The sequence below is a fragment of the Bradyrhizobium sp. McL0615 genome (assembly GCF_049993905.1).
GTDB lineage: Bacteria > Pseudomonadota > Alphaproteobacteria > Rhizobiales > Xanthobacteraceae > Bradyrhizobium.
In genome coordinates, this window is the sequence record NZ_CP188254.1 from 398,616 (window position 1) to 452,871 (window position 54,256).

A 54,256-nucleotide genomic window follows, 5' to 3' on the forward strand; every position below is an offset into this window, starting at 1 on the left:
TCCAGAAGGCGCATGAAGTCGAGTGCGTCTACATTCCCGAAACTGATCGCGGCACGCTCTGCGTTTCCTCGCAGGTCGGCTGCACGCTGAACTGCTCGTTTTGCCACACCGGCACGCAGCGGCTGGTGCGCAATCTCACGGCCGGCGAAATCGTCGGCCAGATCATGGTGGCGCGTGACCGTCTCAACGACTGGGCCGATCGCGAGACGCCGACCGGCAGCCGGCTCGTCACCAATGTCGTCATGATGGGGATGGGTGAGCCGCTCTACAATTTCGATGCGGTGCGCGATGCGCTGTTGATCGTCGCCGACAATGAAGGCATCGGCATTTCCCGTCGCCGCATCACGCTGTCGACCTCGGGCGTGGTGCCGAATATCATTCGCACCGGCGACGAGATCGGCGTCATGCTGGCGATTTCACTGCATGCGGTGCGCGACGAGTTGCGCAACGAGCTGGTGCCGCTGAACCGGAAGTATCCGATCGCCGAATTGCTGCAGGCCTGCCGCGACTATCCGGGCTCGTCGAACGCGCGGCGCATCACCTTCGAATATGTGATGCTCAAGGGCGTCAATGATTCCATGGATGATGCCAAGCTGCTGGTGAAGCTGCTCAAGGGCATTCCGGCGAAAATCAATTTGATTCCGTTCAACCCGTGGCCCGGTACGACGTATGAGTGCTCGGACTGGGAGCAGATCGAAAAATTCTCTGAATACATCTTCAACGCCGGCTACTCCTCGCCGGTGCGCACGCCGCGCGGTCGCGACATTCTCGCCGCCTGCGGGCAACTCAAGTCGGAGACGGAAAAGCTCAGCGCGCGCGAACGCCAGGCGCTGCGCGCCATGGCGATGACGGATTGAGGATGATGAGGCGAGCCGTCACTCAGGCCGTCATTGCGAGCGAAGCGAAGCAATCCATCTCTCCGCTTGCCGAGGTATGGATTGCTTCGTCGCTTACGCTCCCTTGCGCAAACGCATTGCGTTTGCCGCAGGTAATGACGGTGAGAGTATGGCGCTAATCGGCCGCCTCTTCGTCATCCTGTTCGCGTTCCTTGCCGCCTGTTTCGTGGCGGGGATGATCGTGGTCGGTGCGGTGCTCTACCCTGAATTCAGCGATATCGGCGGCGGGGCGATCGACCAGAGCGCCATCAACGTCTTGCTCGGCTTCGGCTTCATCTTCCTGTCCGGCTTTGCGCTGCTGCCGGCGCTGATTGTGGTTTTGATCACCGAGGCCTTCTACATCCGCAGCGTGCTCGCCTACGCCATCGGCGGCGCGATCGTCGGCGCAGCCTGCTATCTCGGCCTCGTTCCATTCGACCCGGAGACGATGAAATTCGACGGCATCGTGCGCCGTCACCTCGAAATCATGACCGGTGCGGGCATTGTCGCCGGCCTGATCTACTGGATGATCGCGGGCCGGTCGGCCGGCGCTTGGCGCGAACCGAGGCCTCCGTTGCGGCCACCACCGCCATTGCCGTCGCAGTCCCGGCCGCAGCCGTGAACCAGAGCGCGGGGGTTTTCATCCCCGACCGCCTCGGCTAAACCCCGCGCCATGAACCGGACCGGACTTGTTATCGCGTTGGGCCTATCGCTTGTCATCGGACTGCTGTTCGGGATTTTTCCTGAACTCGACCTGAAGCTGGCGGCATTGTTCTACGATTCCACGAGCGCATCGTTTCCGCTGAAGCAGAGCGGGCTTGCCGCCTTCGCGCGCGATGGCGCGATGTGGATCGCCTGGGCGCTGGCGCTGCCGGCGTTGATCGCCATCGTGGGAAAGCTGGTGCGGCCGGACCGGCCGATGCTGGTTCCGGGACGTGCGGCGGTGTTTTTGCTGGTCACCGTCCTGCTCTCCGCCGTCGTGCTGACCAACCTCACCTTCAAGAGCTACTGGGGACGGCCGCGGCCGGTGGTGGTGACCGAGTTCAACGGTCCATGGCAGTTCGTGCCGTGGTGGGATCCGCGCGGGGAGTGCGGGCGAAACTGCTCATTCTTCTCCGGCGAGGGCGCCACCGCGTTCTGGACCTTCGCGCCCGCGGCGCTGACCCCGCCGGCGTGGCGGCCTCTGGCCTATGTAGCGGCGACCGCATTCGGGGTCGTCACGTCAGTGCTGCGGATGGCGTTCGGCGGGCATTTCTTTACCGACGTCGCCGCCGCAGGCCTCGTCAGCTTCTTCGTGATCTGGCTGGCCCACGCCTGGATTTACCGCTGGCCATCGACACGGCTGACGGATGGGCAGATCGAGGCCGCGCTGGCGCGCTGGGGTCAGCCCGGTTATCGCCTTTGGCAGCGCTTGCGCGGACGCGCGTCGGCTTAGCCCGGCCCTGCCCAGCCCTATTAAACGCGTGCCGATCCCCGGAAAATTTGTTATTCGCGCCCCCAAGCCGCTCGAGCTTAGCGGTTCTGATTAGATCAGAACCGAAGCTTTAGATTCTTGTTGTGACGCGTTTTCTTCACGCGAACCGGTATCCACTTCGCTTGAAAACGCTATAACGGCATCCGCCATTTCGACCGATTGGAAGCTCCATGAGTACGATTCTGAAAAGCCTGCCCAAGGGAGAAAAAGTCGGTATCGCTTTTTCGGGCGGTCTCGATACCTCAGCCGCGCTGCTCTGGATGAAGCAAAAAGGCGCACGCGTCTTTGCCTATACCGCCAATCTAGGCCAGCCCGACGAGACGGATTACGACGAGATTCCGCGTAAGGCGCTGGAGTTCGGCGGCGAAAAAGCCCGCCTGGTGGATTGCCGCACGCAGCTGGTCCACGAAGGGATTGCCGCCATCCAGTCCGGCGCCTTCCACGTCTCAACCGGCGGCATCGCCTACTTCAACACCACGCCGCTCGGCCGCGCTGTCACCGGTACGATGTTGGTGGCGGCCATGAAAGAAGATGGCGTCAACATCTGGGGCGATGGCTCCACCTACAAGGGCAACGATATCGAGCGGTTCTACCGTTACGGCCTGCTGACCAATCCGAGCTTGCGGATCTACAAGCCATGGCTCGATCAGCTGTTCATCGATGAGCTCGGCGGCCGCGCGGAAATGTCGGCGTTCATGACCGCCCATGGATTCGCCTACAAGATGAGTGCCGAAAAGGCCTACTCGACCGACAGCAATCTGCTCGGCGCCACCCACGAAGCCAAGGATCTCGAGCATCTCGACAGCGGCATCAAGATCGTCAATCCGATCATGGGCGTGCCGTTCTGGCGCGACGACTGTGTCGTCAAGGCCGAAAAGGTCGTCGTGCGTTTTGAGGAGGGCCAGCCTGTCGCGCTGAACGGCCAGACGTTCACTGACCCGGTTGCGCTGTTCCTCGAGGCCAATGCCATCGGCGGCCGGCACGGCCTTGGCATGAGCGATCAGATCGAGAACCGCATCATCGAGGCGAAAAGCCGCGGCATCTACGAGGCGCCCGGCATGGCGCTGCTGCACATCGCCTACGAACGTCTCGTCACCGGCATCCACAACGAGGACATGATCGAGCAATACCGCATCAGCGGCCTGCGCCTTGGCCGGCTGCTCTATCAGGGACGCTGGTTCGATTCCCAGGCCCTGATGCTGCGCGAAACCGCGCAGCGCTGGGTGGCGCGCCCCATCACCGGCGAGGTGACGCTCGAGCTGCGCCGTGGCAACGACTATTCGATCCTGAACACCGAGAGCCCCAACCTGACCTATAAGCCGGAGCGGCTGAGCATGGAGAAGGTCGAGGACGCGGCGTTCACGCCGGCGGACCGCATCGGGCAATTGACCATGCGCAATCTCGACATTGCCGATACTCGTGCCAAGCTGAAGCTCTATTCAGACACAGGCTTGCTATCGAGCGGCGATGGCTCGGAGATCTTCAAGCTTGGTAACGACAAGAACGACAAGGGCTGAGCCGCGACGTAGCGGCCGTCATTGCGAGCGAAGCGAAGCAATCCATTTCTCCGCTTGTTGAGGCATGGCTGCTTCCGCCTTCGCTCGCTGAGCTTCGGCGGACAAGTCCTCGCTACCGCTTCCTTTCACGGACGCCTCGCGTCTGTCGCAGGCAATGACGAGGACAGCGCCAACAAAATGGCCGGGATTGCTCCCGGCCATTTTCATTTGGTGACGGCTCTCGCTCAGCGCGGCGGCGCGGTGCCGGGCGGGGGCGGCGGCAGCGAGGCCTGTCCGCCATTGAGCAGCGGCGTGATGTTGCGGATGGTGACGCGCCGGTTGATCGCGCTCGGCCCGTCGGTCTGCTCCTTCAGGTACTGCTCGCCATAGCCCTGCGAGGTCAGGTTTTCCGCCGGCACGTTGAACTGCTGCGTCAGCAACGTCGCCGCCGATTCGGCGCGGCGATCCGACAGCGACAGATTGTCGACGTCGTTTCCGACCGCGTCGGTGTGGCCTTCGATCAGGAACACCGCGCGCGGATTCTGCTGGATCGCGCGGTTGAGGCCATCGGCGATCGCCTGCAGCTTCGCCGCCTGATCGGGCGGGATTTCCCACGATCCGAGTTCGAAGTTGATGGTGTTGACGTCGATGCTCGGCATGCGCTGGCGCACGGTCGGGCTGTAACGGATTTCGTCCAGCGAATAACGCCGTTCGATCCGCTCCACCGGCGGCGCCATCATGGTTTCATACAGCACGTCCGGCGATGCCTCCTCGGAATCGACGATGTAACGATTGTAGGGAATGCGGACCACGGGCGGCGCCAGGTCGACATAGAAGCCGCCGCCCGCGCGGGGATCCCGATAGCTGTTGTCGATGATGATGATCTCGCGGCCGGAATTGTCACGCCGGATCCGGCGCAGCAGCCGCCCGTCGTCGCCGACCACGGTGATCACCTCGCTGCCGTCAGGACGGATCACCACCGTGCGGGTTTCGCCACCGCGCGTCTCGGTGCGGATGTCACGGGCCCCGTATCGGAAGCGATTCATGTCGTTGCCACGGACATACGCCTGCCCGCCGGGGTCGCGGATGATGACGCGGTCCGGCTCGTAAAAGACCGTACGGCCACCTTCGACTGCCTCGCGCCGCTGGTTGCGTAGTTCGTTGACGGTCACCGCACCGATCACGGCGCCCGCCACGACACCTGCGCCGATGGCGAGTGGCGTCATATTCTCGCGCCGCGGCTGTGGCGGCGGCGGAAGCGGTGTCTGGACTGTTGGTGCGGCCCGGAAAGCAGGTGCGATGGTCGGTGGCGCGTTCTGTGGCCGGCCTGGAGGCAGCGCAGCGTTCGGCGTGCCGGGGACGGCGGTTGGCGCCGTCGGAGCGGCGGCGGCGCCGCCCGGTGCGGCGGATGCGCCCGGAGGCGGCCCGCCGGTGCGGCCCGCAGGCGGCGATGTTATCGGCGCGCCCGCTGCCGGCGGCGTGGTGGGCGTGGCGCCGGGGCGCGGCGGCGCGGCGGTGCTTCCGCCGGGCGGAGGCGTGGTCGTTGGAGCTGTCGTCGGCGCCGGTGCAGTCGGCGTGGCGGGTGTGGCGCCGGGGCGCGGTGGCGCCGTCGTGCTTCCGCCGGGCGGAGGAGCGGCGGCCGGCGGCGCAGTCGGAGCCGGCGTGGTGGCAGGCGCCGGCGGCTGTTTGGTGCCAGACGGCGGTGGCGGCGGAGGCACGATAGGTGCAGCCGGTTGCTTCGGCGCGGCGGGCGCGGCTGCCGGCGGGGGAGGCGGCGGTGGTGTCGGGCGCGAAGGTGCAGCCGCCGGGGGTGGCGGAGGCGGAGTCGGGGCCTTCGGCGCGGCAGCCGGGGGAGGCGGGGGTGGTGTCGGCCGCGGAGGCGCAGCCGCCGGAGGGGGCGGAGGAGGCGGCGTCGGGCGCGGGGGTGCAGCCGCCGGAGGCGGCGGCGGCGCTGGACGTGGTGGCGGAGCTGCAGCAGGCGGAGGTGGCGGCGGCGCTGCCGGACGCGGGGGAGCCGCAGCCGGGGGTGGCGGAGGTGCTGGCGCCTTCGGTGCGGCAGCCGGCGGCGGCGCGCCCTTCGGCGCTTCCTTCTTTGCGCCCGGGGGGGCTTCGTCCTTGGTCTGCGCGACGACAAGTGGAGCGGTCTGCGCATGCGAAGCGGAGGTCGCGAGCTGCGTCGCCGTCAAAGCAGTCGTAGCGAGCAGCAGGATGCGAAGGTTTGTCATGATGTCCTTGGTCCCCGGAATAGGCCTGACAGCAACAGAATGGCTTGCATTGGCATGTCAGTTGGTCGATTGAACGGCTAATCATTAGGCCGGATTGTGGCGGCCTACAAATGGTCGGATGGTTTTTATTTCATCAGCGCAATGGGTTGCATGCATCATTATTCATTGCGCGTTCAGACGATGGTTATCCCGCGTCCTTGTCGGTGGCGGGATTTGGGGTGGTGGGGCTGGTCGGGCCCCGCGTCGGTAATTCATCCGGCGTCTTGCCCGGCAACTCCTGCGGTTGTGAGGGTTCACCCGGCTCACGGACTGGTGGTGGAATCTCCGGATTCGGATTGGCCGGAGGACTCTCCTGCGGCGGTTCAGTCGGTTGTCCCGGCGTCGCCGGCGGTATCTCCGGCGGTTCAATAGGCATTACGTCTCCTGAAGTTTTAACTGCAGGTGCGACAACGGCGATGGCGGGCTCAGGTTCCCGCGCGATCCAAAAATGGAACCGGCAGTGACGGCTATGCCGGCGTGTGGCAGACAGCTTCGATATTGTGCCCGTCGGGATCGAGCACGAACGCGCCGTAATAGTTCGGGTGATAGTGCGCCCGAATTCCGGGAGCGCCATTGTCGCGGCCGCCGGCGGCCATCGCCGTCTTGTAGAAGGCGTCCACCGTGGCACGGTCCTTGGCCACGATCGCGACATGCAGCGGCTTGTCCAGCCCGCCTTCGCCGCCGATCCAGAAATCGGGCTTTCCGTTGGCGCCAAAACCTGCGGCGGGATCGTGGCCGTGTTGCTCCTGCGTGACTTCCATCACGAGGGTGTAGTCGAGCGGCGCCAGGGCTTTCAGATAAAAGGCCATGGAGCGTTCGTAGTCCGAAACCGGAAATCCAATGTGGTCGATCATCAAACGCTCCTGCGGTTCGAGGAATTAAGGAGATTCAGCCGCCGCGCGCCAGCAGCGTGTTGCTGCGGGTCTTGCCCGTCTCGATGTAACCGCGCGCGCGCATGTCGGCGATGCAGTCGTTCAGCCACTCGTCCTTGGACAGATGCTCGATCACGACCGCACGGGGCCACAAGGCCTGCGGGGTGTCGGCGAAGAAGCCCGTCAACACGCGATCCTCAAAACCCTCGACATCGATCTTGAGCGCGTCGATATGCGAGACACCGGCCTCTTCGAGGATACGCTGCAGCCGCAGCGAGGGCACCTTGATCGCTTTGCCCGAGGCCTCGCCCGAGACGATGTGGCTGGCACCGAGATTGTCGCCGTCGGTTTCGATCAGCAATTCGCCATCAGCGGGGCCCGCGGCGGCCGCAACCAGTCGCACCTGGGCGAAGCCGGAGGCTGCGTTGTTGAAGGCGAGCCGCGCATGGGTCACCGGATGCGGTTCGATCGCGATCACCTTGCCGCCGGCGCCGACATGACGCGCCAGCGCCAGCGCATAGGTGCCGACATTGGCGCCGACATCGACGAAGACGCCGCCGGCGGGCACATGCGCGCGCAAAAAATCCAGCTCCTCGATATTGTAGGCCGGATTGAACAGCGCGCCGCGCTCGGTGGCGCTGGCCTGATGGTAGAAGCGGAACGCCGCGCCCTGATACTGCACGTCGACGGGACCGGCACGCAGCATGTTCACCAGCCGCGACAGCATCGGCCGAAACGCGCCGCGCTTCAGCCGCGAGCGATGCGCCATTGAAATGATCGCAGCCTGCGCGGCATTCGGTGCAAATGCGCCGAACGGCGCGGGGGCAGGGTCGTTGTCGGGCGTCAATCGGTGGTCCTCGGTGAGCGGCGCATGCATAGCCGGTTTTGCGGCAGTGAAACAGTCTGTAGGAATGCGCCATTTTTCGGTGGGTGCGCGGCGATTCGATACAACTTTAGCGATTGCATTGAAGGGAATTTGAGCCGCAGCGTGGTTACTTCGGTCGTATCAGAACCGGAGCTGAAGATCGATGCACTGCCGTAATGCCCTCGTCGTCGCATGGGTCCTTGGCGCGATGTCATCAGCATCGGCCGTCGAATGCACCATGGGACAGGTTGCGATCGACTCGGCGTCGGTCATCACGCCCTGCGGCGAACTACTTGCCGCGCAAAACTTGTCGGATCGCGACCGCGCACAGGCGCATTTCGTCCGCGGGCGTGGCTATCACCGCACGCAGCGCCTCAATGAGGCAGCCGAAGACTACCGCGCGGCTTTTGCGCTCGATCCGAAGAACGTGGAAATCCTCGTCTCATGGTCGAATGTCGATGTGCGCCTGCGGCGCTTCGACGATTACAAGAGACGGATCGAGCAGGCTTACGCGCTCAATCCGAAGAATCCGCGCGTGCTCAGGACGATCGGCACGCTGTTTTCGGACCGTGGAGAGGCCAATAAGGCGATTGAATTCTACAGCAAGGCAATCGAGGCCGATCCGACCGAGGGCTTCGCGCTGTATTTTCGCGCGCGCGAATATCGTTTCAAACGCCAATTCGCCGAGGCAATCGCGGATGCGAATGCGCTCCTTGCCATTCCGCCGGCCAGGCTCAACGACGCACTGGGCTTTCTCGACGCGGACGGGATCGTTCGCGATTTTCACGTCAAGGCGCTGCTTGAGCGCGCCTATAGCTACCAGGATTCCGGTCGGCTCGATCTTGCCGAAAAGAGTTACGACGCGGCGGTCGATGTAGGACGTTCGGCGCCAGCGCTTGCCGCACGGGCGCATTTCCTCGGTTTCTACGTTGAGCGCAAGGACGATGCGCTGCGTGACCTCACCGAGGCGGTGCATAAGGAGCCGCGAAACTACCACGCTCTCTATGCGCTCGGCATTTCGCTCGCGGGATTTGAGCGCTTTGAGGAGGCCTTCGCGGCCTTCGATGCCGCGGTGACGGTGCGTCCGGATTACACGAGAGGCCTGATCATGCGGGCACGCATGCACCGTCAGTTCGGGCGCACCGATGCCGCGGTGCGCGACCTGAAAACGGCGGTCTCGCTGGATCGAAGCGAATTGGACGGGATAAGGGAATTGAACGGGTTGATGAACGCGCTGCGTCACGCCGGCTACTGGAGCGAGCCGGGACTGCCGCGCGGACAAACGAGAGAGCTCGATGACGCCATGCGCGCCTGCATGATCGATCCCCAATGCTAGCCGAGGACAGGATGCAAATCAGAGCCGTATTCGTCGCTGCCTTCCTTCTTTCTTCCAGCGCCGCCGCGCTCGCGGAGAGCCGGTCGGCCTGCCAATCTGTGACGTCGTCACACGCGACTTCATGCGACACGGCGGTCCTGTCCGGCACGCTGCGAAGCGAAGGGCGATTCGCGCGCAGCCTGTGCCGACGGACGGTGCCTGTCTGCACCAGTGCGATCAACTACTCCATCCGGCAACACTGGGCGTCGAGCCAATGATCGGCCGCCTTGCGCTCGTTGCATTCGCGCTCGCGCTTGCCTCGCCCGCTTTGGCGACGGAGTCCATCGGCGCGGCCGGCTCGTTCCGTTCGGTCGGGTGGGCGCAATGCCGCGCGCCGTACGCGGAATGGAAGCAGGGCGCATGCGACCCTGCGCCGGTCGATGTCGCACTTCCGGGCCCGGCGCTCGCGCGCGCTCATATCGAGCGGTCGGTTGCGTTGCTCGCGCAGACGCGCACGGAGGAGGCGCTCAAGGCGGCGAATGCGGCCGTGGCCATCGATCCGACGAGTGTTTCATCGCTGACATTTCGCGGGCGACTGCTCTCAACGCTGCTGAAGCTCGATGCTGCCGAACGCGACCTCAATGCGGCCCTGCTGATCGAGCCGACCAACCCGGTGCTACTTGCCTCGCGCGCGGAGGTGCTGCTCCACGCCGACAAGGGGCTCGACGCGCTCGCGGACATCACGGCGGCGGTCGCGCAGCGGCCGGACGACACCGACATGCTGTTGATCAAGGCAAGAATCCACATGAGCCGTGATCAAGTCGATCTCGCGGCGCGTGACCTTGAACGTGCGGTGTCGCTGGACCCCAGCGATCGCCGCACGCGGCTGATGAAGGCGCAGGCGCAGTTTCGCCTTGGAAAATTCGCGGGCGCGGTTGATGACGCGACGAAGACGCTCGCAATTTCGGCGGGCGATCTCATGGCGCGTGAAACACGGGCGCTCGCGCTGATCGCCCTCGATCGGCCGGCGGAGGCGATCGAGGATCTGAATGCGTTCCTAGGCCCGCCCGGCCAGCCGACGACAGTGGTTGCTCTGCGCCACTATCGCGAGATCCTGCTCCAGCGCTCGCTGCTGCTGGCGCAACTCGGCAAACGCGAGGATTCCAGCCGCGACATTGAGGTACTTATGCTCTCGGGCGGCAAGCAGGCGATCCTGCGTGTGCAACTCTATCTACGCCGCAACGGCTTTCCGGAAGTGCGCATCGATGGCGAGCGCGACACCGACTTCGACAATACGCTGAGGAACTGCGTGCTCGACCGCGCGTGCGGTCGCGGCATCACGCGGCACATTTGAGCGCGCTGCGTCGGTCGCTCGCTGATAAATCGAATATCCGGTGTGCAGAATTTTTGATTTCTGCACACGGGCCGCAGGTCTTTTGAGAGGCGGACCGAGTGAGCCCGGTCAGCCCGCCTTGTCGCCCGAAGGAATCGCGGACATGTCCATCCACATCGCGCCCAAAGCATGGCCGTCGGGATCGGCGAGGTCGCGGGTGTACATGAAGTCGTGGTCCTCGATTGGATTGATGTCGGCGATGCCGCCATTTGCCGCGGCTGCGCGGCTCATCGCATCGACCGCGTCGCGGCTATCGCACGACAGGGCAAGCATCACTTCGCTCGACGTTTTTGGTGGGATGGGGCGGTTCGTAAAGGTGCGCCATTTGGCATGGGTGAGCAGCATGAAGTTGATCGCTTCACTCCACACCATGCACGCAGCCGTCTCGTCGGTGAACTGAGGATTGTTCTTGAAGCCGATGGATTCGTAGAAAGTCATGGACGCCTTGAGGTCTGTGACCGGCAGGCTCACAAAAATCGTCTTGCTCATTATTCGTTCCTTGACCTGTTGGAATGCCAATCTCCAGCGAGTGGAGCAAAGGGAGCCAGTCCCCGCTTCAAGACGATCGAAAGCTCGCCGAACCGACACCGCGTTGCGTGTTCTGGAATTTTAATGGTCAAGCCCCGAAGGGCTTGAATTTTGCACCAAGCCAAGGCAGTTCGGGGTCATTCGCGGTCCGGCCGGGCGAATAGCAAGTCCGGCCATGTCAGCCATGCCGTCCAATGCGGCAGTCAATCCCGAGCGCTAATAGCGGGACCACGGCATCACGCGGCTTTCTTCGTTCCCTTGCGGTTGCGCAAGAAGCGGCCGAGCAGGCGGCGCTTGCCCTTGCGCGGGATCAGGTCGATGTCGCTGACGAGTTTGGCGCCGCCCTTGCGGCGTTCCAACACGATCTTGCGGCTGTGGAACGCTTCCAGTTCGACGCGATGGGCGACGCTGACGATGGTGGCTTTCGGCAGTTCGTTGATGACGATCTCCATCATCTTGTCCTGGCTTTTTTCGTCGAGCGCCGACGTCGCCTCGTCGAGCACGACAATGTCGGGGTTATGTAGCAGCAGGCGTGCAAACGCCAATCGCTGCTTCTCGCCGCCCGACAATGTCTGGTCCCACGGTCCGTCTTCCTCGATCTTTTCCTTGAGATGATCGAGTCCGACCTTGTGCAGGGCCTCGCCGATCGCTTCGACGGTCCAGTCATCGGAGGCGCCGGGGTAGGCGATGGCGCGGCGCAGCGTGCCGGAGGGAATGTAGGGCTTCTGCGGCAGCATGAAGAGCCGGCGGTCGGGGTGGAAATTGACGCTGCCGCCGCCCCACGGCCATAGCCCCGCCAGCGCACGGACCAGCGTGCTCTTGCCGGTGCCGGATTCGCCGGCCACCAGCAGGCGCTCGCCGGGACCGATCACCACTTCGGTTTCGCCGACCACCGCGGTGCCGTCGTCGAGCGTCACCGAAAGATCGTTGAGGCTCAGCATGGCGTCGCCCTCGGTCTCGCCGCGCTTGATGCGGCCGATGCCGTCGCCGCGTTCGGCGCGCTCGAGCCCATCGAGCGACATCATCAGCGAGGCGATGCGGCGGGCGCAGGCGTTCCAGTCGGCGAGCCGCGGATAATTGTCGACCAGCCAGCCGAACGCGGTCTGCACGATGGTGAAGGCGGAGGCCGCCTGCATCACCTGTCCGAGCGTCATGCTGCCGTCGAGGAATTTTGGCGCGCACAGCAACAGCGGCACCACGGGCGCAATGAGGCTCGAACCCTGCGACACCAGCGTGGTGCGCATGTGCTGCCCGGCCAGCCGCGCCCATTGCCGCAGAACCTTTGTGAAATTCTTGTCGATGCCGTCGCGTTCTTCTTCCTCGCCGCCGAGCAGGGCAATGCTCTCCCCGTTCTCGCGCACGCGCGTCAGTGCGTAGCGATATTCGGCCTCTGCCTGGTTCTTGTCCTCGGACACCTGCACAAAGCTTCGTCCGATCGTCATGATCGAGCCCGAGGCGATGGCCGCGTAGACGATCGCGGCAATCACCAGGAAGCCGGGGATCGTCATCGTCGAGCCGCCAAGCGTCACCGTCAGAGCGCCGCCGATGGTCCACAGCACGACGATAAAGGTGGCGGCCGACAGGAACGCGGAGGTGACGCCGGCAACGAAATCCACCGGCGAGTCGGTCGCGATCCGCAGATCCTCAGCGATGCGGTATTCCGGGTTCTTGTGATCGCCACCGACGAGGTTGAGCTGATAGTAACGGCCGTTGGCGAGCCAGCGCGAGATCACCGCATTGGTCAGCCAGGCGCGCCAGCGGCGCTGGATGCCCATGCGGGCGAATACCTGCGCGACGCCGAGCAGTACGCTGCCGATGGCGAGCGGAAAGAACACCGCGGCGAGGTAATACACGGTGGCGGAGTCGCGCTTCTCGATGGCGTCGAAGATCGCGCGATTCCAAACATTGATGCCGTATTGAAAGCCGACATTGGCGACGATCAGGAGCAGGAGGCCGATCGTGAACACCCACGCCAGCCGGTCGCCCGTTTTCCCCCAATAGCCGCGCGCGCTGATCCAGAACCGCGTCAGCAGATAATCCTTGCGAACCTGCTCGGCCTCCTCAGGCGACAATTCCGGATCGGGTTCGACGACTTCTGGCGGCGGCGGATCGACGTGGTCGCCGCCTTCGGCGGTGACTTCAACGAATTCCGATTTTTCTTCGGATTCCGGCGTGTCTGCGCCGGGATCCGGCTTCTTCTTGCTCGCCGTTGCGGATTTCTTCGCGGCGGCTCTCTTCGCTGACGATTTGACGGTTGCTTTGCCCATGACGGCACAACGGCAACCAAATCAAAAGGTTCCGGCAGGTTCCGCCCTGCTTATGCCGGCAGTACCAGAAACCCCGCGCGCGGAAAATGCACGATCACCTCGCCGGCGATCGGGTCGCGCCTTCGAATTGCGATGTGCTGGGACGACAGCGCGACGATCTCACCGCGAACGCCGATCTTGCCGTAGTCGTCCGGCATCACCGCCACCATGTCGCCCGGCTTGCGGCCGTTCGGATCATGGGGATCGGCGAGTTCGGCGGTCTCTGGAGAAGCGCGGGTCGCGATCTCCAGCGCCGCCGCGGTCGACATTTCGCTGGAAGTGCCATGCCCGATCGCGCGCATCCGCGTTTCCCAATTTTTCGTGGCCGGAAATTCCAGGAGTATCTGGTCGAGGATGGGAAGACTGCCGCGAACATACCAGACGTTCATGTAGGCGTTGATGTCGCAGAGGCTGATCTGGTCCCCGCACATCCAGCTCCGGCCGTCGGCGAGCTGCGAGTCGATCCATTGCAGATTGGCGCGAAACTGGTCGCGCATTTGCGGGATCGCCGATGTCATCGCGGCCACGTCGAATTTGGCGCCGCGGAGTTTCTCGCGGTCGGCGATGAATTCCTGCGGGACCTTGTCGGCGAGCGTGCCGAAGACCAGGTTCACGGTGCCCTGGAAGAACGCCTTGTCGGTCCACATCGCCGTGGCCGAGGCCAGACCCCGGCACGCTTCCGGGAACAAGGTCGGCTCCGGGAAGCGCCGTTCCAGCTCGCGCATGATGCACTGGGTGTCGCAATAGATGTCGGCGCCGATCTGCATCACCGGGGTACGCCGATAGCCGCCGGTCATCGGCATCAGGTCCGGCCTCGGCATGATCCGTGTAATCACGACGGACGTCCATGCAATCTTCTTGAGGCCAAAGATCAGCCGGATCTTTTCCGAGAACGGCGATTGCGGAAAGTGGTGGAGGATAATGGGATGCTCGGTGGCCATGCGTTCTCTTCTCGGTCAATTGCCGGATTGCGCGGACTTTGAAAATAGCGCGATTGGAGGTGCGCTGGCTATCGCGGCGTCAGGATGACGCGGCTGTCGGCGCCTGTTTGACTTTCCGCCGGCCGATCCGGTGCAGCACGCGCGAGAGCTGCTCGACGGAATAGGGCTTTTGCAGCAGCTCAAAACCGTGGCTGCCGTGCTCCGACAGCACGTGGCTGTAGCCGCTGGTCAGCACGACCGGCAGGTCGGGGTAGCGGCGGCAGATTTCCTGAGCGAGTTCGAGGCCGGTCATGCCCGGCATCACCACGTCGGTGAACACGACATCGAAGCGATCGGCGTCGACGGCCAGCTCTTCAAGCGCATGCGCGGCGCTGCCGACGAGGCGGGTGGCGTAGCCGAGATCGGCCAGTGCGTCGGTGGCGAATTGCCCGACTTCGGGGTTGTCTTCGACCACCAGCACCGACATCCCCCGCCCGTCGAGCGCCCGCGCATCTTCGACCGGCAGCTGCCGCGATTTGCCGCTGCCGGCGGTGCGCGGCAGGTACAGCGTGAAAATACTGCCCTTGCCGACCTCGCTGGTGACGGCGACTTCGCCGCCGGATTGCCTGGCGAAGCCAAACACCTGCGACAGGCCGAGCCCGGTGCCATGGCCGGCCTGCTTGGTGGTGAAGAAGGGTTCGAAGATGCGTTCGAACTGATCCGGCAAAATGCCGCTGCCGGTGTCGGCGACGGATACCGCAACATAGCCATAGGGATTTTGCGACAACGGCGCGGCGTTGGGCAGGCTGGCCGCCATGCCGACCGCAATCGTCAGCCGTCCGCGGCCCTCCATGGCGTCCCGCGCGTTGACGGCCATGTTGATGATGGCGGTTTCGAACTGGCCGGCGTCGGCGTTGACGAGGCACGGTTCTTCCGGGCCGAGGATGACGATCTCGATGCGCGAACCGATCAGGGTGCTGATCATTTCGCTCAGCGTCTGAACGCTTCGCCCAACCTCGAACACCTCCGGCTTCAAGGTCTGCCGCCGCGCGAAGGCCAGTAATTGCCCGGTCAGCTTGGCGGCGCGGGTCACCGTATCCGAGATCGCATCGATATAGCGCAGCCGCCGCGGCTCCGGCAGGTCGGCCCGCCGCAGCAGGTCCACGGACGCGCGGATCACCGTGAGGAGATTGTTGAAGTCATGCGCGACGCCGCCGGTGAGCTGGCCGAGCGCCTCCAGCCGTTGGCCGTGCTTGAGCGCTTCCTCGGCCACCCGCCGCTTCTCGGCCTCGAAATAGAGATGACGGGTCCGGCGCAAAGCCAACCCCAGCAGGGCAAACAGCAGCGCGGTGGCCGGCGCGCCGAAGATCAGATGCTGGCTCATGGTGGACAGCCAGCGCGCGCGTATCGCCGAAGTCTCGAGGCCGGCGCTGACATAGATCGGGTATTCCGCCAGCCGCCGGTAGCCGAGACGACGCTCGATGCCGTCGATCGGCGATGTTACGGTGACGAGGTTGGCCGTTGGATTGGCGGCGATTGTTTCCCCGATCGGACCCTTGGAGTCGAGGCGGATGTCGCGATCGATGACCGGGAAACGCGCGAGCATGGTGCCGTCCGTCCGGCCGAGCGCGAAGTAGCTGCCGGGCTCGCGGCCGATCCGGGCGTAGTAATTCTCGAAATATTCCGGGAACACGGACGCCTGCAGCACGCCGGCGAAGCTGCCGTCCTCGCCAGGGCGCCGCCTGCTGACGCCGAAGAACGCGGCGCCCTGATAGGGCGGCCGCGGCTTCAGCGCGTCGCCGATATAGGTTCCGGTATCGCTGGCCACATGGACCTTGAAATAATCGCGGTCGGAAAAATCGACCCCCGGGGCCGGGACGACGAGGCTGTTGACGAGCGCGTGGCCCTTGGCGTCGAAGACCCAGGCCGACTTCACCTGGGGCAGCGAGGCGACCAGTTGCTTCAGCCTCAGATGCAGCAACTGCTCGCGCGCAACGATGTCGGCGTCGGGAACGTCGCGGACGATTTCGGCGATCTCCGACAGGCTGCGGTCGATGGTCTCGAATACTTTCAGCGCATGCTCGTGCGCGACATCCAGTGCGCGTTCGATCTCGCGGTCGGCGGTTTCGCGGATCGAGACCCAGGAGACGGCGGATGCAAAGACAAACAGAGCCAACGGAAGGGCCAGCGAAGCGACCATCATCCATTGCAGCAGTCTCAGCGAATTACGTTGCGCGGTCTGCACGTTCGCTCCAGCTCCGCGCCGAGCTTAACGCAATCCTTGGTTGGGAACAAAGTCCCGTCGATGGAACCGCGGAATGGCCTGCCGCGACCGATCCTGGTGCGTTCCGATTTGCTTCAAATTGCAAATGCCCGGTCGTGGAGCCCCGGGGGCGACCGCGACGGTTCCGAAATTGATCCAACGCAATGTTGGGTTGGCGATTGCGGGCAAGATACGGAGGGCTGCTACCCGGCAGTCGCGCCGGCATCAACCGGTGAACGAACAAAGCATGCGGGGAGGAACAGATGTCAGTGGCAGAACAGGCTCTTCTGTTGACCGGGGAATTATTCGTTCTCTCGTTCGTTGCAATTTATGCGATCTGGTTTGCCGACAGGCTGCGACGCAACTTCTCCGGGAAGCCTTAGTTTTCGCGTCGTTGCCCGCTCGGTGTGGCGATGTCAGCCCGGTAGGCCGGATGGAGCGCAGCGCAATCCGGGAAAATCTCTGTCCGGCTGTGGGAATCTCGGATTTCGCTGAGCTCCATCCGGGCTACGGCATCACGGCTAGATCTGACGCTCGACCATCTTCAGCTTGAGTTCGGCGATGGCCTCCGACGGGTTCAGACCCTTCGGGCAGGCCTTGGCGCAGTTCATGATGGTGTGGCAGCGGTAGAGGCGAAACGGGTCTTCGAGGTTGTCGAGCCGTTCGCCGGTGGCTTCATCGCGGGAGTCCGTCACCCAGCGGTTCGCTTGCAGCAGCGCGGCCGGCCCCAGGAAGCGGTCGCTGTTCCACCAATAGCTCGGGCATGAGGTCGAGCAGCAGGCGCAAAGAATGCACTCGTAGAGGCCGTCGAGCTTTTCGCGGTCCTCGTGGCTCTGCTTCCATTCCTTCTGCGGCGTCGGCGTGGTGGTCTTCAGCCACGGCTCGATCGAAGCGTATTGCGCGTAGAAATTGGTCAGATCAGGCACTAGGTCCTTCACGACCGGCTGGTGCGGCAGCGGGTTGACCTTCACGGCGCCGCCCGAGGCCACGTCATGCATCGACTTGGTGCAGGCCAGCGTGTTCTGGCCGTCGATGTTCATGGCGCAGGACCCGCAGACGCCTTCGCGGCAGGAGCGGCGGAAGGTCAGCGTCGGATCGATGTGGTTCTTGATCCAGATCAGGCCGTCCAGCACCATCGGCCCGCAGTCGTTGGTGTCGACGTAATAGGTGTCGACGCTCGGATTCTTGCCGTCATCCGGGTTCCAGCGATAGACCCTGAACTCGCGCGTCTCGGTCGCGCCCGCCGGCTTCGGCCAAGCCTTGCCGCCTGTGATCTTCGAGTTTTTCGGAAGCGCGAATTCAGCCATTCTTCTAACCTTTCGTCATTCCGGGATGGTCCGAAGGACCAGACCCGGAATCTCGAGATTCCGGGTTCGACGCTTCGCATCGCCCCGGAATGACGGAGTGTGATTCCTCAATACACCCGCGCCTTCGGCGGGATGTACTGAACGTCGTTCGTCATCGTGTAGTCGTGCACCGGGCGGTAATCGATCGCGGTCTTGCCGCCATGGTCGATCCACGCCAGCGTATGCTTCATCCAGTTCTTGTCGTCGCGCGCCGAGAAATCCTCGCGGGCATGGGCGCCGCGGCTTTCGGTGCGGTTGGCCGCCGAGTCCATCGTCACCACGGCCTGTACGATCAGATTGTCGAATTCGAGCGTTTCGATCAGGTCGGAATTCCAGACCAGCGACCGGTCGGTGGTGGCGACGTCGCCGATGCCGCCGTGAACCTTGTGTATCAGGTTCTGGCCTTCGTGCAGGATCTCGCCGGTGCGGAACACCGCGCAATTGCTCTGCATGACATGCTGCATCCCCTCGCGCAGTTTTGCGGTCGGCGTGCCGCCGGAGGCGTAGCGGTAGTGGTCGAGCCGGCCGAGCGCCAGATCGGAAGAACCCGCCGGCAGGTCCGGCTGCTTGCCGTTCGGCGTCAGCTTTTCCGCCAGCCGCAGCGCGGCGGCGCGGCCGAACACCACGAGGTCGATCAGCGAGTTGGAGCCGAGGCGGTTGGCGCCATGCACGGAAACGCAGGCGGCTTCGCCGATCGCCATCAGGCCGGGCACCACCGCATTGTCGTCGCCGTTCTTCTTGGTCAGCACTTCGGCGTGATAATTGGTGGGAATGCCGCCCATGTTGTAGTGCACCGTCGGCACGATCGGGATCGGCTCGCGGGTGACGTCGACATTGGCGAAAATCTTCGCCGATTCGGAAATGCCCGGCAGCCGTTCGTTCAGCACCTTGGGATCGAGATGATCGAGGTGCAGGTAGATATGATCCTTCTTCTTGCCGACGCCGCGGCCTTCGCGGATCTCGATGGTCATCGAGCGCGAAACGACGTCGCGCGAGGCGAGGTCCTTGGCGGAGGGCGCATACCGCTCCATGAAGCGCTCGCCCTCGGAATTGACGAGATAGCCGCCTTCGCCGCGGGCACCCTCGGTGACGAGGCAGCCTGAGCCGTAGATGCCGGTCGGGTGGAACTGGATGAATTCCATGTCCTGCAGCGGCAGACCTGCGCGCAGCACCATGCCGCCACCGTCTCCGGTGCAGGTATGCGCCGAGGTGCAGGAAGCGTAGGCGCGGCCGTAGCCGCCGGTGGCGAGGATGGTGGTTTGCGCCCGGAAACGATGCAGCGTGCCGTCGTCGAGCTTGAGCGCGATGACGCCGCGGCAGACGCCCTGGTCGTCCATGATCAGGTCGATGGCGAAGAACTCGATGTAGAATTCAGCCGAGTGGCGCAGCGCCTGGCCGTACATCGTGTGCAGCATGGCGTGGCCGGTGCGGTCGGCCGCGGCGCAGGTGCGCTGCGCCTGGCCCTTGCCGTAGTCCAGGGTCATGCCGCCGAACGGACGCTGGTAGATCTTGCCGTCCTCGGTGCGCGAGAACGGCACGCCCCAGTGTTCGAGCTCATAGACGGCTTCCGGCGCATTGCGCACCATGTATTCGATCGCGTCCTGATCGCCGAGCCAGTCCGACCCCTTGACGGTGTCGTACATGTGCCAGCGCCAGTCGTCCGGATGCATGTTGCCGAGCGAAGCCGAGATCCCGCCCTGCGCCGCCACCGTGTGCGAGCGGGTCGGAAACACCTTGGTGATGCAGGCGGTGCGCAGGCCCGCTTCCGAGCAGCCAACCACGGCGCGCAGGCCGGCGCCGCCGGCGCCGACCACCACGACGTCGTAGGTGTGGTCCTCGATCGGATAGGATTTTCCGTTGGTGGCAGGACCACTTGCAGTTCCGCCGCTGCCGTTGGTGGCCTTGCCGTTACCTTGAGCCGCCATGGGTTAAACTCCCGATGACAATTTGAGGATCGCGTAGATCGACGCCAGCGCCACCGCGATACAAAAGAAATTATTCGCCATCACGCTGGCGAGCTTGATCTTCTCGTTGTGCACGTAGTCCTCGATCACGATCTGCATGCCGATCCGCATGTGCCAGGTGCTGGCGATGATGAAGAGCACCAGGATGATCGCGATCGGAATCGAGCTGAGGATTTGCGCGGCGCCGGCGTGATTGCGCCCGATCAGCATCAGGATGACCACGATGACGGGCACGATCAGCAGCGCCATCGCCACCGCCGTGAGACGCTGGCGCCAGAAATCGGTGGTGCCGGAATGCGAGGAACCGAGATTGCGGACGCGGCCGAGCGGCGTGCGCATCGAGGAGGGGCCGTTCATCGTCCGCCTCCGACCGTGTAGGCGATGATCCAGACCAGGACGGTCAGCGAAATGCCCGCGATCAGCGCGCCCCAGGTCAGTGCTTCGCGCTCGTTGGGCCCGAAGCCGTAGCCGAGGTCCCAGAAGAAGTAGCGGATACCGCTGCACAGATGATGCAGCAGCGACCACGTGTAGCCGAACAGGATCAGCTTGCCGATGATGCTGCCGGTGAAGGCCTGAACGTTGGCGTAGGCCCCGGGGCCGGAAGCTGCGGCAATCAGCCACCAGGCCAGCAGCAGCGTGCCAAAATAGAGCGCAATTCCCGTGGCGCGGTGGATGATGGAAAGCGCCATTGTCAGGGTGACGCGATAGGTCTGCAGATGCGGCGATAGCGGTCGTTCGATCCTGGCGGTCATTCGGCGGCTTTATGTTATGTGGAACCGCGGCCGGCCCTTTGGGGAGCGCGGTAGATGAATTCTATTTACGGAGTCGAATCAGTCCGCGCAACGGTCAAATCGCTTGGAATCGAACCGCTGTTCATTGCTACGGGGCTATGAAACGAGATTGATCAGCGGCTTGGTATACCACAACCCTCTGGCACGGTTTAAGAATTGAATAGTGATTCTCTTTATCGACTCGCGGGCTGCGCGCTGAACGGATCGGCGCCGCGCCAGCGCTCGATGAGGTAATCGACGAAGGCCCTGATCTTCGGGGAAGCCAGCCGCGACGGCTGAAACATAAGGTGTAATGGCACCGGCGCCGGCTCGTAGTCGGCGAGCAGCCGCACCAGGCGGCCGGCGGCCAGATCGGCCTCGGCCTGCCACGACGGCACACGCACGATGCCGGCGCCTTCCTTCGCGGCGCCCGCGAGCGCGTCGAGGCTATTCATCCAGAGCCGACCGGATATGCGGATTTTGCGGCCTGCTTTGCCGTCCTCGGCGAAGCGCCATTCGGCGCTGCCGGGCGCATCCGAGAACACCAGACAGTCGTGATGGACGAGATCGCCGGGCGTCTCCGGCGTTCCGCGTTGCGCGAGATAGGCGGGCGAAGCGCAAACGATCATCCGTATGTCCGCAAGTTTGCGCGCGACCAGCTGCGAATCGCGCAGGCGGCCGACGCGGATGGCGAGATGGATGTCCTCCTCGACCATGTCGACCGCGCGGTCGACCAGCAGGAGATCGACCGACAGCGCCGGATAGCGGCGCAAAAATTCCGCAAGCAGAGGCGCGATCACCAGCCGGCCCATCAGGCTCGGTGAGCTGACGCGAATGCGCCCCGACGGCTGGTGACGGTCGCGCGACAGCGCCGCCTCGATCTCCTTGACCTCACCGACGATCGCTTTGGCGCGTTCGTACAGAATCCGGCCCTCGTCAGTGAGGGCGAGCTGGCGCGTGGTGCGCAACAGGAGGCGGGTCCCGAAATACTCTTCCAGCGCCGCGATCTGCCGGCTCACCGACGTCAATGAACTCGGCAATGACCGCGCCGCCGCCGACAGGCTGCCGGCATCGACGGCCCGGACAAACGTCGCCATGGCCGACATCAGATCCATCGATCCTTCCGCTTTCCGCAAGGGTGCCTGCAAAAGATAATGGATACTCCCGGATTCCAGAAGCAGCTAAGTCTCGCGGGCGGCCATGCCGATGCACGGCCGCCGGTTCTGGAGATGGGATGCTCAACGAGATGATGGCCGGCCTCGATCCGAAGGAGCTCATCGAACTCGCACTGCTGCTGGTCGCGGTCGGGGCGCTGTCGGGATTTCTGGCCGGCGTGTTCGGCATCGGCGGCGGCGCCATCCTGGTGCCGGTGTTCTATGAATGCTTCCGGCTGGCCGGCGTGCCGCTGGAGGTGCGGATGCCGCTCTGCATCGGCACTTCGCTTGCGATCATCATCCCGACCTCGCTCGCGTCGTTTCGCGCCCATTACGCCCGCGGCGCGGTCGACATGGACATCCTCAGGCGCTGGTGGCTGCCGATCGTGATCGGGGTGGCCGCCGGCAGCGTCACCGCGCGCTACGCGCCGGAGCGGCTGTTCAAGATCGTGTTCGTGGTAGTGGCGTGGTCCGCCGCCGCCCGGCTGCTGTTGGCACGCGACAACTGGAAGCTCGGCGACGATGTGCCGAGGGGCTTTCTGATGCGCGTCTACGGCTTCTTCGTCGGTCTGTTGTCGACCTTGATGGGCGTCGGCGGCGGCCTGTTCGCGAACCTGCTGATGACGTTCTATGGCCGGTCGATCCATCAGGCGGTCGCGACCTCGTCGGCGATTGCGGTATTGATCTCAATTCCCGGCGCGATCGGCTATGTCTATGCCGGCTGGCCGGCCGCGGCGCGCTTTCCCGATGTCACCGCGCTGCAACTGCCCTTCACGCTCGGCTACGTGTCGCTGATCGGCGCGATACTGGTCATGCCGACCACGCTGATCACGGCGCCGATCGGGGTGAAGGTTGCTCATGCGCTGTCGAAGCGTGCGCTGGAGATGGCGTTCGGGGTTTACATGTTCATCGTCGGTGGGAGGTTTGCGATCAGCCTTTTGAACGGGCAGTAACCGTTCGAGGCAGGCGGCCTAGTCCTTCAGTCGCACTTCGCTATGACGCCATTTGCGGAGATCGCCGGCGCTATCGATCCGATCAGACTCTGCTAGCGCCCCGATGCGGGCGCCGAGGATCTCCTCATTGATTGCCAGATCGAGCTCCTCGCAACGCTTCATTGCCCTGGCGATGATCATCGCGGTCTTCTGCAACCGTGAGGTCATGACCGAAAAGATGAGCTGGTCGAGATCAGCTTCGGATATCGAATCTGGAAGAGAAACCTCCTCCCATCGAAGCGCGCTGCTGATGGCGGGAATTTCATCGGAAGGTGTCTTGTCCATAACCCCACCCGCCAAACCTGCGGCTCCTACTTCGCGTAAATCTTGGCGTAGGTATCCCGCAAAATATTCTTTTGCACCTTGCCCATCGCGTTGCGCGGCAGTTCGTCGACCACGAACACGCGCTTCGGCATCTTGAATTTGGCCAGCCTGCCGTCGAGCGCCTTCAGCACGCCGGCTTCAGTGACGTCGGCGCCCTTGTTGCAGACCAACACCGCGGTGACCCCTTCGCCGAAATCGGCATGCGGGACGCCAATTACGGCGGATTCGATCACGCCGGGCATGGCGTCGATCTCACTCTCGATTTCCTTCGGGTAAACGTTGAAGCCGCCGGAGATCACAAGATCCTTGCCGCGGCCGAGGATGTGCACGTAGCCCTTGGGATCGATCTTGCCGAGGTCGCCGGTGATGAAGAAGCCGTCGTCGCGGAATTCGGATTTTGTCTTTTCCGGCATCCGCCAATAGCCCTTGAACACGTTCGGGCCTTTCACCTCGATCACGCCGATCGCGTCGCTTGCGAGTTCCTTGCCGGTCTCTGGGTCGGTGACGCGGACGGAGACGCCGGGCAGGGGATGACCGACCGCGCCGGGCACACGCTCGCCGTCATAGGGATTTGACGTGTTCATGTTGGTTTCGGTCATGCCGTAGCGCTCGAGAATAGCGAAGCCGGTGCGCGCGGACCATTCGCGGTGGGTGTCGGCGAGCAGCGGCGCCGAGCCCGAAATGAACAGCCGCATGTGCTTGGTGGATTCCTTGGTCAGCGCCGGGCTCTGCAACAGGCGCGTGTAGAAGGTCGGCACGCCCATCATGACGGTCGCGCGCGCCATCAGCTTGATCATCGTTTCAGGGTCGAGCTTCGGCAGGAAGATCATCGAGGCGCGGGCGAACAGCGTGACGTTGCTCGCCACGAACAGGCCGTGGGTGTGATAGATCGGCAGCGCGTGGATCAGAACGTCCTTGTCCGTGAAGCGCCAGTAGTCGACCAGGCTGTGGGAGTTCGACGCCAGATTGTCGTGCGTCAGCATCGCTCCCTTGGAGCGGCCGGTGGTGCCGGACGTGTACAGAATGGCGGCAAGGTCGTCATTGGCGCGCGCGACGGTTGCAAACGCCGCATCAGCCTTGGCCGCGGCATCTGTCAGCGATCCCTTGCCGTCCGGCCCGAGCGTTTCGACCTTGGCGTTCACCTTGGCCGCGATCGCGCCGATGCCGTCCGCCTTCGAGGGATCACACACCACCAGCGACGGTTCGGCGTCGGAGATGAAGTAGTCGAGTTCGTTGAGCGTGTAGGCGGTGTTGAGCGGCAGATAGACTGCACCCGCCCGCACCGTCGCGAGATACAGCACCAGCGCCGGCACCGATTTCTCGGTCTGGGCGGCGACGCGGTCGCCGGGCTTGACGCCGCGCGCGACCAGCACGTTCGCCATCTGGCCGGAACGGGCGATCAGATCGCCATAGCTGATGCGCGTGCCATCGAGCATTTCGATCGCGAGCCGGTTCGGATCGTCGAGCGTATCGAACAGGCGGGAAAACAGGTTGGCGTTGGCGGTCGTGTTCATGCAACATTCCCTTGGAGGGCTGAGCCTTGCGAATTCCGCGGGCTGGATTAGCAAAAACGCCCTTCACAAAGCAACGGAGACAGTTTGCATGTCAAATAACAGGAAACGCGTGGCCTGGGTGACCGGTGGTGGCAGCGGAATCGGCGAGTCCGGGGCGGAATTCCTGGCGGCCGACGGCTGGACGGTGGTGATTTCGGGCCGCCGCAAGGAAGAACTCGAACGCGTCGTCGCCAGCATCACGAAAAAGGGCGGCAAGGCCGAGGCGATCCAGCTCGATGTCAGCAATAAGGCCGATGTGAATAAGGCGGCTGACCAGATCCTGGCCAGGCACGGCCGGATCGATCTGCTGGTCAACAGCGCCGGCATCAACGTGCCGAAGCGAAGCTGGGCCGACATGGAACTGGAGGGCTGGGACAAGCTGGTCGAGGTCAATCTCAACGGGGTGCTCTACTGCATGCGTGCGGTGCTGCCGGCGATGCGGAAGCAGAAGGACGGCTGCATCATCAACGTCGCGTCCTGGGCCGGCCGGCACGTCTCGAAAATGCCGGGCCCGGCCTACACCACGACAAAACATGCGGTGCTGGCGTTGACCCATTCCTTCAATATGGACGAATGCGTCAACGGCCTGCGCGCCTGCTGCCTGTCTCCCGGCGAGGTCGCGACCCCGATCCTGAAGCTGCGCCCGGTGGTGCCGTCGGAAGAGGAGCAGGCCAAGATGCTGCAGCCGGAAGATTGCGGCCGCACTATTGCCTTCGTCGCCAGCATGCCGCCGCGGGTGTGCATGAACGAGATCCTGATCAGCCCGACGCACAATCGCGGATTCATCCAGACGCCGCATAATCGGGATTAGGCGGCTCCCCTTCAGTAGATGGGGTAACGGGCAGGCCAAGTCCTAGCAAGCCGCTCGCTCTCGAAGGCGATCGATCCATTCGCCTTCGAGGCCAACTAATGCACTTTCGACCGGCCAACCCGGCGCCGTCTCGATCAGATGCAGCAGGGTCCATGCAAGTCCGAAGCAATCGTCCGGACCGAAGAGCTTCACCAATGCGCAAGCCTCTTCATCCGTGATCGGCGTTTGAACCTTTGATAACTGCTCCTCAAATGCCTGCATCGTCGGAACGGCAGCAGTTGCAGAACTCGGAAGCGGTCCAAGTACGAGAAGCGTGCTGATCGCTTGCTGCATTTTTCTTTCCACTACGGACCGGGCTCAATCCATCCAATGTGCTCGCTGGCCGTTCATTCGCCGGCCTCGGCCTCCAGGGGCCGGACCGGCGTCCGGTGCCAGCCCTCCTCGTGCTTGCGCCAGTAGGTATCCTTGAGCAGCATTGAGATCGGCCCGGGGCGGTCGTTGCCGAGGATGCGTGTGCCGATGCGCGACGCAGGCATGACGCCGCCGGCGGTCGTCGCCAGAAAAACCTCGTCGGCGTGGTCGAGCGCCGATCGGGGAATCGGTTCAACCGCAGCCTCGATGCCGAGTTCGGCGCAGAGCTCCAGCACCGATCGGCGCGTGATGCCGTGCAGGCTGCCGCGATCTGGCGTTGTCACCCTTCCGTCCTTCACGACGAAGATGTTGAAGCCCGGCCCTTCCGTCAGGAAACCCTCCGTGTCGCACAGCACCGCTGTATCGAAATCGGCGTCGTGGGCTTCCATGAGGCCGGAGGTCAGGTCGTTCCACTGATAGTTCTTGACCGTGGGATCGACCGAGGCGTCGGGCACGCGCGGCGTCGAGGCGATGAAGACATGGGCTCCGCGCGCTTGCACGTCCTTCGGAACGACATCGATCCAGGGCAGCGCATAGGCGATCAGGTGGTTTTCGCAATCGGCTGGCCGGCGCGATCCCGCCACGCGTGGCCGTCCGCGCGAGGCCACCATCGCGACATAGGCGTCGATGAGGCCGGTCAGCGCCACGCAGCGATGCAGGATCGCCTCGATCGCGGCGCGGTCTTCCGGTGGCCGGATCCGGCGCTTCGCCATCGAGCGCTCGAAACGATCGAGATGGTCGGCAAGCCGGAAGAAGCCGCCCTTGAACACATGCACGACGTCGTAGACGACATCGGATCGCGTAAAACCCCAATCGGTGACGGGCAGCACGGCCTCGGCGATCGGGACGAAGTGCCCCCTGACATAGCCGGCGCCGTCGGCGAAGATCGAGTTCTTCATCTTTCATCTCCAGGCATCGCAAGGACTCCGGCCATACTATGCCGGTGCGAACGTCCACAGTATTGCCAGTTATTGGCAGCCGTACACATTCATTGCAGTACTCCGAAGCCAGCTCGGAAATATCAGGCATACCCTTGAGCCGCGTCGATTGTGCCTCTATACAAGCGATCTCGCGCGACTGGCGATCGCAGATGGGGCACCATCGGGGAGCGCGAGAAAATCAGCCGCGCGCCTGGGCAATCGGAAAAATCCGATCCACCTTCTGATGAAGGAGCGGCCCAATGTTGACCACCATCCAGATCGCCGGATTGCAGACCTTCGGATACCATGGCTTGTTCGAGGAAGAACGCAGTCTCGGGCAGAAGTTCACCTTCGACATCGACGCGACGTTGAATCCGGCTCCGACGCACCGGGACGACAAACTAGATGCGTCGATCCGCTACGATGCCGTGGTGGACGCCGCGGTGAGCCTCGCCAGCGGGACGAAATATCAAACGCTGGAAGCGCTAGGCGAGGCCGTTGCGATCGGCCTGCTGCGCCGCTTCGCATTGATCGACACCATTACTGTTGGCGTTTCCAAGTTCAGCCCCCCAATCCCGCATACGCTCGGCAAGGTCGGAATTGCGGTGCGCCTGGCCCGATCCGATCTGGCGGATAGGCCTACGGCGGGGGCGCTGGAGGCACTTTTCTAGATTGTTGCGAAAGACATCGGCCGAGCTTTTTTGAGCTACGGGTGCTATCCGTGGTCGTCCCTGCGAAAGCAGGGACCCATAACCACCGGCCTTGGTTTGGCGATGACTATCAGTCACCGTGCCTGATTGTGAAATCACGCGGTATGGGTTCCTGCGTTCGCAGGGACGACACCGGGGCGGATTGTGCGAGCACGGCCCGAACTCTCAAAAGTTTCAGCCATCACGATAATTTATTCGCCGAAACCGGCCGAAAAACCTCCCGTAGCTCGGCCCAACGACGACGAAATCAACCCGGTCAATCGACCTGGCGTCGTTGTTTTGAGCACCGGCGGATGACCCGCCGGCCATCGCAATCCTCGGGAGAAGATTCCATGTCCAAACGTATTGCACTGCTGTCCGCCGCTGTGTTCAGCGCCCTGGCTTTCACCGCCACCATCACCGCGCCCGCCAGCGCGGAAGAAAAGACCGTGATGGTCGGCGGCGCCGCGATGTTCCCCTCCAAGAACATCGTCCAGAACGCCGTCAACTCGAAGGATCACACCACGCTGGTTGCCGCGGTGAAGGCTGCCGGCCTGGTCGAAACGCTGGAAAGCAAGGGCCCGTTCACGGTGTTCGCGCCGACCAATACCGCTTTCGGCAAGCTGCCGGCCGGCACCGTCGACACGCTGGTGAAGCCTGAGAATAAGGCGACCCTGACCAAGATCCTCACCTACCATGTCGTGCCCGGCAAGCTCGCCGCCGCCGACCTGAAGGACGGCATGAAGCTGAAGACCGCCGAAGGCGAAGAGCTGACGGTCAAGCACCAGGACGGCAAGACCTGGATCGTCGACGCCAAGGGCGGAACCTCGATGGTTACGATCTCGAACGTCAACCAGTCGAACGGCGTGATCCATGTGGTCGACACCGTGCTGATGCCGGCGTCCTGAGCTCCCGCGCGCCCTGACTGGTCCCAACAGGGCGTGTGGATTGGCGAGCCGGGGCAACCCGGCTCGCTTTTTTGTGAATTCCATAGGCGCCATGCATCGATCTGATAGCGTCATGGCAGTAACGCTGGCCCGGTTCCGGGCGTATAAATCAAATACCCAATTGCAGACGGGAAACGGATATGTCGGCCCTCACAGTCAGCGACGAGCACGCCGCGTCAACCAAGGCAAAAGTCATCCAGCCGGCCTGGGTGCGTGCGCTGCACTGGACCAACGCCTTCGCGATGGTCCTGATGATCATGTCGGGATGGCAGATCTATAACGCCTCGCCGCTGTTCAATTTCAGCTTTTCCAGCAGCCTCACGCTCGGCGGCTGGCTCGGCGGGGCCCTGCTCTGGCATTTCGCCGCGATGTGGCTGTTGATGGTCAACGGCCTGATCTATCTGACCGTGGGTCTCGCCACCGGCCGCTTCCGCAAGAAGCTGCTGCCGATCACGCCGGAGGGCGTGATCTCGGATACCAAGGCGGCGCTGACCGGGAAGCTCTCGCACGAGGATCTCACCAAGTACAACCAGGTGCAGAAGCTGCTTTATGCCGGGATCATCGTCATCGGCATCCTTATCGTGCTGTCGGGGCTGGCGATCTGGAAGCCGGTGCAGTTGCAATATCTGACGGCGCTGTTCGGCGGTTATGACGCCGCCCGCTACGTCCACTTCTTCTGCATGGCGGCGATCGTCGCCTTCATGGTGGTTCATGTCGCGCTCGCCCTTCTGGTGCCGAAGAGCCTGCGCGCCATGATCATCGGCCGCTAATTAGAGCATGATCCGGAAAAGCGGTTACCGGTTTTCCGACAAGATCATGCGTAAGATATAACAAGGAGCACGGTCATGGGCCGCATGCGCAACCTTCTCATCCCCGGCGTTGACAAGACGCTGCTCATCAGAGACGCGATCAAGACCATGCCGGATCTGAGCCGCCGGCGCTTCATCTCCGGTGGTGCCAGCCTCGGCGCGCTGACGCTGCTCACCGGCTGCGACGTGACCGACAGTTTCTCGGCCGAGTCGATGCTGAAGCAGGTATCGAAGTTCAATGACGGCGTGCAGGCGCTGATCTTCAACCCCAATGCGATGGCGCCGACCTTCTCGGAGAAAGACATCACCAAGCCTTTCCCGTTCAACGCCTATTACGACATCGAGGAAGCGCCCACGATCGACGGCAAGACCTGGAAGCTCGAGGTGCGCGGCCTGGTCGAGAACAAGAAATCCTGGACGCTGGACGAGCTCTATCAATTGCCGCAGGTCAAGCAGATCACGCGCCATATCTGCGTCGAAGGCTGGAGCGCGATCGGAAGCTGGACCGGCACGCCGCTGCGCGATTTTCTGAAACTGATCGGTGCCGATACACGCGCCAAATATGTCTGGTTCCAGTGCGCCGACAAGGACGGCTACAACTCGCCGCTCGACATGGCGACCGCGCTGCATGCGCAGACCCAGATGACGTTCAAGTTCGGCGACGAGATCCTGCCGCGTGCCTATGGATTCCCGATCAAGATCCGGGTGCCGACCAAGCTCGGCTTCAAGAATCCGAAATACGTGATGTCGATGGAAGTCACCAACGACTACAAGGGCGGCTTCTGGGAAGACCAGGGCTATAATTCGTTCAGCGGGAGTTAGCCCGCGGCTTTCTTGCGTCTTTCAACCGACGGATACGCCTGCCTTTGCCCGGCTTATTCCGAGGGCAAGGATACGATGCAGCACGTCGGGATAATCGAGTCCATCGTGCCGGGCTGCTAGAGCAAACTCCTGGCTCTTTGCGATTTCAGGATTGGGGTTCGCTTCAATGAAATACGGCGTGCCGTCGGCAGCGAGGCGAAAGTCGATGCGCGCGTATCCATCGAGGCCCAGCGTTCGGTAGATGCGCTTTGCGATCCGCTGAATCCGATCTTGCAGATCCGGCGCAAGGTCCTTGGCCGGCCCGTCTTCGATTCCGAGCTTTTCCTGATAATCCGTATCGTGCTTGGCCTTTTCGGTGGCGATATGCCGCGCACTCTGGCCGCCCATGCTGCCGAACTTCAATTCCCAGACCGGAAGGGCCCGTAACCGATTGTTGCCGAGCACACCGACATAGAGTTCACGTCCTTCGACAAATTGCTCCGCGATGGCAGCCGTTCCGACGCGCTCGTGAACGAAGGTAACGCGCTCGGCAAGCTTCTCGTCGGTATCGACGATGGATGCTTGCGAGATGCCCCGCGATCCATCCTCGCTCAAGCTCTTGACGATCAGTGGCAACGCCAGACGCGCCGGCCGTTTCACCTTGCGCCGCATTGGAAACACGGCGAAGGCCGGCACCGCGATCCGGCGGTAGTGCACCAGCGTCTTGGACAGGTCCTTGCCGCGCGCCAGGATCAGGCCGCGCGGGTTGCAGCCGGTGTATGGGACCTGCATCAGTTCGAGCAGGCTCGGAATGTGCTGGTCATACACCGGCTCGTGATGAAATTGCTCAAGCAGGTTGAATACCACATGCGGCTTGAAGCCCTCGATCGCTTCGCGCACCGGCTTGATTTCTTCCTGCACGCCGAGCGGCTGCACGTCGTGGCCGGCCGCACGCAGGGTGCTCACGACGTCGTACTCGGTTTTCCATTCATTGATTTCCCGCACGGAGTATCCGTCGGACGAGTCGGGCGGCACGAAGTCCGGATGCATCAGCACGAGAACGCGAAGGTGTCTCATAACGCGATCCATTTCCGCCGCGACGGGCCAAACAGCGCATGCATGGTTTTGGCGGTCAATAAAATGGTGAAATTGGTCACGAGCTTCTGCTTGGGGCCGACAGCGCGCAGATCGAGCTCGCGGCACCGGGACATCATCTCGTCGAGCACGGCATCGAGTGTGAGCTGGTTCTCGCCCGTCCACCGCGCAACCAGCTGCCTGATTTGAGCGCGGTGCTGCCTGATGAAGAGAGAAGCCGCCTGCTCCCGGCGATGTCGCGGATCGGAGGAAAACAGCCGGGACAGGTCGCGGTCGTAAGTTTTCGGCGCCTTGAATGCGTAGAACGCCTGCTTCTTTTGATAGTGTTCACCGATCGTCTCGCTGAGTGAATGCAGCGGATCGACGCGCTCCCGCGTCGTGACAAGCGGTCGTTTCCCGGCGATTTCGGCCATCAGTTCGTCGACATATTCGAGCTTCTTCAGCGCCGGCCAGCCGGCATAGCGCGTCCGCCATTTCGAACGTGGCCTCAGCCATACCGCGAAGGTTTCGGCAAAATCCTCGTCCGGATGACTCTGTGCGTACCAAAGCCGAAGATGCTGGACATAATTCCGGCTTGCCGGGTTGGGGCGATAGTAGCGCGGATAGTGTTTCGAGGATGGGCCGAACAGTTGCTGCCAACGCCGGCGGCGTTGCAGCTGGTAGGCATGCTGCATGGCATGGCCTGTCTCGTGACGGAGGATGGCCATGCACTCGGACCAGGTGCCGCCCTCGACGTCGAGCATCATTTTTTTCTCGAGCTTCATCAGGCGGGGATGGGTGAGATAGAATGGGATGGCAACACCGGGCACGCCAGCCGGGCTGAACCATTCGCTCGATACCCATGTATGTGGCCGCAACCGGATATCCCGCGCTCCGAGCTCTTCTTGGAGAGTGTTGAGGCAATCTTCCAGCCACGTGCCGTCGACGGCAACCCTCAGGCTGCTGAGGCGTTGCTTGAGCAACTGGTCGTCCGATAATTTTTCCCAGGCAAATTTCCGGCGGGGCATAGGGGTCTGAAAAGTCTCAATTAACGGTATTCGGATGGTGTCATGACATTCTGCCAGCAACAACCGTCCAGTTTTAGTGACGTTCCGTTGGTGATCCGACGATATCGCAAACAGATGGTTAATGCTGGCGCGCCGGCGCGACAGCGGGCCTGATTGAATTCCGCCCTAAGCCGTATCCGACGGGCGCCGCGAACGACTACGCCGCCGCCATGTCCATCCGCCGGCAGAAGCAGGATGCCTTGATCGGAATCTCCGCCCGCGCCTGCGCCAGGTCGAGCCGCTGTTTGATCAGGGCCGACTCCACCTTTTCTCCGCGGCGGACCAGGCATTCGTGCAGCCCGTGCAGCGACCAGAGATTATCAGGATGCTGGCAGGCGCGGCTCAACTTGCCGTCAAGGCCGAGGTCGGAGCGGTACACCGCCTCGGCTTCTTCAATTCGTCCCTGCTCGAGCAGAAGCGCCCCCAGCGCGTGGCGGGTCGGCTGCATCCATCCCCACGGCTCGTCATAGGGCAGCCCGTCGCTGAGTTCGACCGACCGGCGCAGATGCGCGAAGGCCGCGTCATGGTTGCCCTTGCGGTATTCCAGTTCGCCATCCAGCATCGCGGCCGCGACTTCAAGCAGGTTGACCATTTTGTTGTTGTGGACCCGGCGGCTCTCGGGCACCCGCGCCTTCGCCGCCACGAACAACGCCCGCTCCGCTTCGGCCTCGGCGACATTGCCGAGCGCCGAATGGGCGACCGCCTTGGCGTAATGGATCTTGGCGACGTTCGAGCAATAGAGGTCTCGGTCCTCCGGTAACCTCTGCGCGATGATCTCGCGCCATTTGCCGAAGCGCACCAGCACGTGCTGCTTCATCGTCAGATAGCCTTCGAGGAAATCCGCCATCGGGGGCGATTGAATCCGCAGCACGGCCTCGGGGATCGTTGCGATCAGCTCTTCCGCCGCTGCGATGGCGGGCGTGTACTGGCCGAGGAACATCGCGCCATAGATCGCAAAGTGGAAGTTGTGAATGACGTAGACGAGATAGACGCCCGGATCGTCGGAGTAGGCGAGGAACCTGCGGTCGGTCTGCAATGCCTTCTGATTGTAGACGAGCACGTCCTTGTAGTGCCCGCACAGCACATCGAGATGCGTCGGCATGTGGATGAGGTGACCGGAATCCGGCACGATTTCGCGCAGCCGGTCGCCGGCGCGCAGCGCGCGTTGTGGGAAGGGCGACATCTCCATCAGGTGGACATAGAGATGCAGCAGACCCGGGTGATCCCACGCAGCGGGAATCCGTTCGAGTGCGGCTTCCAGCAGCGCCCTGCATTCCTCGGTGCCCGCTCCCTCGGTAGGCTTGCCGGACGGCAGGTCCCACATCTGCCACGGCGTCTCGTTCATGATCGACTCGGCCAGCACCGCCCGCACCTCGAGATCATCGGGAAATGCAGCAAATATTTTGCGCATTTCCCGCGTGTAGGCCTTGTCCCAGGGCGACATATCTTCGATCGCCTCGCGCTGAGGGTAGCGCGCGGCGAGCGCCTTGATCATTGCTTGCTCGACCGGACTGGCTTTTCCTGCATGCCCCAGCGCGGCCTGCATCGCATCGTAGGATGCTGATAGCGCGTTCTGCCGCCCAAGCGGGTCGTAGCGCACCCACGGCAGATTGTAGTTGGGGCCGGAGGCGTAGCTGATGCCCCAATGCGCCATGGCGCATTCGGGATCGTGCTTCAGCGCTTTCTGGAAGCATTTGATCGCTTCGCTGTGGTTGAACCCGAACAGCCAGTTCAGGCCGCGGTCGAACCAAAGCTGGGCGTCGGGCGACGACGTGGTGACCTTGCGGCTGTACGGTCCGAGATCGAAATAGGTCACATTCCCCTCCGTGTCCATGATCCCCTCTCCCCTTCCACGTTTCTCGGTTTTGCGGCGCGCCCCGCGCTTACGTGGGCCGTCGGGCCGGCATCCTACCACAATGTAACGCTGCTTGACCTCGCAAACTGCCGCAGTCGCAGTATGGGCAACATCAAGATCGTGATGAGAGATACTTGGCGACACGCTCCGCGTGCCCGACACAGACGGCGTTCAAGGTCATTCGAACATTGTGCAAAGACGCGCTGTTGCCTCTTCCGCGAAGCTGGACATAATTTATGATAGCATTGTTTTATCAGGCGACGTGAGGTTGAGATTGGGCGGACAGATGAACAGGCGGAGATGGCTGATCATTTCATTCATTGGCATCTCGATGATTTCAGCTCTGCTTGAAGGCCTGTTCTATTGGCGCGGCATGCCTTCAGCGCCGGCTTCGTCCACTGGTGCAAGCGTTTTATCAGTAATTCTGATCGCGCTATGGATTGATGCCGATAGCAAAGTGCGTCCGCATGTCGCTCGATGTTTCGACTATGGCTTCCTCGTGACGATGTTTTGGCTGCCGTATCTCCCTTACTACCTGTGGCGCACGAGAGGCACGGTCGGGCTACTGACGTATGCCGGCTTCCTTGGCCTGCTCTCGATGGGGTTTCTCCTTCAATTGCTGATCTATCGTTTGTTCTATTTGTAGGCAGATGCGCTGTTCGCTCCGGGCCTACGTTCCTTGCTTGATTTTGCCCTGAAACGCCGACAACACCGCCCCCAGCGCCAGCATCGCGGCCGAGATGTTCAGCGCAAATGACAGGCTGCCGACCGCATCCGTGATCGCACCGACCACGATCGGCCCGAGCGTCTGGCCGATGCCGAATGAAATCGTCATCGCCGCAATCGCGGTCGGCCAGGCCTGCGGCGGGTAGTTGAAACGGACGAAAGCGGTGGTGGAGCCGACCACCGCGAAGAAGGCGACGCCGAACACGAGCGCCGAGATTGCGAGCAGCCATGCCGAGTGACCGAAGATCGGCAGCGCCGCGCCGATGGCGTTGGCGCCGAGGATGATCGTGGTGGCGAGCCCGCCGCGGTCGAGCGCGAGCACGCGACGCCACACCCACGGGGTCACGAAGGCGCTGAGGCCGATCAGGCTCCAGAATGCGCTCTGTGCTGCCGCGCCGCCACCGGCGTCACGCACATAGGCGATCATGAAGGTCATGTAGGCGATGTAGCCGGCGCCGAACAGGAAGTAGCCGATCAGATAGACCAGCACCGGCCGGATCGAGAATTTGGCCGGCGCCGCCTTGTCGATCGCAGCCCCGCTGCCAAGCGGCGCCAGCAACAGCGGCAGGATCAGGACGGCGCAAAGCAGCGTCATGGCCCACCACACGATCCACCACGATCCCGGCCCAAAGCCCTGCAGCACGAACGGCGCGACCAGCCCCGAGGAGAGAATGCCGAGCCCGGGCCCGGCATAATACAGGCTGAGCAGGAAGTTGGCGCGTTCGGGGCGCGTCTGCGCGATCGTGGCGGCCAGCGCCGCGCCGCCGACGAACCCGCCCGCCGCGCCGACGCCTGCCAGCAATCGCGCAAAGCTCAGCACGAAAAAATTGCCGGAGACGGCGCATAGCGCCAGCGAGGCGACGGCGGCAAGCGTTCCCCAGCGGACCGTTCGCGGCAGCCCGAAGCGCCGTATCATCCGTGAGGCGAGCAACGCGCCCGCCAGATAACCGACGGCGTTGATCGTGTTCATGAAGCCGGCGGCGGAATAGGACCAATCGAGCGCGTCGCGCATGTCGGGCAGCACCAGCGCATAGGCGAAGCGGCCGATTCCGAGACCGATCGTTGGCGCGAGCGACAGAATGAGGATCAGCCACGCAGGGTGCGCGTAGGTGTGTTGGTCGGGAGCTTTCACAAAATTCTCCGGCAGGGGCCATTCTGGCAGGCAAAGCGGTCGTTGCACAGCTGCACAGGGAGCAACGGTGTGTTGCCAATCCCGCAACGGGATCAACCAATAAGCACCAGGGCTACGCCGAGCACCGTCAGCGCGGTCCCGGCAACGATCCGCGCGGTGATCGCAACGTGCTTGAGCACCATCGCGCTCAGCGCCACCGTGACCAGCGGATAGATCGCGGCCAGCGGCGCCACCAGCGTGATCGGCCCGTTGCGGACCGCGGCGAACAGCGTGAGTGCGCTGAGGCCGTTGCTGATTCCGGTCATCGCGAACCAGAACAGACCGGCGCGCGGCGCCTGCACCAGAAAGCTACCCTTGCGAACGCGCTGCACCGTCAGCACCACCAGCGACGATGTGACGTAGCCGATCAAGCAGGCCCAGAGCGGGCTTGGCCACACCGCAAGCCCGAGCTTGACGATAGGCGGTACCACGCCGCGTACCAGCGCGCTGCATAGCGGCAGCAACAGCGCCCAGCTTCGCCAATGCCCGAGGTCCCGCGGGCGGGTCACGGTGATGATCGCAGCCCCCGCAACGGCAACGATAAGGCCAAGGAGTTGCGGCGGCTCCAGCGGCTCGTGCAGCAGGATCACCGCCGTCGCCACCGCAAACAGCGGTGCGAGGTTGCCGAGCGTCGAGGTGATGACCGGCCCGAGCGCCCGGTTCGAGGCAAAGGTCAACAGCGTCAGCGAGGCCGGGAAGAACAGGCCGATAGCGATGAAAATCGGCAGGCCGCGCCAGACCACCGGCTCGCCCTGCAGGATCAGCGGCGACAGCAGCAGGAACAGCAGCGTGAAAGAGGGGACGCTGATCGCGGCCCCCGACAGCGGCTCGACGGTCCGCAAGCCGAGCTGCGCCAGAACGACCCCGGCGCCCAGGAAGAAGGCCGAAGCGAAGGCGTAGATAATGGCTAAAGTCATGAGGTCCGTCTTGGTGCCTTCTTGAGGGGCTTGCGGGTTGCTCGTTCGGGGCCATTCTGGCCCTGTTTTCTGCGCCTTGCCAATCTGCTTCCGGCGCTTTAGCACTCCGCCCGGATTTCACATTTTCCGTCATGCCCGGCCTTGTGCCGGGCATCCACGTCTTGCCGCCAACGCAAGAAAAGACGTGGATGACCGGGAAATTGGGCGAAGACGCGCTTCGCGCTTTTGCCCGGCCCTGACGAACTGGAGGTAACGACCATGGCGACCCATAAACTGCTGCTTCTCCCCGGCGACGGCATCGGCCCCGAAGTGATGGGGGAGGTACAGCGCCTGATCGACTGGCTCAACAAGCAGGGCATCGCGTCATTCGAGACCGAGCAGGGGCTGGTCGGCGGCTCCGCCTATGACGCGCACAAGGTGTCGATCTCGGAAGGCGACATGGCCAAGGCCTCGGCCGCAGACGCCATCATCTTCGGTGCTGTCGGCGGGCCCAAGTGGGACAGCGTGCCCTACGAGGTGCGCCCCGAGGCCGGCCTGTTGCGTCTGCGCAAGGACCTCGGCCTGTTCGCCAACCTGCGTCCTGCGGTCTGCTATCCCGCGCTGGCGGATGCCTCCAGCCTGAAGCGCGAGGCGGTCGAAGGCCTCGACATCATGATCGTGCGCGAATTGACAGGCGGCGTCTATTTCGGCGAGCCCAAGACCATCACCGATCTCGGCAACGGCCAGAAGCGCGCCATCGATACGCAGGTTTACGACACCTATGAAATCGAGCGCATCGGCCGCGTCGCCTTCGATCTGGCGCGCAAGCGCCGCAACAAGGTGACCTCGATGGAAAAGCGCAACGTCATGAAGTCGGGCGTGCTCTGGAACGAGGTCATGACGGCCGTGCATGCGCGCGAATACAAGGACGTGACGCTGGAGCACCAGCTCGCCGATTCCGGCGGCATGATGCTGGTGAAGGCGCCAAAGCAGTTCGACGTCATCGTCACCGACAATCTGTTCGGCGACATGCTGTCCGACATCGCGGCGATGCTGACCGGCTCGCTCGGCATGCTGCCCTCGGCCTCGCTCGGCGAAGTCGATGCCAAGACCAGGAAGCGCCGCTCGCTGTTCGAGCCGGTGCACGGCTCGGCGCCCGATATCGCCGGCCAAGGCCTCGCCAATCCGATCGCGATGATCTCCTCGTTCGGGATGGCGCTGCGCTATTCCTTCGACATGGGCGCGCCGGCCGACAAGGTCGACGCGGCGATCGCAGCCGTGCTCGCCAGCGGTTTGCGCACCGCGGATATCAAATCCGAAGGCACGACGGCGGCCTCAACCACGCAGATGGGTGAGGCGATTTTGAAGGAGCTGCAGAAGCTGCATGCGTAAGGTTGCCGGAATCGTAGGAATCGTAGGGTGGGCAAAGGCGCGCAGCGACGTGCCCACCATCGACCATCGAATTCGCTGCGAGAGGGTGGGCACGCTGCGCTTTGCCCACCCTACGGTCTGACCACACTATCGGAGCCGTCTCATGGACGCGTCGCATCGCCCGAAACTCGCGGAAACCATCATCCACGAAACGGTACGCCTGCGCGAGGCGCAGATCGGCCGGCGCTGCGAAGTCCTGAACAACACCCGCATCGAATATGCCTCGCTCGGCGATTACTCCTATCTCGGGGAAAATTGCGAGGTCGCCGACGCCGTGATCGGGAAGTTCACGGCGATCGCCAATTCGGTGCGGATCGGCGCGCCGAACCATCCGATGGGCCGGCCGTCGCAGCATCGCTTCACCTATTGCCCGGAATATTACGAGGCGACGGCGACGCGGGACCGCGACTTCTTTGCCGAGCGCCGCAGCGACCAGGTGATCGTCGGCAATGATTGCTGGATCGGGCACGCCGCCATCCTGCTACCGGGGGTGACGGTCGGCGATGGTGCTGTCATCGCCGCGGGCGCGGTCGTAAGCCGCAGCGTGCCGCCCTATACGGTCGTCGGCGGCGTTCCGGCGCGCGCGATCCGCCAGCGCTTTCCTGATTCTGTCGCCGAAAGCCTGCGCCGCATCGCGTGGTGGGACTGGCCGGATGAGATCATCTTCGAACGCCTGAGCGATTTCCGCTCCGAGGCGATCGAACAGTTTTGCGAGCGTTACGATCCGGCGTTCGCTCGCTGAAGGTCACAAAAAATGCCCGGTCTCGACCGGGCATTCTTTCATCTGGCGAGTGCCGCTTAATACGGCGGCAGCGGGACGGTCAGAGGATAGCCACCCATATCCGACGGCGGGTTGAGCGGCTGGCGGTCGATCGGGCGGTTGAGGTTTTCGCGCGCGAACGTCGGGTAGCCGATCTCCGGCGGGAAGGCGTAGTCCTGGAACTTGCGGTCGCCCGGCAGCACTTCCGTGCCGGCATCGAGCCACGAGCGGGTGGTGACGTAAACGCGGGTGCGCGGGCCCTGCTGGTAGGAGCGGTTGGGACCGTTCGGCCCGTAATAGATACGGCCGTCCTTGTCGTATTTTGGCTTGGACTGGGCGCTGGCCGAAGCCGAGCCGAGCGCGACGAGGGCAGCCGCAGCAAGCAACATCGCGAGCTTGCTCGCAGCGGGGAATTTTCGGGTCATTGCATCCTCGTCATTGTCCGCCCGTGACGGGCTGGCGGATCGCCAAATCTGGTTGCCGGCATTGTAGCCGCGGCCGGACCATCGTCGCTAGGTCAATTGCGCCACACCGGGCCGGAATAATGCGACGCGCAGCGAAAAAGTTTCATGAAAACCAGTGTCTTGGCTGCTTGTTGCCACAATTTTGAGGGCTACCGAGCAGGCTCCGCCAACGATGGATTACAGGGTGCCGCGCAAATGCGGGTTATCCGCGCCCGTCACCCAATCCGCCGACAAGGCCGGCGCACCCGACGTCGCACAATCGCTGCGCCTGATTTCGGCATGGGCGAACAATTCCGTCAGTTTTGCATCGTTTCCGGACGTCAGCATGATCAGCCGGTTCAGCACGCAGCCGATCGCGGTGCGGCGGGCCGGCAAGTCTTCGCCCAGGCATGACCAGCCGGAGAGCCGGAATTTCGGCTCATCGACATGCCTGTAAAACCGCAGGCAGGCGCGCTCAGCCTCCACGCCGCCGACCCGGCGAAACAGCGTGACGGTGCCGAACTTGCTGTCGACGATTCCTGCGGCCTCCAATTCGCGCGGGCCGGCCGGGTCCATCCTGGCGGCGAGGTAGCCGGCGGCCGAGCCGACCTGATCGGCTTCTTCACCCGGACGATAGATTTCGAGCTCGGCTATCGGCGTGCCGCCGAGGCCGCTCCAGTGGAACACGTCCTTGCGGCCGCCCTCGGGATGCCGAAAAACCTCGTAAGTCTCTGTCTTACCGGGAAAAATGAGCTGGCTCACCGCGAACGCCGGTGCTGTGCGGCCGGCCTGGCTCCAGCTTTTCGACGACGTCTCGATCGCCGTAACCTCGGGCAAATGCTGCCATAGCGCGATACCGCAAATGGCCATCAGCGCCAGCGTCATCAGATAGGCGCATAGCCGCGCCAGCGTGCCGCAGACCTCGTCAACGAAGCTTGCCAGCGCCGGCCGGATGCTCAGCGTATAGGTGGAATTGGCCGTTCTGGCCGGAAACGAATGCATCAAACGCCCAAACACAACCGTCAAACGTTGTCATATCGGCGTTTCTCGCATAGAAGCGCTGCCTTCCCCCTTTCCGCTTGACGCGGCAGGGCGGCATTTTTCCTCGGAGAGTGAACGATGGGTTACAAAGTCGCTGTCGTCGGTGCGACCGGCAATGTCGGGCGCGAAATGCTCAACATCCTCGACGAGCGCAAATTCCCCGCCGATGAGGTCGTCGCGCTGGCCTCGCGCCGCAGCGTCGGCGTCGAGGTCTCCTATGGCGACCGCACCCTGAAGGTCAAAGCGCTCGAGCATTATGATTTTTCCGATGTCGACATCTGCCTGATGTCGGCGGGCGGCGCGGTGTCGAAGGAATGGTCGCCCAAAATTGGCGCCGCCGGCACGGTCGTGATCGACAATTCGTCGGCCTGGCGGATGGATCCGGACGTGCCGCTGATCGTGCCGGAAGTGAACGCGGCCGCGATCGCGGGCTTTGCCAAGAAGAACATCATCGCCAACCCGAACTGCTCGACCGCGCAGCTCGTGGTGGCGCTGAAGCCGCTGCACGACAAGGCCACCATCAAGCGCGTCGTGGTCGCGACCTATCAGTCGGTCTCGGGTGCAGGCAAGGATGCGATGGACGAGTTGTTCTCGCAGACCAAGGCCGTCTACACCAACAGCGAGCTGATCAACAAGAAATTCCCCAAGCGCATCGCCTTCAACGTCATTCCGCAGATCGATGTGTTCATGGAGGACGGTTACACCAAGGAAGAGTGGAAGATGATGATGGAGACCAAGAAGATTCTTGATCCCAAAATCAGGCTGACCGCCACCTGCGTGCGCGTGCCGGTGTTCGTCGGCCATTCCGAGGCCGTCAACATCGAGTTCGAAAATCCGATCACAGCCGATGAAGCGCGCGACATCCTGCGCAATGCGCCGGGTTGCCTGGTCATCGACAAGCACGAGCCCGGCGGCTACGTCACGCCGTATGAGGCGGCGGGCGAGGACGCCACCTACATCAGCCGCATCCGCGAGGACAACACCGTCGAGAACGGCCTGCAGCTGTGGTGCGTGTCGGACAATCTGCGCAAGGGCGCCGCGCTCAACGCCATCCAGATCGCCGAATGCCTGATCAACCGCAAGCTGATCACCGCCAAGAAGAAGGCGGCGTGAGTTAAAGGCGTCGAGGGGCCGTAATTGCAATGACGGAAGAGCCGACCCCTTATCGCCCCAATCCGCAGCTCAAGCGCGTCGAGCGCGGCTTCGAGAGCCTGCTGTTCAACAGCCGCTGGCTGATGGCGCCGTTTTATTTCGGCCTCGTCGTCAGCCTCGCGGTGCTGCTGTTCAAATTCTGCGCGGTGCTCTGGGAATTCATCGTCCACGCACCGGGCTCCAAGGAATCCGACATCATCCTCGGCGTGCTGGCGCTGATCGACCTCTCGCTGACCGGAAATCTGATCCTGATTGTGGTGTTTTCCGGTTACGAAAATTTCGTCTCCAAGATCGATCCGGGCGGCCATCCGGACTGGCCGGAATGGATGACTAAAATCCATTTCGGCGGGCTCAAGCAAAAACTGATGGCCTCGATCGTCGCGATCTCGGCGATCCAGGTGCTGAAGGCCTTCATGAACATCGACACCGCCTTCGATCCGACCAAGCTTGCCTGGCTGGTCGGCGTGCATCTGGTGTTCGTGGTTTCGGCCTTTATGCTGGCGATATCCGACCGCTGGAGCGGCGGCGACCACGGCGGGGAATAGCGCTTTGTAGGGTGGGCAAAGCGAAGAGTGCCCACCATCAGGTCGACGGTCGAGGATAGATGGCGGGCACGGCGCGTTGCGCCTTTCCCCACCCTGCGCCGGCCTATGCCGCGTCCCTGACGCTGCGGAATTCCTTTGCCTCCGGGTCGAGCACGAACAGCGATCCCTCGGCGACGCCGAAATAGGCGCCGTGCAATTCCATCTCGCCGCGTTCGACGCGACTGCGCACGAACGGAAACGTCATCAGGTTTTCGAGGCTGCGGAACACCGCGGCCTTCTCGATCCGCGTGGTGAAATCTTCCCGGGTCTCGCGCTCGCGCTGGCTGACCTTTTCGCCCGGCTTGATGAACATCGCCATCCAGCGGCCGATGAAATCGCCGGGCGACAGCGGATCGATATCATCGATGAAGGCGCGGATGCCGCCGCATTGGGCATGGCCGAGCACCACGATGTGTTTTATGCGCAGCACCTGTACCGCATATTCCAGCGCCGCCGAGACGCCATGGGCGCCGCCGTCTGGCTGGAAAACCGGCACCAGATTGGCGACGTTGCGCACCACGAAGAGTTCGCCAGGGCCGGCGTCAAAGATCACTTCCGGCGAGACGCGGGAATCGCAGCAACCGATCACCATCACGGCGGGTGACTGGCCGCGCTCGGAAAGTTCCCGGTAGCGGGTTTGTTCGGTCGGCAGCCGCTGCGAGGTAAAGGCCGTGTAGCCGTCGAGCAGATGTTGCGGGAATGAGGCCATGGTGTCCTGTCCGTATCGGGCATGGCTAACCATAGACCGATGACGGGAACAAGGCTTTCGGACCCCGGTTTGAAATGTTAGGGCGTGGGGTTCGCAGCCTCCAGAGGAACCAGCCCATGATCCGTCCGCGCCGCAGCCTGTTGTTCATGCCGGGATCGAACGTGCGGGCGCTGGAAAAGGCGCGCACCCTGCCTGCCGACAGCATCATTCTCGACCTTGAGGATTCGGTGGCGCCGGAGGCCAAGGCTGTGGCCCGCGACCAGATCGCCAAGGCAATTGCGGCCGGCGGGTTCGGCAAGCGCGAGGTGCTGATCCGCGTCAACAGCCTCGATACGCCCTGGTGGGTCGACGATGTCACCATGGCCGGCAAGGCCCGGCCTGACGGCATCCTGGTTCCCAAGATTTCCACCGTGGCCGATCTCAGCGCCATCGCCAACCGCCTGAGCGACATCAACGCCGACATGTCGATCCGGGTCTGGGCCATGATCGAGACCGCGCGCGCCGTGCTCGATGCCGACAAGCTGGCGGCGGCGTCCAAGGATTCCGAAACCCGGCTCGCGGGCTTCGTGTTCGGGCCCAATGATATCTCACGCGAGACGCGGATCCGCATGCAGCCGGGCCGCGCGGCGATGATCCCGATGATCACGCACTGCATCCTGGCGACGCGCGCGCACGGGCTTGAAATCCTCGACGGGCCCTACAGCGACATCAGCAATATCGACGGCTTTGCGACCGAATGCGCGCAGGGCCGCGATCTCGGTTTTGACGGCAAGACGCTGATCCATCCGAGCCATATCGAGGACTGCAACGCCATTTTCACCCCGCCGGCGGAAGAGGTGGCCGAGGCGCGCAAGATTATCGCGGCGTTCGAGAAGCCGGAAAACGCCTCCCGCGGCGCCATCCAGCTCGACGGGCGGATGGTGGAGCGGTTGCACGCCGATATGGCGAAGCGCACGATCGCTATTGCGGATGCGATCGCGGCGATGGCGAATTAGAGCACGATTAGATCGGGTTAGGCCGTGGCCACGGACCATCTCGTGCCCCGGACGTAAAGCGGCTTGGGCCGCTCGAGCCGGGGCCGCTTCTACTTTGCATGGGGTTGTTTTCGAGATTTTGTGTCGGGGCCCCACGGGGTCGCGAGCCTGCCCCAGCCCGTCGGGCGTTAGTTGCGCTTCAGGCTGAGAATGTAATTCGCCAGATCGTCGGCCTGTTCGGGCGCGATGATGAGATTGGGCATCCGGCGATGGCTGGTCTTGAAGAATACTTTCAGCGATAGCGCTGTCGTCGAGGTCCGGTTGGCGATAGCGGTGAAATCCGGCGGGCTGCCCCGGGCGCCCACCGTCATCGGCTCGATCGCATGACAATCTCTGCACCAGGCCTCGGCGAGACGATGGCCGGCCGAGGCGCTGTCTAAAGGCAGCGGGGCGCCGTTCGCATGATGCAGCCGCACGAACAGCAGCACGGCGAGCGCGCCGACAGCCGCGATCAGGATATGCAGCCAGGTGGAGCGCACCATTTTAGGCGAACCAGCTGCGCGGATTCTATTACGCTAGCCGCCGACCGAGGCCCTCGATCGTGTCGGTATTGCCGCAATATTCCGTGTAATGCGCGGCCGCGGTGCCGGCGGCGAGATCGCGGTCGCATTGGCGCTTGTGGTTGCACAGCGAGCAGACGCGTTCCATGTCGCGCAGCACGAAGGGTTCGGTGCGGGCCAGATCCTCCTGGTCGATGCCGAGCGCCTGAAGCATCTTCGGCAACTCGTCGGCGGCGTGCGGCCCCTGGCGGACCAACTCCTCCAGATCGGTGGATGACATCCGCAACTCGCTCGCGATCCGGTCGAAATTGGCGGCATCCATCTCGCGCATTTCCTTCAGCTCGCGCCGGTGCTTCAGCCATTCGCCGAAGGTGTCGATCACGAGGCTGACGACGGGATAGGGCTTTTCCTGGACGGTCATGGCACGGCTCCCTTGGGGTGCTGTAATGGCCCAAGGTGAGCGCAGATCGTGCGCGCGTCGTTGCGCTGGATCAAATTAGAATTCTTCCCTTCTCCCCTTGTGGGAGAAGGTGGCGCGAAGCGCCGGATGAGGGGTTCTCTCCGCGGAGACAGACCCCTCATCCGTCTCGCTGCCGCTTCGCGTCAGCGATCGACCTTCTCCCACAAGGGGAGAAGGGAAGGGGCAGCGTTGCCTTATTGACCAAACCGCTCCGCGGCCCACGCATAAAGGCTGCCCGGGTTCGGCTTCTCGCCACCACGGCCTTTCGGCGAAATGTGCAGCCCGACGATCTCGGGATCGGCGAGCAGGCCGGAAAAATCCGCCGGCTCGAAGAACTGCTTTGGCTCGGCGTGAACCGCGTAGAAGGATTGCTTCGGCAGCGCGTGGTGCAATTCACCGGCGCGGCGCGCCAACGCGGTGATGGCGGCCGGGCCGTAGATCGCGACGCGGATGTCGGACAGGCGGCTCGATCGGTGTCGCAGCTGGCGCAGCATGAAGGTGACGCGATGACGTAGCGCCAGCCAGTCCGGCGTCAGATCTTCCTGCTCCATCAGATCCTGGAACGCCCGCACGATCGGATCATTCGCAGGCAGGTACAGAACCGAGTTGCCGAGCTGTCGGCGGCGTTCCCACGCGAAATAGGGTTTTGCCGGATCGATCTCGATCGGCTTCAGCAGCAGGACATCGGCGTCGAGCCACAGGCCGGCCTTTTCCGCCATCAGCCGCATCCGGAAAAAGTCGCTGAACTGCAAAATGGTCCAGTCGCGCCAGCTGCCATCGGGCTGCGGCGGACGCAGCCGTTCGGAAAAGGAATGCGGCAGGATCGCCTCGGCCTCGGCATTGCCGACGCCATCGGGCAGACCCGGCAATGGATCGAAACTGTAGACGGTGACCTTGTGGCCGGCGGCGACCTGCGACCGCAGGCAGGTCAGCCGCAGCCCGTCGAGCCGGCCGTGCCAGAACGTGACGACGTCAGGCCGCATCCGCATCGCCTCCGCTTAACGAAAAGAGCCCCGATGTGATCGGGGCTCTCGTAACACGATCAGCTAACACAATCAGGCCCAGGCGCGCTCTTGCTTCAGCTTCGCCTCGTAAGTGTCGATCGACGACTTCTTTTCCATGGTCAGGCCGATATCGTCGAGGCCATTCATCAGGCAGTGCTTGCGGAATGGATCGATCTCGAACTTCACCTTGCCGCCGTCGGGACCACGGATCTCCTGGTTGGCGAGATCGATGGTCAGCGTCGCGTTGGCGCCGCGCTCGGCGTCGTCGAACAGCTTGTCGAGATCGTCCTGGGTGACGCGGATCGGCAGAATGCCGTTCTTGAAGCAGTTGTTGTAGAAGATGTCGCCGAACGAGGTCGAGATCACGCAGCGGATGCCGAAATCCAGCAGCGCCCACGGTGCGTGCTCGCGGCTGGAACCGCAGCCGAAATTGTCGCCGGCGACCAGCACCTTGGCGTTGCGATAGGCCGGCTGGTTGAGAATGAAGTCCGGGTTTTCGCTGCCGTCATCCTTGTAGCGCTGCTCGGAGAAAAGCCCCTTGCCAAGGCCGGTGCGCTTGATGGTCTTCAGGTACTGCTTCGGAATGATCATGTCGGTGTCGACATTGATGATCTTCAGGGGGGCAGCTACGCCTTCCAGTGTGGTGAACTTGTCCATCGATCGCACTTCCCGGTTGAGGGTGGGGCAGGCAGCTAATTTATCGCGAATATGGCCCCGGCAAAAGGCCAATTTGCGCAATCCTAGCCTGCATCAGCCTCGATTGCCTCCATATCGGCGTCCGACAGCCCGAAATGGTGCCCGATCTCGTGGATCAGGACGTGGCGGACGATATGGCCCAGCGTTTCCTCATGCTCGGCCCAGTAGTCGAGGATCGGGCGGCGGTAGAGCCAGACCATGTTGGGCAGGCGGGCGATGTCCTGATTGCTTTGCTGCGGCAGGCCGATTCCCTGGAATAGGCCGAGCAGGTCGAATTCGCTTTGCGCCTCCATCTCGTCCAGAACCTCGTCGGTCGGAAAATCGTCGACACGGATGATCACGCCCTGGCACAGGGTTCGAAAGCCCTTCGGCAGGCGCTCGAACACCTCATGCGCCATGGCTTCCATTTCGGCGAGCGAGGGGGCTTTTGCTTCGGTCCACATCAGGACGTATTTAGCGTGTGTCATGGCTGGGCGCATCCTGGTTTTGCGAGTTGACCTCGGGGCGCCAATCGGGGACCGTGCGGGGGATATCAGGCGTGGGTGGACTTGAGATGAAGCGGATTGTGACGGTTGCAATTTGGGCTGCTTTTGCCGGGCTCTTGCTCCCGGGGGCGATGGCGCAGGCGCAGACGGCATCATCGGGGTTGCGAATCGCGGCGGCGATGGAGCCAGCCGTCACGGATGTGTCCGCGCAGCGCCGGCGTCCGTTGCGGCGCGTGCCGATCTATCGGCAGGAATGGGCGCCCGACGTCTACCCGCGCTACAATCCCGGCCCCAACGCCGTGCGCGATTGCACCGCGCATTACGTGCAGGAGTACCGGCCGAGCGGCACGGTGATCACGCCGCGCATGAACTGCTACTGGCGGCCCGGTTAGCTAGCGCCTGCGTACCGCGCCGATCAATCCGGCGCCGACGATGATCGTCACCAGACCATAGACGAGAACGGCCATTGCCGTCTGGGTAAGGGGGCTCGCCGTTCCCATGCCGCCGCCGGGTCCTTGCGATGCCAGCGCGGCACTGCTCCATAATGCGGCCGCGACGATTAAGGTCGCCGCCGGCGCTGCGCGCGATATCGGCGTGCGCGTACGAAATAATGTCATGGCAATCTCCATCCAGAAGGCGCTGTCGAAGATACGGCGCCAGTCTACGCCGGGTTTGGCACGCGGAAAAATTTTCAAACGGCGTCGCGGCTGCTTCCGTTCATCTTCGTGGCACGCTCATTCAGGACCCATTCAAGTCGCTGGCCCCAGATTCTGTGCAGCGTTGCGGCGAGCAATTCGGCGCAGACGTGGACACCCGACCCAAGGAGAGCAGTCATGCCGTTCACGAAAGTTATGGGGCTCGCCGCCGTTGGCGCGTTGCTCGCGCTCGCAGCTCCCGCCGAGCGCGCCAATGCGCTGTCGCTCAGCAATCCCGGCGCCGCCGCCGCGGTTCAGGAGGACGCCAGGCTGGCGACCACGGAAGTGCATTGGCGGCACCACCGCCATCACCGTTGGCATCGCTGGCACCATCATCATCGCCACCACCATCACTGGCGCCGTTGGTAACTGCGACAGCTAGCGCAGCGATCGAGCAGGCCCGTTCATCGCGGGCCTGTTTCGATTTGAAGGAACGCCTTGAACCTGCGAGATTGCTGCCCGTTATCCTTGTCACCTGGTTCAACGCGAGGAGTTCGTCATGAAGGGCTTGATCGGGGCAGCCTTTGTTGCAGGCGCGCTCGCGGTTGCAGGACCAGCCGCGATCAGTCCGGTCGCCTCGGCGCCACTAGCGAAGGCGCACAGCGCCGGCATATCCGACGCTACCGATTTCAGCGCGCGCCGCCATGGCAAGCGCCATTATCGTCATTACGGCTATTCTCGTCCCTACTACTATGATCGGCCGGTCTACTATCGGCCGTATCCCTATTCCTCACCGGCGCCGTTCACCTTCGGCATCGGGTTTGATCCGCCATGGTGGTGAAGTGTCGTGACTTCGTAGGGTGGATTAGCGAAGCGTAATCCACCGTCGCGCAAGCTTAGACATTGGCGATGGGTTACGGCTGCGCCTCACCCACGCTACGATCTGAATCTGCATCATGCGCGTTCATCTTTGCGGTCGGCGCATTCATGGCGCGTTCACGTGCCTGTCTCTAACGTCATGTTGGGAGCGGCCGTAGGGAAACGCGACGGGGATCAGCCGCAGAGAGCGGTTGAAGGCGCGCCGTCGCCGGTTAGCGAGGTTCATCCATGGCGATATCCGATCCTGGACGCGGGCTTGTCCGCCGTCTGGGCGTAACGGCTGCGACTCTGCTTGCGTTCGCAGCCGCATCACAACAGCGCGCCGAGGCGCTCTCGCTTGCTAGTCCCGGCACGGCGCCTTCAGCGAAATTTGCAACCGACGATCTGACGACCGAAGTCCGGCATGGCGGTCATGGCGGCGGCGGTGGTGGTTTTCGCGGTGGTGGAGGCGGCGGGTTTCGGGGCGGTGGCGGCGGCTTTCACGGCGGCGGCTTCAGGGGCGGCGGTGCTGCGTTCCATGGCGGCGGGTTCAGAGGCGGTGGCTTTGCAGTTCATCGCGGCGGCTTTCGCGCCGCGCCGGTCTTTCGTGGCGGCGGCATGCGCTACGGATATCGCCACGTCTATCGCCGGCCGCACTTCTACCACCGGCATCATTTTCACCGGCGATTCTACGCGCCGCGCTATTACGGATATTATCATGGCTACCGGCACCGCCACTGCCGCGTGATCTGGACCTATTACGGGCCGCGCAAGATCTGCCGCTATCGTCCGTGGCATCGTCACCACTGGCGCGTTCGCCACTATGGCTACCGCTATTGGTAAGACGGGTTGAAATGAAAACAGGCGCCCGACGGGGGCGCCTGTTTTCATGAGTGGAGTATCTCGCGGATCAATCCCAATCCTTGCCTTCCCAAGGCTTGATTTTCCAGGGTGTCAGCTTCGCCAGCCGCCACTGCGCCCAATGTTCCGGCGGCCAATTGCTGAGACGCCTGGTCTCCTTGGGAGATGTCGGGAGGTCGACGATGCGCGGCATGGACCGGCGATACGACTGGGCCGTCGCCTCGCTGATCAAATCGACGAATTCAGGCTTGTCCGCCACGGCAGGCTCCCTCGCGAAGGTCTTCGCAAGGGACTACTGTGCGCCCGCCGCCTTAACGAGCCGTTTCAGGAACGACTCGCTATCTAGGCAAGGAGGGTTAACGCCACTCCCGGATATCGACAAAGTGCCCGGCGATCGCCGCCGCCGCCGCCATGGCCGGCGACACTAGGTGGGTGCGGCCCTTAAAACCCTGACGGCCCTCGAAATTGCGGTTCGAGGTCGAGGCGCAGCGCTCTTCCGGCGACAGCTTGTCGGGGTTCATGGCCAGACACATCGAGCAGCCCGGCTCGCGCCATTCGAAGCCGGCCTTGATGAAAATCTTGTCGAGACCCTCGGCTTCCGCCTGCTCCTTCACGATGCCCGAGCCCGGCACGACCATTGCGTTGACATGGCCGCTGACGGTCTTGCCTTCGGCGACTTTCGCTGCCGCCCGCAAGTCCTCGATGCGGCCGTTGGTACAGGAGCCGATGAAGACGCGGTCGAGCTTGATGTCGGTGATCTTCGTCCCCGCGGTCAGGCCCATATATTTCAGCGCGCGATGTTTTGAGAGCCGCTTGGCTTCGTCGGCGATCTGGTCGGGGTCAGGCACCATGCCTGCGATCGACACCACGTCCTCGGGCGAGGTGCCCCAAGTCACGATCGGCGGCAGCTTGGCCGCATCCAGGCGGAGCTCATGGTCGAAATGCGCGCCCTCGTCGGAGCGCAGCTTTTCCCAGTAGCGCATCGCGGCATCCCAGTCGGCGCCCTTCGGCGACTTCGGACGGCCCTTCAGGAATTCGAACGCCTTTTCGTCCGGTGCGATCAGGCCGGCGCGCGCGCCGCCCTCGATCGACATGTTGCAGACCGTCATGCGGCCTTCCATCGAGAGCGCGCGGATCGCGTCGCCGGCATATTCCAGCACATAGCCGGTGCCGCCGGCAGTGCCGATCTCGCCGATGATGGCCAGGATGATGTCCTTGCCGGTGACGCCGTCGGGCAATTTGCCGTCGACCACCGCGCGCATGTTTTTTGCTTTTTTCTGAATCAGCGTCTGCGTCGCCAGCACGTGCTCGACCTCGGAGGTGCCGATGCCGTGCGCCAGCGCGCCGAACGCGCCATGGGTGGAGGTATGGCTGTCGCCGCAGACGATGGTGGTGCCGGGCAGCGTAAAGCCCTGCTCGGGGCCGATCACGTGGACGATGCCCTGACGCTTGTCGTGCTCGTTGAAATATTCGATACCGAATTCCCTGGCGTTGTCAGCCATCACGCGCATCTGTTCGATGCTCTCAGGATCGGGATTCGGCTTCGAACGATCGGTGGTCGGGATGTTGTGGTCGACGACGGCCAGCGTCTTCTCCGGTGCGTGAACCTTGCGCCCCGTGGCGCGTAGCCCTTCGAACGCCTGCGGCGAGGTCACCTCGTGCACCAGATGGCGGTCGATATAGAGCAGGCACGTGCCGTCATCGGCTTCGTGCACCAGATGGTCGTTCCAGATCTTGTCGTACAGTGTGGTCGGTTGGGACATGAGCGTCAGCTCCAAAATGAAATTCTGTGTGGGCGGTCAAGCGCGGCTACGCGCGAGCAACGGACGTCGGCGCAGCATCAAGCTGCGCGCGTAAGCTCTGACGTCGCCGAAGTCGCGAACCGTCCGAAGAACCGGCCGGGCAACCGCGAGCGATCGTCGATAATGACGAGCTGGGCGGTGCCAAAGGCGGCGCTGGTACGATCTAGAACCATTCTGAATTTCTAACACAGGGTCCGCGGCTGCCACAATCAATCGATTGGCAGGGCTGATACCTGGATAAAGGCTGATACCTAGATAGGTACCGGCAACAAAAAAAGCGCGGGGACGAGCCCGCGCTTTTCGTCACATCCAGAGGAGGATGGAATTACTCGCCGACAGCGGTCGCGCGGTCCTGCTTCTCGACGATGCGGGCCGACTTGCCGCGCAGCTGGCGCAGGTAATACAGCTTGGCGCGACGCACCTTGCCGCGGCGCACCACCTTGATCGAGTCGATCATCGGCGACATCACCGGGAACACGCGCTCGACGCCTTCGCCGTAGGAAATCTTGCGGACGGTGAAGCTCTCGTTGAGCCCGCCGCCGGAACGGCCGATGCAGACGCCTTCATAGGCCTGCACGCGGGTGCGCTCGCCTTCGACCACCTTGACGTTGACGATCACGGTGTCGCCGGGGCCGAATTCCGGGATCGACTTGGTCGCCGAAAGTTTGTCGAATTGCTCTTTTTCGAGCTGTTGAATGAGGTTCATTGAAATCTCCATCGGCGGCGCGCCCAGCCAGTCCAGCGCGGGCTGCGCGAACGTCCTAGTATCCTGCCATTGCGCGGATTTGGCGCTCGTATAAGGCAAAGGCGCGCGCTTGTCACCCGTCTGTCGTGCTTTTTGTGCCTTTTTGGCCGGGCCGCACGGCCCATAAATCCGGCCGCCTCGCCTGGGTCAGGGCCTCGGCCTCGGCCCGACGCCAGGCGGCCACCTTGGCGTGGTCGCCGGAAGTGAGGATTTCAGGGATACCCCGGCCCTCGAAGTCCTGGGGCCGGGTAAATTGGGGGTATTCCAGTAACCCTTCCGAAAAACTCTCGTCCTCGCCCGAGGCCTGCTTGCCCATCACCCCCGGCAACAGCCGCACGCAGGCGTCGATCAGCGCCATCGCGGCGATTTCACCGCCGGACAGCACGTAATCCCCGATCGAGACCTCCACGAGGTCCCGCGCCTCGATCACCCGCTGGTCGACCCCCTCGAACCGGCCGCAAACGATCAGCGGCCCCGGCCCGGCGGCGAGTTCCGTCACCTGCGCCTGGGTCAATGGCCGACCCCGCGGGCTCATCAAGAGCCTTGGTCGATACTTTGGCCGGTCCTGCCCGGAATCCGCGGCATCGATCGCCGCCGCCAGCACGTCGGCCCGCAGCACCATGCCCGGACCACCGCCGGCCGGAGTGTCGTCGACGCTACGGTGCTTGTCGGTGGCAGACGCTCGGATGTCGCGCGCTTCCAGTTCCCACAGGCCCGATGCCAGCGCCTTGCCCGCCAGGCTGACGCCGAGCGGCCCGGGAAACATGTCGGGAAACAGGGTAAGGACGGTGGCGCGCCAAGGGGTGGTCATGCCCGCTGGTTAGGGCATCGCGCGTGTCAGGTCGAGAGCCCAGCATGGGGCCTCACGATCGACGGGCATGGGCACCATGGCTTTGCCATGGCGCTATGATGGAGTGTCCCAATCCGCCTGCCCGAGAGGCAGCTTCGATTCGGTCGCCCTACAGAGTGCCTCCAGTTCCGCACGAAAAGCGTGAGCAATTTTGAGATTCGCCAACGCAATGCGGGCGAAGGCGTTGGCGTCAGCCAGATTGCCAACCGATTGCCGCATGAGGGCCAATGATCGCGCCGTTCGAACTTTCGTGATGCGAAAGCCCGAAAAGCTGAAATGCCCGGCCTCGAATTGCGCAGGTGTGACTTTGTTCAAGGGAGATTCTGGCCCCGACAGTTCGGAGAAGAGCCTTCGACCGGCTGTCATATAGACCGATGCCGCTGCCCGAACGGCGGCGTCCATGCTCTCTTTTGTCGCTTCATGCTCCCACCATTGGTCACTCGTTGTTTCGGACAGCCGTCGCCGAAACTCGCAGAGCTCTTCTCTGATTTTGGTTGTATCGGGTGAGTTGCCAAGCATATCCGGGATACACCGGGGCTGGATACCGAGGTTGACGGCGAACATGCCGCCGAATCGCGATCCTTGTACGTTCACGACGTGAATGAAATCTCCGGAGAGACGACGGAACGTACGGCCGGAGCCGAAGAATCCGTCGCTTCTGAGCGCTGGACTGAGGTGCTCTTTGATTGACGATTCCAGGCGAGGCATCTCGCGGCCCCTTATCGTTCCAATGAAGCGTCGCCGTCGTCTTCAATTTCCTGCGGCAGTTCGATCACGACGCGGCCGCCGGCCAGATCGACCGTCGGCACCACCGCATTCGTGAACGGCAGCAGCATGGTCGGCCCCTGCGGAGGCGCGATCTCGATGATGTCGCCGGCGCCGAAATTATGGATTGCGGTAACGCGGCCGAGCGGTTCGTCGGCGGCATTGACCGCAGTAAGCCCGATCAGGTCGGCGTGATAATATTCGTCCTCGTCGGTCTCGGGCAGTTTTTCGCGTGCAATATAGAGTTCGATGCCGTTGAGCCGTTCGGCATCCTCGCGGGTGGCGATGCCTTTCAGCGTCGCCACCAGATGATCCTTGGCCTCGCGAACATGCGTCACTTCGAACTGGCGCGCGCCGTCCTTGGTCGTCAACGGGCCGTATTCTTTCACGGCGAACGGATCTTCGGTGAATGTCCACAGTTTCACCGCACCGCGCACGCCATGCGCGGCGCCGATACGCGCGACGCAAATCGGTGCTGCCACCATCGTGCGCCGCTATACCTTAGCCCTTCGCGGCGGCTTCAGCGGCGGCCTTGCGCTCCTTGCGCGGCACGGCCTTTTCCGGATTGTTGCGCGCGGGACGCTTGACGA

At 63.2% G+C, this 54,256-nt stretch carries 60 protein-coding genes and 1 riboswitch (2 of these 61 only partly in view); of the genes, 22 read left to right on the forward strand and 38 right to left on the reverse strand.

Annotated elements, in window-relative coordinates; translation table 11 throughout:
• From rlmN to argG, 4 genes are all read left to right on the forward strand, one after another.
• On the forward strand, window positions 1-857 hold the 3' portion of the coding sequence (gene rlmN, locus ACPPVP_RS01850; protein ID WP_426530752.1) for a 23S rRNA (adenine(2503)-C(2))-methyltransferase RlmN. The gene continues 343 nt to the left of window position 1, outside the view; 857 of the gene's 1,200 nt are visible here — the last part of the coding sequence; its start codon lies beyond the left edge, outside the window; its stop codon occupies window positions 855-857.
• A gap of 148 nt (window positions 858-1,005) precedes the next feature.
• Window positions 1,006-1,497 (forward strand): hypothetical protein, encoded by a 492-nt coding sequence (locus tag ACPPVP_RS01855; RefSeq protein WP_426530754.1) that lies wholly within the window; start codon window positions 1,006-1,008, stop codon window positions 1,495-1,497.
• 51 nt (window positions 1,498-1,548) lie between these two features.
• On the forward strand, window positions 1,549-2,310 hold the full coding sequence (locus tag ACPPVP_RS01860; RefSeq protein WP_426530756.1) for a phosphatase PAP2 family protein: 762 nt from the start codon (window positions 1,549-1,551) through the stop codon (window positions 2,308-2,310).
• A gap of 209 nt (window positions 2,311-2,519) precedes the next feature.
• A complete protein-coding gene (argG, locus tag ACPPVP_RS01865; RefSeq protein WP_426530758.1) occupies window positions 2,520-3,866 on the forward strand; it encodes an argininosuccinate synthase in 1,347 nt (448 codons plus the stop codon).
• A gap of 224 nt (window positions 3,867-4,090) precedes the next feature.
• Here argG and ACPPVP_RS01870 read toward each other — a convergent pair whose 3' ends face one another.
• From ACPPVP_RS01870 to ACPPVP_RS01885, 4 genes are all read right to left on the reverse strand, one after another.
• On the reverse strand, window positions 4,091-6,070 hold the full coding sequence (locus tag ACPPVP_RS01870) for an OmpA family protein (RefSeq protein ID WP_426530760.1): 1,980 nt from the start codon (window positions 6,068-6,070) through the stop codon (window positions 4,091-4,093).
• A 184-nt stretch (window positions 6,071-6,254) separates the two neighbouring features.
• Window positions 6,255-6,485, reverse strand: a complete 231-nt coding sequence (locus ACPPVP_RS01875; protein ID WP_426530762.1) for a hypothetical protein — start codon at window positions 6,483-6,485, stop codon at window positions 6,255-6,257.
• Between the two features lie 91 nt (window positions 6,486-6,576).
• Window positions 6,577-6,963 (reverse strand): VOC family protein, encoded by a 387-nt coding sequence (locus tag ACPPVP_RS01880; RefSeq protein WP_426530764.1) that lies wholly within the window; start codon window positions 6,961-6,963, stop codon window positions 6,577-6,579.
• Between the two features lie 34 nt (window positions 6,964-6,997).
• A complete protein-coding gene (locus ACPPVP_RS01885; RefSeq protein ID WP_426530766.1) occupies window positions 6,998-7,828 on the reverse strand; it encodes an FkbM family methyltransferase in 831 nt (276 codons plus the stop codon).
• A gap of 181 nt (window positions 7,829-8,009) precedes the next feature.
• On the opposite strand from ACPPVP_RS01885, the gene ACPPVP_RS01890 reads away from it, so the two are divergent.
• Together ACPPVP_RS01890 and ACPPVP_RS01895 are read left to right on the forward strand one after the other, a co-directional pair.
• Window positions 8,010-9,182 (forward strand): tetratricopeptide repeat protein, encoded by a 1,173-nt coding sequence (locus ACPPVP_RS01890; RefSeq protein WP_426530768.1) that lies wholly within the window; start codon window positions 8,010-8,012, stop codon window positions 9,180-9,182.
• Window positions 9,183-9,435: 253 nt separating this feature from the next.
• Window positions 9,436-10,515, forward strand: coding sequence for a tetratricopeptide repeat protein (locus ACPPVP_RS01895; RefSeq protein ID WP_426530770.1), 1,080 nt, complete (start codon window positions 9,436-9,438; stop codon window positions 10,513-10,515).
• 108 nt (window positions 10,516-10,623) lie between these two features.
• Here the strand turns inward: ACPPVP_RS01895 and ACPPVP_RS01900 are convergent, their stop codons facing one another.
• The 9 genes from ACPPVP_RS01900 to ACPPVP_RS01940 all read right to left on the reverse strand — a co-directional run bounded on the left by ACPPVP_RS01900 (window position 10,624) and on the right by ACPPVP_RS01940 (window position 21,766).
• Complete coding sequence (locus ACPPVP_RS01900) at window positions 10,624-11,043, reverse strand: VOC family protein (protein ID WP_426530772.1); 420 nt, start codon at window positions 11,041-11,043, stop codon at window positions 10,624-10,626.
• 275 nt (window positions 11,044-11,318) lie between these two features.
• Window positions 11,319-13,349, reverse strand: coding sequence for an ABC transporter ATP-binding protein/permease (locus ACPPVP_RS01905; RefSeq protein ID WP_426530774.1), 2,031 nt, complete (start codon window positions 13,347-13,349; stop codon window positions 11,319-11,321).
• A gap of 50 nt (window positions 13,350-13,399) precedes the next feature.
• Window positions 13,400-14,329, reverse strand: coding sequence for a glutathione S-transferase family protein (locus tag ACPPVP_RS01910; RefSeq protein ID WP_426530776.1), 930 nt, complete (start codon window positions 14,327-14,329; stop codon window positions 13,400-13,402).
• Window positions 14,330-14,408: 79 nt separating this feature from the next.
• Window positions 14,409-16,553 (reverse strand): ATP-binding protein, encoded by a 2,145-nt coding sequence (locus ACPPVP_RS01915; RefSeq protein WP_426530778.1) that lies wholly within the window; start codon window positions 16,551-16,553, stop codon window positions 14,409-14,411.
• A gap of 539 nt (window positions 16,554-17,092) precedes the next feature.
• Window positions 17,093-17,878 carry a succinate dehydrogenase iron-sulfur subunit gene (locus ACPPVP_RS01920; protein WP_426530780.1) on the reverse strand — a complete coding sequence of 262 codons (786 nt, stop codon included), beginning with the start codon at window positions 17,876-17,878 and terminating at the stop codon, window positions 17,093-17,095.
• 107 nt (window positions 17,879-17,985) lie between these two features.
• Window positions 17,986-19,842 carry a succinate dehydrogenase flavoprotein subunit gene (sdhA, locus tag ACPPVP_RS01925; protein ID WP_426530782.1) on the reverse strand — a complete coding sequence of 619 codons (1,857 nt, stop codon included), beginning with the start codon at window positions 19,840-19,842 and terminating at the stop codon, window positions 17,986-17,988.
• Between the two features lie 3 nt (window positions 19,843-19,845).
• Window positions 19,846-20,220 (reverse strand): succinate dehydrogenase, hydrophobic membrane anchor protein, encoded by a 375-nt coding sequence (gene sdhD / locus ACPPVP_RS01930; protein ID WP_426538387.1) that lies wholly within the window; start codon window positions 20,218-20,220, stop codon window positions 19,846-19,848.
• Window positions 20,221-20,234: 14 nt separating this feature from the next.
• A complete protein-coding gene (gene sdhC, locus ACPPVP_RS01935) occupies window positions 20,235-20,633 on the reverse strand; it encodes a succinate dehydrogenase, cytochrome b556 subunit (protein WP_426530784.1) in 399 nt (132 codons plus the stop codon).
• Between the two features lie 212 nt (window positions 20,634-20,845).
• The gene (locus tag ACPPVP_RS01940; protein ID WP_426530786.1) at window positions 20,846-21,766 is read right to left on the reverse strand and encodes a LysR family transcriptional regulator; all 921 of its coding nucleotides are present in this window, start codon (window positions 21,764-21,766) and stop codon (window positions 20,846-20,848) included.
• A 131-nt stretch (window positions 21,767-21,897) separates the two neighbouring features.
• Between ACPPVP_RS01940 and ACPPVP_RS01945 the strand changes: the two genes are divergently transcribed.
• Window positions 21,898-22,758 carry a sulfite exporter TauE/SafE family protein gene (locus ACPPVP_RS01945; protein WP_426538389.1) on the forward strand — a complete coding sequence of 287 codons (861 nt, stop codon included), beginning with the start codon at window positions 21,898-21,900 and terminating at the stop codon, window positions 22,756-22,758.
• 18 nt (window positions 22,759-22,776) lie between these two features.
• Here the strand turns inward: ACPPVP_RS01945 and ACPPVP_RS01950 are convergent, their stop codons facing one another.
• The gene (locus tag ACPPVP_RS01950) at window positions 22,777-23,082 is read right to left on the reverse strand and encodes a DUF3658 domain-containing protein (RefSeq protein WP_426530788.1); all 306 of its coding nucleotides are present in this window, start codon (window positions 23,080-23,082) and stop codon (window positions 22,777-22,779) included.
• Window positions 23,083-23,108: 26 nt separating this feature from the next.
• On the reverse strand, window positions 23,109-24,635 hold the full coding sequence (locus ACPPVP_RS01955; protein WP_426530790.1) for a malonate--CoA ligase: 1,527 nt from the start codon (window positions 24,633-24,635) through the stop codon (window positions 23,109-23,111).
• Window positions 24,636-24,723: 88 nt separating this feature from the next.
• Between ACPPVP_RS01955 and ACPPVP_RS01960 the strand changes: the two genes are divergently transcribed.
• Window positions 24,724-25,485, forward strand: a complete 762-nt coding sequence (locus ACPPVP_RS01960) for an SDR family oxidoreductase (protein WP_426530792.1) — start codon at window positions 24,724-24,726, stop codon at window positions 25,483-25,485.
• Between the two features lie 42 nt (window positions 25,486-25,527).
• Here ACPPVP_RS01960 and ACPPVP_RS01965 read toward each other — a convergent pair whose 3' ends face one another.
• Window positions 25,528-25,818 carry a hypothetical protein gene (locus tag ACPPVP_RS01965; protein WP_426530794.1) on the reverse strand — a complete coding sequence of 97 codons (291 nt, stop codon included), beginning with the start codon at window positions 25,816-25,818 and terminating at the stop codon, window positions 25,528-25,530.
• 53 nt (window positions 25,819-25,871) lie between these two features.
• A complete protein-coding gene (locus ACPPVP_RS01970; protein WP_426530796.1) occupies window positions 25,872-26,795 on the reverse strand; it encodes an aminotransferase class IV in 924 nt (307 codons plus the stop codon).
• Window positions 26,796-26,959: 164 nt separating this feature from the next.
• A riboswitch (ZMP/ZTP riboswitch) is annotated at window positions 26,960-27,040 on the forward strand.
• 39 nt (window positions 27,041-27,079) lie between these two features.
• Here ACPPVP_RS01970 and folB point away from each other — a divergent pair.
• The 4 genes from folB (at window position 27,080) to ACPPVP_RS01990 (ending at window position 30,083) form a co-directional block, all read left to right on the forward strand.
• Window positions 27,080-27,487, forward strand: a complete 408-nt coding sequence (folB, locus tag ACPPVP_RS01975; RefSeq protein ID WP_426530798.1) for a dihydroneopterin aldolase — start codon at window positions 27,080-27,082, stop codon at window positions 27,485-27,487.
• Between the two features lie 371 nt (window positions 27,488-27,858).
• Window positions 27,859-28,413 carry a fasciclin domain-containing protein gene (locus ACPPVP_RS01980; RefSeq protein WP_426530800.1) on the forward strand — a complete coding sequence of 185 codons (555 nt, stop codon included), beginning with the start codon at window positions 27,859-27,861 and terminating at the stop codon, window positions 28,411-28,413.
• Between the two features lie 179 nt (window positions 28,414-28,592).
• The gene (locus tag ACPPVP_RS01985) at window positions 28,593-29,222 is read left to right on the forward strand and encodes a cytochrome b/b6 domain-containing protein (protein WP_426530802.1); all 630 of its coding nucleotides are present in this window, start codon (window positions 28,593-28,595) and stop codon (window positions 29,220-29,222) included.
• A 75-nt stretch (window positions 29,223-29,297) separates the two neighbouring features.
• A complete protein-coding gene (locus ACPPVP_RS01990; protein ID WP_426530804.1) occupies window positions 29,298-30,083 on the forward strand; it encodes a molybdopterin-dependent oxidoreductase in 786 nt (261 codons plus the stop codon).
• A gap of 21 nt (window positions 30,084-30,104) precedes the next feature.
• Here ACPPVP_RS01990 and ACPPVP_RS01995 read toward each other — a convergent pair whose 3' ends face one another.
• The 3 genes from ACPPVP_RS01995 to ACPPVP_RS02005 form a co-directional block, all read right to left on the reverse strand.
• Entirely contained in the window at window positions 30,105-31,139 is a 1,035-nt protein-coding gene (locus ACPPVP_RS01995) for a D-alanine--D-alanine ligase family protein (protein WP_426530806.1), read from the reverse strand.
• Window positions 31,136-32,224, reverse strand: coding sequence for a putative zinc-binding metallopeptidase (locus tag ACPPVP_RS02000; RefSeq protein ID WP_426530808.1), 1,089 nt, complete (start codon window positions 32,222-32,224; stop codon window positions 31,136-31,138). The genes ACPPVP_RS01995 and ACPPVP_RS02000 overlap by 4 nt, the downstream gene beginning before the upstream one ends.
• A 136-nt stretch (window positions 32,225-32,360) precedes the next feature.
• Window positions 32,361-34,037, reverse strand: coding sequence for a tetratricopeptide repeat protein (locus tag ACPPVP_RS02005; RefSeq protein WP_426530810.1), 1,677 nt, complete (start codon window positions 34,035-34,037; stop codon window positions 32,361-32,363).
• 172 nt (window positions 34,038-34,209) lie between these two features.
• Here ACPPVP_RS02005 and ACPPVP_RS02010 point away from each other — a divergent pair, with 172 nt between their 5' ends.
• The gene (locus ACPPVP_RS02010; protein WP_426530812.1) at window positions 34,210-34,704 is read left to right on the forward strand and encodes a hypothetical protein; all 495 of its coding nucleotides are present in this window, start codon (window positions 34,210-34,212) and stop codon (window positions 34,702-34,704) included.
• A 24-nt stretch (window positions 34,705-34,728) separates the two neighbouring features.
• Here ACPPVP_RS02010 and ACPPVP_RS02015 read toward each other — a convergent pair whose 3' ends face one another.
• The gene (locus tag ACPPVP_RS02015; RefSeq protein WP_426530814.1) at window positions 34,729-35,916 is read right to left on the reverse strand and encodes a YbfB/YjiJ family MFS transporter; all 1,188 of its coding nucleotides are present in this window, start codon (window positions 35,914-35,916) and stop codon (window positions 34,729-34,731) included.
• Window positions 35,917-36,008: 92 nt separating this feature from the next.
• Window positions 36,009-36,872, reverse strand: coding sequence for an EamA family transporter (locus ACPPVP_RS02020; protein ID WP_426530816.1), 864 nt, complete (start codon window positions 36,870-36,872; stop codon window positions 36,009-36,011).
• A 258-nt stretch (window positions 36,873-37,130) separates the two neighbouring features.
• Between ACPPVP_RS02020 and leuB the strand changes: the two genes are divergently transcribed.
• Entirely contained in the window at window positions 37,131-38,243 is a 1,113-nt protein-coding gene (gene leuB, locus ACPPVP_RS02025; RefSeq protein WP_426530818.1) for a 3-isopropylmalate dehydrogenase, read from the forward strand.
• 142 nt (window positions 38,244-38,385) lie between these two features.
• Window positions 38,386-39,024 carry a DapH/DapD/GlmU-related protein gene (locus tag ACPPVP_RS02030; protein WP_426530820.1) on the forward strand — a complete coding sequence of 213 codons (639 nt, stop codon included), beginning with the start codon at window positions 38,386-38,388 and terminating at the stop codon, window positions 39,022-39,024.
• 56 nt (window positions 39,025-39,080) lie between these two features.
• On the opposite strand, the gene ACPPVP_RS02035 is transcribed toward ACPPVP_RS02030, so the two are convergent.
• Both ACPPVP_RS02035 and ACPPVP_RS02040 read right to left on the reverse strand, forming a co-directional pair.
• Complete coding sequence (locus ACPPVP_RS02035) at window positions 39,081-39,467, reverse strand: hypothetical protein (RefSeq protein ID WP_426530822.1); 387 nt, start codon at window positions 39,465-39,467, stop codon at window positions 39,081-39,083.
• Between the two features lie 216 nt (window positions 39,468-39,683).
• The gene (locus tag ACPPVP_RS02040) at window positions 39,684-40,487 is read right to left on the reverse strand and encodes a hypothetical protein (RefSeq protein WP_426530824.1); all 804 of its coding nucleotides are present in this window, start codon (window positions 40,485-40,487) and stop codon (window positions 39,684-39,686) included.
• Between the two features lie 117 nt (window positions 40,488-40,604).
• On the opposite strand from ACPPVP_RS02040, the gene ACPPVP_RS02045 reads away from it, so the two are divergent.
• A complete protein-coding gene (locus ACPPVP_RS02045) occupies window positions 40,605-41,639 on the forward strand; it encodes an aspartate-semialdehyde dehydrogenase (RefSeq protein WP_426530826.1) in 1,035 nt (344 codons plus the stop codon).
• A 29-nt stretch (window positions 41,640-41,668) separates the two neighbouring features.
• On the forward strand, window positions 41,669-42,223 hold the full coding sequence (locus ACPPVP_RS02050) for a TIGR00645 family protein (protein WP_426530828.1): 555 nt from the start codon (window positions 41,669-41,671) through the stop codon (window positions 42,221-42,223).
• Between the two features lie 103 nt (window positions 42,224-42,326).
• Here ACPPVP_RS02050 and ACPPVP_RS02055 read toward each other — a convergent pair whose 3' ends face one another.
• Complete coding sequence (locus ACPPVP_RS02055) at window positions 42,327-42,971, reverse strand: carbonic anhydrase (protein ID WP_426530830.1); 645 nt, start codon at window positions 42,969-42,971, stop codon at window positions 42,327-42,329.
• A 116-nt stretch (window positions 42,972-43,087) separates the two neighbouring features.
• Here ACPPVP_RS02055 and ACPPVP_RS02060 point away from each other — a divergent pair, with 116 nt between their 5' ends.
• The gene (locus tag ACPPVP_RS02060; protein ID WP_426530832.1) at window positions 43,088-43,966 is read left to right on the forward strand and encodes an HpcH/HpaI aldolase/citrate lyase family protein; all 879 of its coding nucleotides are present in this window, start codon (window positions 43,088-43,090) and stop codon (window positions 43,964-43,966) included.
• 167 nt (window positions 43,967-44,133) lie between these two features.
• Here the strand turns inward: ACPPVP_RS02060 and ACPPVP_RS02065 are convergent, their stop codons facing one another.
• From ACPPVP_RS02065 to ACPPVP_RS02085, 5 genes are all read right to left on the reverse strand, one after another.
• Window positions 44,134-44,487 (reverse strand): c-type cytochrome, encoded by a 354-nt coding sequence (locus tag ACPPVP_RS02065; RefSeq protein ID WP_426530834.1) that lies wholly within the window; start codon window positions 44,485-44,487, stop codon window positions 44,134-44,136.
• A gap of 28 nt (window positions 44,488-44,515) precedes the next feature.
• Entirely contained in the window at window positions 44,516-44,926 is a 411-nt protein-coding gene (locus ACPPVP_RS02070; RefSeq protein WP_426530836.1) for a DUF6455 family protein, read from the reverse strand.
• A gap of 233 nt (window positions 44,927-45,159) precedes the next feature.
• Window positions 45,160-45,948, reverse strand: coding sequence for a hypothetical protein (locus tag ACPPVP_RS02075; RefSeq protein ID WP_426530838.1), 789 nt, complete (start codon window positions 45,946-45,948; stop codon window positions 45,160-45,162).
• A gap of 72 nt (window positions 45,949-46,020) precedes the next feature.
• A complete protein-coding gene (leuD, locus tag ACPPVP_RS02080; RefSeq protein WP_426530840.1) occupies window positions 46,021-46,626 on the reverse strand; it encodes a 3-isopropylmalate dehydratase small subunit in 606 nt (201 codons plus the stop codon).
• 83 nt (window positions 46,627-46,709) lie between these two features.
• Complete coding sequence (locus ACPPVP_RS02085; protein WP_426538391.1) at window positions 46,710-47,108, reverse strand: metallopeptidase family protein; 399 nt, start codon at window positions 47,106-47,108, stop codon at window positions 46,710-46,712.
• Window positions 47,109-47,218: 110 nt separating this feature from the next.
• Between ACPPVP_RS02085 and ACPPVP_RS02090 the strand changes: the two genes are divergently transcribed.
• Complete coding sequence (locus ACPPVP_RS02090; protein ID WP_426538393.1) at window positions 47,219-47,542, forward strand: hypothetical protein; 324 nt, start codon at window positions 47,219-47,221, stop codon at window positions 47,540-47,542.
• On the opposite strand, the gene ACPPVP_RS02095 is transcribed toward ACPPVP_RS02090, so the two are convergent.
• On the reverse strand, window positions 47,543-47,767 hold the full coding sequence (locus ACPPVP_RS02095; RefSeq protein ID WP_426530842.1) for a hypothetical protein: 225 nt from the start codon (window positions 47,765-47,767) through the stop codon (window positions 47,543-47,545).
• Between the two features lie 216 nt (window positions 47,768-47,983).
• Here ACPPVP_RS02095 and ACPPVP_RS02100 point away from each other — a divergent pair, with 216 nt between their 5' ends.
• The 3 genes from ACPPVP_RS02100 to ACPPVP_RS02110 all read left to right on the forward strand — a co-directional run bounded on the left by ACPPVP_RS02100 (window position 47,984) and on the right by ACPPVP_RS02110 (window position 49,486).
• Complete coding sequence (locus ACPPVP_RS02100; protein WP_426530844.1) at window positions 47,984-48,214, forward strand: hypothetical protein; 231 nt, start codon at window positions 47,984-47,986, stop codon at window positions 48,212-48,214.
• Between the two features lie 130 nt (window positions 48,215-48,344).
• Window positions 48,345-48,626 (forward strand): hypothetical protein, encoded by a 282-nt coding sequence (locus ACPPVP_RS02105; RefSeq protein WP_426530846.1) that lies wholly within the window; start codon window positions 48,345-48,347, stop codon window positions 48,624-48,626.
• A gap of 266 nt (window positions 48,627-48,892) precedes the next feature.
• Window positions 48,893-49,486 carry a hypothetical protein gene (locus ACPPVP_RS02110; protein WP_426530848.1) on the forward strand — a complete coding sequence of 198 codons (594 nt, stop codon included), beginning with the start codon at window positions 48,893-48,895 and terminating at the stop codon, window positions 49,484-49,486.
• 67 nt (window positions 49,487-49,553) lie between these two features.
• Here ACPPVP_RS02110 and ACPPVP_RS02115 read toward each other — a convergent pair whose 3' ends face one another.
• The 7 genes from ACPPVP_RS02115 to rpsP form a co-directional block, all read right to left on the reverse strand.
• Window positions 49,554-49,763, reverse strand: a complete 210-nt coding sequence (locus ACPPVP_RS02115) for a hypothetical protein (RefSeq protein ID WP_426530850.1) — start codon at window positions 49,761-49,763, stop codon at window positions 49,554-49,556.
• Window positions 49,764-49,860: 97 nt separating this feature from the next.
• On the reverse strand, window positions 49,861-51,267 hold the full coding sequence (gene leuC, locus ACPPVP_RS02120) for a 3-isopropylmalate dehydratase large subunit (protein WP_426530852.1): 1,407 nt from the start codon (window positions 51,265-51,267) through the stop codon (window positions 49,861-49,863).
• A gap of 364 nt (window positions 51,268-51,631) precedes the next feature.
• On the reverse strand, window positions 51,632-52,012 hold the full coding sequence (gene rplS, locus ACPPVP_RS02125) for a 50S ribosomal protein L19 (protein WP_247782565.1): 381 nt from the start codon (window positions 52,010-52,012) through the stop codon (window positions 51,632-51,634).
• 112 nt (window positions 52,013-52,124) lie between these two features.
• Complete coding sequence (trmD, locus tag ACPPVP_RS02130) at window positions 52,125-52,862, reverse strand: tRNA (guanosine(37)-N1)-methyltransferase TrmD (RefSeq protein ID WP_426530854.1); 738 nt, start codon at window positions 52,860-52,862, stop codon at window positions 52,125-52,127.
• Window positions 52,863-52,955: 93 nt separating this feature from the next.
• Window positions 52,956-53,609, reverse strand: a complete 654-nt coding sequence (locus tag ACPPVP_RS02135) for a DUF4304 domain-containing protein (RefSeq protein WP_426530856.1) — start codon at window positions 53,607-53,609, stop codon at window positions 52,956-52,958.
• An 11-nt stretch (window positions 53,610-53,620) separates the two neighbouring features.
• The gene (rimM, locus tag ACPPVP_RS02140; protein ID WP_426530858.1) at window positions 53,621-54,151 is read right to left on the reverse strand and encodes a ribosome maturation factor RimM; all 531 of its coding nucleotides are present in this window, start codon (window positions 54,149-54,151) and stop codon (window positions 53,621-53,623) included.
• 16 nt (window positions 54,152-54,167) lie between these two features.
• Window positions 54,168-54,256 carry the end of a 30S ribosomal protein S16 gene (gene rpsP / locus ACPPVP_RS02145; RefSeq protein ID WP_426530860.1) on the reverse strand. 244 nt of this gene lie beyond the right edge of the window, so 89 of the gene's 333 nt are visible here — the last part of the coding sequence; its start codon lies beyond the right edge, outside the window; its stop codon occupies window positions 54,168-54,170.

Bases quoted from the DNA above. Each gene is read 5' to 3' on its own strand.
- ACPPVP_RS01855 (WP_426530754.1), top strand. From the start codon at position 1,006: ATGGCGCTAATCGGCCGCCTCTTCGTCATCCTGTTCGCGTTCCTTGCC.
- ACPPVP_RS01860 (WP_426530756.1), top strand. From the start codon at position 1,549: ATGAACCGGACCGGACTTGTTATCGCGTTGGGCCTATCGCTTGTCATC.
- argG (WP_426530758.1), top strand. From the start codon at position 2,520: ATGAGTACGATTCTGAAAAGCCTGCCCAAGGGAGAAAAAGTCGGTATC.
- ACPPVP_RS01870 (WP_426530760.1), bottom strand. From the start codon at position 6,070: ATGACAAACCTTCGCATCCTGCTGCTCGCTACGACTGCTTTGACGGCG.
- ACPPVP_RS01875 (WP_426530762.1), bottom strand. From the start codon at position 6,485: ATGCCTATTGAACCGCCGGAGATACCGCCGGCGACGCCGGGACAACCG.
- ACPPVP_RS01880 (WP_426530764.1), bottom strand. From the start codon at position 6,963: ATGATCGACCACATTGGATTTCCGGTTTCGGACTACGAACGCTCCATG.
- ACPPVP_RS01890 (WP_426530768.1), top strand. From the start codon at position 8,010: ATGCACTGCCGTAATGCCCTCGTCGTCGCATGGGTCCTTGGCGCGATG.
- ACPPVP_RS01895 (WP_426530770.1), top strand. From the start codon at position 9,436: ATGATCGGCCGCCTTGCGCTCGTTGCATTCGCGCTCGCGCTTGCCTCG.
- ACPPVP_RS01900 (WP_426530772.1), bottom strand. From the start codon at position 11,043: ATGAGCAAGACGATTTTTGTGAGCCTGCCGGTCACAGACCTCAAGGCG.
- ACPPVP_RS01905 (WP_426530774.1), bottom strand. From the start codon at position 13,349: ATGGGCAAAGCAACCGTCAAATCGTCAGCGAAGAGAGCCGCCGCGAAG.
- ACPPVP_RS01910 (WP_426530776.1), bottom strand. From the start codon at position 14,329: ATGGCCACCGAGCATCCCATTATCCTCCACCACTTTCCGCAATCGCCG.
- ACPPVP_RS01920 (WP_426530780.1), bottom strand. From the start codon at position 17,878: ATGGCTGAATTCGCGCTTCCGAAAAACTCGAAGATCACAGGCGGCAAG.
- sdhA (WP_426530782.1), bottom strand. From the start codon at position 19,842: ATGGCGGCTCAAGGTAACGGCAAGGCCACCAACGGCAGCGGCGGAACT.
- sdhD (WP_426538387.1), bottom strand. From the start codon at position 20,220: ATGCGCACGCCGCTCGGCCGCGTCCGCAATCTCGGTTCCTCGCATTCC.
- sdhC (WP_426530784.1), bottom strand. From the start codon at position 20,633: ATGACCGCCAGGATCGAACGACCGCTATCGCCGCATCTGCAGACCTAT.
- ACPPVP_RS01940 (WP_426530786.1), bottom strand. From the start codon at position 21,766: ATGGATCTGATGTCGGCCATGGCGACGTTTGTCCGGGCCGTCGATGCC.
- ACPPVP_RS01945 (WP_426538389.1), top strand. From the start codon at position 21,898: ATGATGGCCGGCCTCGATCCGAAGGAGCTCATCGAACTCGCACTGCTG.
- ACPPVP_RS01950 (WP_426530788.1), bottom strand. From the start codon at position 23,082: ATGGACAAGACACCTTCCGATGAAATTCCCGCCATCAGCAGCGCGCTT.
- ACPPVP_RS01955 (WP_426530790.1), bottom strand. From the start codon at position 24,635: ATGAACACGACCGCCAACGCCAACCTGTTTTCCCGCCTGTTCGATACG.
- ACPPVP_RS01960 (WP_426530792.1), top strand. From the start codon at position 24,724: ATGTCAAATAACAGGAAACGCGTGGCCTGGGTGACCGGTGGTGGCAGC.
- ACPPVP_RS01965 (WP_426530794.1), bottom strand. From the start codon at position 25,818: ATGCAGCAAGCGATCAGCACGCTTCTCGTACTTGGACCGCTTCCGAGT.
- ACPPVP_RS01970 (WP_426530796.1), bottom strand. From the start codon at position 26,795: ATGAAGAACTCGATCTTCGCCGACGGCGCCGGCTATGTCAGGGGGCAC.
- ACPPVP_RS01980 (WP_426530800.1), top strand. From the start codon at position 27,859: ATGTCCAAACGTATTGCACTGCTGTCCGCCGCTGTGTTCAGCGCCCTG.
- ACPPVP_RS01985 (WP_426530802.1), top strand. From the start codon at position 28,593: ATGTCGGCCCTCACAGTCAGCGACGAGCACGCCGCGTCAACCAAGGCA.
- ACPPVP_RS01990 (WP_426530804.1), top strand. From the start codon at position 29,298: ATGGGCCGCATGCGCAACCTTCTCATCCCCGGCGTTGACAAGACGCTG.
- ACPPVP_RS01995 (WP_426530806.1), bottom strand. From the start codon at position 31,139: ATGAGACACCTTCGCGTTCTCGTGCTGATGCATCCGGACTTCGTGCCG.
- ACPPVP_RS02005 (WP_426530810.1), bottom strand. From the start codon at position 34,037: ATGGACACGGAGGGGAATGTGACCTATTTCGATCTCGGACCGTACAGC.
- ACPPVP_RS02020 (WP_426530816.1), bottom strand. From the start codon at position 36,872: ATGACTTTAGCCATTATCTACGCCTTCGCTTCGGCCTTCTTCCTGGGC.
- leuB (WP_426530818.1), top strand. From the start codon at position 37,131: ATGGCGACCCATAAACTGCTGCTTCTCCCCGGCGACGGCATCGGCCCC.
- ACPPVP_RS02030 (WP_426530820.1), top strand. From the start codon at position 38,386: ATGGACGCGTCGCATCGCCCGAAACTCGCGGAAACCATCATCCACGAA.
- ACPPVP_RS02035 (WP_426530822.1), bottom strand. From the start codon at position 39,467: ATGACCCGAAAATTCCCCGCTGCGAGCAAGCTCGCGATGTTGCTTGCT.
- ACPPVP_RS02040 (WP_426530824.1), bottom strand. From the start codon at position 40,487: ATGCATTCGTTTCCGGCCAGAACGGCCAATTCCACCTATACGCTGAGC.
- ACPPVP_RS02045 (WP_426530826.1), top strand. From the start codon at position 40,605: ATGGGTTACAAAGTCGCTGTCGTCGGTGCGACCGGCAATGTCGGGCGC.
- ACPPVP_RS02050 (WP_426530828.1), top strand. From the start codon at position 41,669: ATGACGGAAGAGCCGACCCCTTATCGCCCCAATCCGCAGCTCAAGCGC.
- ACPPVP_RS02055 (WP_426530830.1), bottom strand. From the start codon at position 42,971: ATGGCCTCATTCCCGCAACATCTGCTCGACGGCTACACGGCCTTTACC.
- ACPPVP_RS02060 (WP_426530832.1), top strand. From the start codon at position 43,088: ATGATCCGTCCGCGCCGCAGCCTGTTGTTCATGCCGGGATCGAACGTG.
- ACPPVP_RS02065 (WP_426530834.1), bottom strand. From the start codon at position 44,487: ATGGTGCGCTCCACCTGGCTGCATATCCTGATCGCGGCTGTCGGCGCG.
- ACPPVP_RS02070 (WP_426530836.1), bottom strand. From the start codon at position 44,926: ATGACCGTCCAGGAAAAGCCCTATCCCGTCGTCAGCCTCGTGATCGAC.
- ACPPVP_RS02075 (WP_426530838.1), bottom strand. From the start codon at position 45,948: ATGCGGCCTGACGTCGTCACGTTCTGGCACGGCCGGCTCGACGGGCTG.
- leuD (WP_426530840.1), bottom strand. From the start codon at position 46,626: ATGGACAAGTTCACCACACTGGAAGGCGTAGCTGCCCCCCTGAAGATC.
- ACPPVP_RS02085 (WP_426538391.1), bottom strand. From the start codon at position 47,108: ATGTGGACCGAAGCAAAAGCCCCCTCGCTCGCCGAAATGGAAGCCATG.
- ACPPVP_RS02090 (WP_426538393.1), top strand. From the start codon at position 47,219: ATGAAGCGGATTGTGACGGTTGCAATTTGGGCTGCTTTTGCCGGGCTC.
- ACPPVP_RS02095 (WP_426530842.1), bottom strand. From the start codon at position 47,767: ATGACATTATTTCGTACGCGCACGCCGATATCGCGCGCAGCGCCGGCG.
- ACPPVP_RS02100 (WP_426530844.1), top strand. From the start codon at position 47,984: ATGCCGTTCACGAAAGTTATGGGGCTCGCCGCCGTTGGCGCGTTGCTC.
- ACPPVP_RS02105 (WP_426530846.1), top strand. From the start codon at position 48,345: ATGAAGGGCTTGATCGGGGCAGCCTTTGTTGCAGGCGCGCTCGCGGTT.
- ACPPVP_RS02110 (WP_426530848.1), top strand. From the start codon at position 48,893: ATGGCGATATCCGATCCTGGACGCGGGCTTGTCCGCCGTCTGGGCGTA.
- leuC (WP_426530852.1), bottom strand. From the start codon at position 51,267: ATGTCCCAACCGACCACACTGTACGACAAGATCTGGAACGACCATCTG.
- rplS (WP_247782565.1), bottom strand. From the start codon at position 52,012: ATGAACCTCATTCAACAGCTCGAAAAAGAGCAATTCGACAAACTTTCG.
- trmD (WP_426530854.1), bottom strand. From the start codon at position 52,862: ATGACCACCCCTTGGCGCGCCACCGTCCTTACCCTGTTTCCCGACATG.
- ACPPVP_RS02135 (WP_426530856.1), bottom strand. From the start codon at position 53,609: ATGCCTCGCCTGGAATCGTCAATCAAAGAGCACCTCAGTCCAGCGCTC.
- rimM (WP_426530858.1), bottom strand. From the start codon at position 54,151: ATGGTGGCAGCACCGATTTGCGTCGCGCGTATCGGCGCCGCGCATGGC.